Source organism: Streptomyces sp. NPDC001070 (assembly GCF_053598835.1).
Window position 1 is genome coordinate 56231 of record NZ_JBSFLB010000022.1, and the last position, 55646, is coordinate 111876.

The 55646-nt window shown below is 71.5% G+C and carries 58 protein-coding genes (2 of these 58 running past the window's edge); 48 read left to right on the forward strand and 10 right to left on the reverse strand.

What is annotated here, in order from left to right; all coding sequences use genetic code 11:
* The 10 genes from ACWDAS_RS25770 to mutM form a co-directional block, all read left to right on the forward strand.
* Window positions 1-80, forward strand: the 3' end of a protein-coding gene (locus ACWDAS_RS25770) for a DAK2 domain-containing protein (protein WP_450395190.1). Its footprint begins 1594 nt before the window's first position; 80 of the gene's 1674 nt are visible here — the last part of the coding sequence; the start codon falls outside the window, past its left edge; the stop codon is at window positions 78-80.
* 300 nt (window positions 81-380) lie between these two features.
* The gene (gene recG / locus ACWDAS_RS25775) at window positions 381-2579 is read left to right on the forward strand and encodes an ATP-dependent DNA helicase RecG (RefSeq protein WP_450395193.1); all 2199 of its coding nucleotides are present in this window, start codon (window positions 381-383) and stop codon (window positions 2577-2579) included.
* A gap of 95 nt (window positions 2580-2674) precedes the next feature.
* Window positions 2675-3193, forward strand: coding sequence for a helix-turn-helix domain-containing protein (locus ACWDAS_RS25780; RefSeq protein WP_450395196.1), 519 nt, complete (start codon window positions 2675-2677; stop codon window positions 3191-3193).
* Between the two features lie 70 nt (window positions 3194-3263).
* A complete protein-coding gene (gene rsmD / locus ACWDAS_RS25785) occupies window positions 3264-3845 on the forward strand; it encodes a 16S rRNA (guanine(966)-N(2))-methyltransferase RsmD (RefSeq protein ID WP_450395199.1) in 582 nt (193 codons plus the stop codon).
* A 35-nt stretch (window positions 3846-3880) separates the two neighbouring features.
* Entirely contained in the window at window positions 3881-4360 is a 480-nt protein-coding gene (gene coaD, locus ACWDAS_RS25790) for a pantetheine-phosphate adenylyltransferase (protein WP_450395202.1), read from the forward strand.
* 10 nt (window positions 4361-4370) lie between these two features.
* Complete coding sequence (locus tag ACWDAS_RS25795) at window positions 4371-5483, forward strand: ATP synthase F0 subunit B (RefSeq protein WP_450395205.1); 1113 nt, start codon at window positions 4371-4373, stop codon at window positions 5481-5483.
* Between the two features lie 91 nt (window positions 5484-5574).
* A complete protein-coding gene (locus ACWDAS_RS25800) occupies window positions 5575-6201 on the forward strand; it encodes a YceD family protein (protein ID WP_450395208.1) in 627 nt (208 codons plus the stop codon).
* 2 nt (window positions 6202-6203) lie between these two features.
* Window positions 6204-6377: a 50S ribosomal protein L32 gene (rpmF, locus tag ACWDAS_RS25805; RefSeq protein WP_026251550.1), complete on the forward strand. Its 174-nt coding sequence runs from the start codon at window positions 6204-6206 to the stop codon at window positions 6375-6377.
* A gap of 19 nt (window positions 6378-6396) precedes the next feature.
* On the forward strand, window positions 6397-7146 hold the full coding sequence (gene rnc, locus ACWDAS_RS25810) for a ribonuclease III (RefSeq protein WP_450395211.1): 750 nt from the start codon (window positions 6397-6399) through the stop codon (window positions 7144-7146).
* Between the two features lie 94 nt (window positions 7147-7240).
* Window positions 7241-8140, forward strand: a complete 900-nt coding sequence (gene mutM, locus ACWDAS_RS25815; protein ID WP_450395213.1) for a bifunctional DNA-formamidopyrimidine glycosylase/DNA-(apurinic or apyrimidinic site) lyase — start codon at window positions 7241-7243, stop codon at window positions 8138-8140.
* Here mutM and ACWDAS_RS25820 read toward each other — a convergent pair.
* Window positions 8083-8538 carry a winged helix-turn-helix transcriptional regulator gene (locus ACWDAS_RS25820; protein WP_450395216.1) on the reverse strand — a complete coding sequence of 152 codons (456 nt, stop codon included), beginning with the start codon at window positions 8536-8538 and terminating at the stop codon, window positions 8083-8085. The genes mutM and ACWDAS_RS25820 overlap by 58 nt on opposite strands.
* 128 nt (window positions 8539-8666) lie before the next feature.
* On the opposite strand from ACWDAS_RS25820, the gene ACWDAS_RS25825 reads away from it, so the two are divergent.
* Window positions 8667-9257, forward strand: coding sequence for a flavodoxin family protein (locus tag ACWDAS_RS25825; RefSeq protein ID WP_450395219.1), 591 nt, complete (start codon window positions 8667-8669; stop codon window positions 9255-9257).
* Between the two features lie 417 nt (window positions 9258-9674).
* Window positions 9675-10091, forward strand: a complete 417-nt coding sequence (locus tag ACWDAS_RS25830) for a hypothetical protein (protein ID WP_450395222.1) — start codon at window positions 9675-9677, stop codon at window positions 10089-10091.
* 66 nt (window positions 10092-10157) lie between these two features.
* Here the strand turns inward: ACWDAS_RS25830 and ACWDAS_RS25835 are convergent, their stop codons facing one another.
* Together ACWDAS_RS25835 and ACWDAS_RS25840 are read right to left on the reverse strand one after the other, a co-directional pair.
* The gene (locus ACWDAS_RS25835; protein ID WP_450395224.1) at window positions 10158-11162 is read right to left on the reverse strand and encodes a hypothetical protein; all 1005 of its coding nucleotides are present in this window, start codon (window positions 11160-11162) and stop codon (window positions 10158-10160) included.
* Between the two features lie 274 nt (window positions 11163-11436).
* Complete coding sequence (locus ACWDAS_RS25840; protein ID WP_450395226.1) at window positions 11437-12327, reverse strand: CAP domain-containing protein; 891 nt, start codon at window positions 12325-12327, stop codon at window positions 11437-11439.
* A 124-nt stretch (window positions 12328-12451) separates the two neighbouring features.
* Between ACWDAS_RS25840 and ACWDAS_RS25845 the strand changes: the two genes are divergently transcribed.
* The 4 genes from ACWDAS_RS25845 (at window position 12452) to ACWDAS_RS25860 (ending at window position 18716) form a co-directional block, all read left to right on the forward strand.
* The gene (locus ACWDAS_RS25845) at window positions 12452-12733 is read left to right on the forward strand and encodes an acylphosphatase (RefSeq protein ID WP_450395229.1); all 282 of its coding nucleotides are present in this window, start codon (window positions 12452-12454) and stop codon (window positions 12731-12733) included.
* 412 nt (window positions 12734-13145) lie between these two features.
* On the forward strand, window positions 13146-13334 hold the full coding sequence (locus ACWDAS_RS25850) for a hypothetical protein (protein ID WP_319131640.1): 189 nt from the start codon (window positions 13146-13148) through the stop codon (window positions 13332-13334).
* Between the two features lie 176 nt (window positions 13335-13510).
* A complete protein-coding gene (gene smc, locus ACWDAS_RS25855) occupies window positions 13511-17068 on the forward strand; it encodes a chromosome segregation protein SMC (protein ID WP_450395231.1) in 3558 nt (1185 codons plus the stop codon).
* 217 nt (window positions 17069-17285) lie between these two features.
* Window positions 17286-18716: a sugar porter family MFS transporter gene (locus ACWDAS_RS25860; protein WP_450395232.1), complete on the forward strand. Its 1431-nt coding sequence runs from the start codon at window positions 17286-17288 to the stop codon at window positions 18714-18716.
* A gap of 115 nt (window positions 18717-18831) precedes the next feature.
* Here ACWDAS_RS25860 and ACWDAS_RS25865 read toward each other — a convergent pair whose 3' ends face one another.
* Entirely contained in the window at window positions 18832-19821 is a 990-nt protein-coding gene (locus ACWDAS_RS25865) for an LLM class flavin-dependent oxidoreductase (protein ID WP_450395235.1), read from the reverse strand.
* Window positions 19822-19921: 100 nt separating this feature from the next.
* Here ACWDAS_RS25865 and ftsY point away from each other — a divergent pair, with 100 nt between their 5' ends.
* On the forward strand, window positions 19922-21142 hold the full coding sequence (gene ftsY / locus ACWDAS_RS25870; RefSeq protein ID WP_450395238.1) for a signal recognition particle-docking protein FtsY: 1221 nt from the start codon (window positions 19922-19924) through the stop codon (window positions 21140-21142).
* Window positions 21143-21214: 72 nt separating this feature from the next.
* Here ftsY and ACWDAS_RS25875 read toward each other — a convergent pair whose 3' ends face one another.
* On the reverse strand, window positions 21215-21889 hold the full coding sequence (locus ACWDAS_RS25875) for a bifunctional DNA primase/polymerase (RefSeq protein ID WP_450395240.1): 675 nt from the start codon (window positions 21887-21889) through the stop codon (window positions 21215-21217).
* A gap of 299 nt (window positions 21890-22188) precedes the next feature.
* On the opposite strand from ACWDAS_RS25875, the gene nsdA reads away from it, so the two are divergent.
* The 7 genes from nsdA to ftsH all read left to right on the forward strand — a co-directional run bounded on the left by nsdA (window position 22189) and on the right by ftsH (window position 32504).
* Window positions 22189-23637 carry a transcriptional repressor NsdA gene (gene nsdA, locus ACWDAS_RS25880; protein WP_450395243.1) on the forward strand — a complete coding sequence of 483 codons (1449 nt, stop codon included), beginning with the start codon at window positions 22189-22191 and terminating at the stop codon, window positions 23635-23637.
* 395 nt (window positions 23638-24032) lie between these two features.
* On the forward strand, window positions 24033-25391 hold the full coding sequence (locus tag ACWDAS_RS25885; RefSeq protein ID WP_450395245.1) for an ammonium transporter: 1359 nt from the start codon (window positions 24033-24035) through the stop codon (window positions 25389-25391).
* On the forward strand, window positions 25388-25726 hold the full coding sequence (locus tag ACWDAS_RS25890; RefSeq protein WP_450395248.1) for a P-II family nitrogen regulator: 339 nt from the start codon (window positions 25388-25390) through the stop codon (window positions 25724-25726). The genes ACWDAS_RS25885 and ACWDAS_RS25890 overlap by 4 nt, the downstream gene beginning before the upstream one ends.
* Window positions 25727-25817: 91 nt before the next feature.
* Window positions 25818-28298, forward strand: a complete 2481-nt coding sequence (locus ACWDAS_RS25895; RefSeq protein ID WP_450395251.1) for a [protein-PII] uridylyltransferase — start codon at window positions 25818-25820, stop codon at window positions 28296-28298.
* Window positions 28299-28382: 84 nt separating this feature from the next.
* A complete protein-coding gene (gene ffh / locus ACWDAS_RS25900) occupies window positions 28383-29921 on the forward strand; it encodes a signal recognition particle protein (protein WP_450395253.1) in 1539 nt (512 codons plus the stop codon).
* A 74-nt stretch (window positions 29922-29995) separates the two neighbouring features.
* The gene (locus ACWDAS_RS25905) at window positions 29996-30511 is read left to right on the forward strand and encodes a GNAT family N-acetyltransferase (protein ID WP_450395255.1); all 516 of its coding nucleotides are present in this window, start codon (window positions 29996-29998) and stop codon (window positions 30509-30511) included.
* Window positions 30512-30566: 55 nt separating this feature from the next.
* Window positions 30567-32504: an ATP-dependent zinc metalloprotease FtsH gene (ftsH, locus tag ACWDAS_RS25910; protein WP_450395258.1), complete on the forward strand. Its 1938-nt coding sequence runs from the start codon at window positions 30567-30569 to the stop codon at window positions 32502-32504.
* A gap of 46 nt (window positions 32505-32550) precedes the next feature.
* Here the strand turns inward: ftsH and ACWDAS_RS25915 are convergent, their stop codons facing one another.
* A complete protein-coding gene (locus ACWDAS_RS25915; RefSeq protein ID WP_450395260.1) occupies window positions 32551-33378 on the reverse strand; it encodes a class I SAM-dependent methyltransferase in 828 nt (275 codons plus the stop codon).
* Window positions 33379-33595: 217 nt separating this feature from the next.
* Here ACWDAS_RS25915 and proS point away from each other — a divergent pair, with 217 nt between their 5' ends.
* The 18 genes from proS to ACWDAS_RS26005 all read left to right on the forward strand — a co-directional run bounded on the left by proS (window position 33596) and on the right by ACWDAS_RS26005 (window position 47802).
* Entirely contained in the window at window positions 33596-35008 is a 1413-nt protein-coding gene (gene proS, locus ACWDAS_RS25920) for a proline--tRNA ligase (protein WP_450395262.1), read from the forward strand.
* 190 nt (window positions 35009-35198) lie between these two features.
* The gene (locus tag ACWDAS_RS25925) at window positions 35199-35789 is read left to right on the forward strand and encodes a hypothetical protein (protein WP_089224949.1); all 591 of its coding nucleotides are present in this window, start codon (window positions 35199-35201) and stop codon (window positions 35787-35789) included.
* Between the two features lie 223 nt (window positions 35790-36012).
* Window positions 36013-36444, forward strand: a complete 432-nt coding sequence (gene rpsP / locus ACWDAS_RS25930) for a 30S ribosomal protein S16 (RefSeq protein ID WP_018562959.1) — start codon at window positions 36013-36015, stop codon at window positions 36442-36444.
* A 2-nt stretch (window positions 36445-36446) separates the two neighbouring features.
* The gene (locus ACWDAS_RS25935) at window positions 36447-36686 is read left to right on the forward strand and encodes an RNA-binding protein (RefSeq protein ID WP_450395265.1); all 240 of its coding nucleotides are present in this window, start codon (window positions 36447-36449) and stop codon (window positions 36684-36686) included.
* A 91-nt stretch (window positions 36687-36777) separates the two neighbouring features.
* Window positions 36778-37302, forward strand: a complete 525-nt coding sequence (gene rimM / locus ACWDAS_RS25940; protein ID WP_450395267.1) for a ribosome maturation factor RimM — start codon at window positions 36778-36780, stop codon at window positions 37300-37302.
* 3 nt (window positions 37303-37305) lie between these two features.
* On the forward strand, window positions 37306-38115 hold the full coding sequence (gene trmD, locus ACWDAS_RS25945; protein ID WP_450395270.1) for a tRNA (guanosine(37)-N1)-methyltransferase TrmD: 810 nt from the start codon (window positions 37306-37308) through the stop codon (window positions 38113-38115).
* Window positions 38116-38248: 133 nt separating this feature from the next.
* Window positions 38249-38599 (forward strand): 50S ribosomal protein L19, encoded by a 351-nt coding sequence (gene rplS / locus ACWDAS_RS25950; protein ID WP_018562955.1) that lies wholly within the window; start codon window positions 38249-38251, stop codon window positions 38597-38599.
* Window positions 38600-38763: 164 nt separating this feature from the next.
* Window positions 38764-39279, forward strand: a complete 516-nt coding sequence (gene lepB / locus ACWDAS_RS25955; RefSeq protein ID WP_450395272.1) for a signal peptidase I — start codon at window positions 38764-38766, stop codon at window positions 39277-39279.
* A complete protein-coding gene (gene lepB, locus ACWDAS_RS25960; RefSeq protein WP_450395275.1) occupies window positions 39272-40381 on the forward strand; it encodes a signal peptidase I in 1110 nt (369 codons plus the stop codon). The genes lepB (ACWDAS_RS25955) and lepB (ACWDAS_RS25960) overlap by 8 nt, the downstream gene beginning before the upstream one ends.
* 55 nt (window positions 40382-40436) lie before the next feature.
* Complete coding sequence (gene lepB, locus ACWDAS_RS25965) at window positions 40437-41174, forward strand: signal peptidase I (RefSeq protein WP_450395421.1); 738 nt, start codon at window positions 40437-40439, stop codon at window positions 41172-41174.
* A gap of 43 nt (window positions 41175-41217) precedes the next feature.
* Window positions 41218-41982 (forward strand): signal peptidase I, encoded by a 765-nt coding sequence (gene lepB, locus ACWDAS_RS25970; RefSeq protein ID WP_450395277.1) that lies wholly within the window; start codon window positions 41218-41220, stop codon window positions 41980-41982.
* Between the two features lie 2 nt (window positions 41983-41984).
* Complete coding sequence (locus ACWDAS_RS25975; protein WP_450395279.1) at window positions 41985-42464, forward strand: NUDIX hydrolase; 480 nt, start codon at window positions 41985-41987, stop codon at window positions 42462-42464.
* A gap of 39 nt (window positions 42465-42503) precedes the next feature.
* Window positions 42504-42830, forward strand: a complete 327-nt coding sequence (locus ACWDAS_RS25980; RefSeq protein ID WP_450395282.1) for a DUF2469 domain-containing protein — start codon at window positions 42504-42506, stop codon at window positions 42828-42830.
* Between the two features lie 127 nt (window positions 42831-42957).
* Window positions 42958-43329: a YraN family protein gene (locus ACWDAS_RS25985; RefSeq protein ID WP_450395285.1), complete on the forward strand. Its 372-nt coding sequence runs from the start codon at window positions 42958-42960 to the stop codon at window positions 43327-43329.
* Window positions 43329-44939 (forward strand): YifB family Mg chelatase-like AAA ATPase, encoded by a 1611-nt coding sequence (locus ACWDAS_RS25990; RefSeq protein ID WP_450395288.1) that lies wholly within the window; start codon window positions 43329-43331, stop codon window positions 44937-44939. Before ACWDAS_RS25985 ends, ACWDAS_RS25990 begins: the two co-directional genes overlap by 1 nt.
* Window positions 44936-46156: a DNA-processing protein DprA gene (gene dprA / locus ACWDAS_RS25995; protein WP_450395291.1), complete on the forward strand. Its 1221-nt coding sequence runs from the start codon at window positions 44936-44938 to the stop codon at window positions 46154-46156. The genes ACWDAS_RS25990 and dprA overlap by 4 nt, the downstream gene beginning before the upstream one ends.
* Before the next feature lie 171 nt (window positions 46157-46327).
* Window positions 46328-47164 (forward strand): RNA polymerase sigma factor WhiG, encoded by an 837-nt coding sequence (gene whiG / locus ACWDAS_RS26000; RefSeq protein ID WP_361792852.1) that lies wholly within the window; start codon window positions 46328-46330, stop codon window positions 47162-47164.
* Window positions 47165-47244: 80 nt separating this feature from the next.
* Entirely contained in the window at window positions 47245-47802 is a 558-nt protein-coding gene (locus ACWDAS_RS26005) for a TetR/AcrR family transcriptional regulator (RefSeq protein ID WP_450395424.1), read from the forward strand.
* On the opposite strand, the gene ACWDAS_RS26010 is transcribed toward ACWDAS_RS26005, so the two are convergent.
* Complete coding sequence (locus ACWDAS_RS26010) at window positions 47799-48380, reverse strand: murein hydrolase activator EnvC family protein (protein WP_450395295.1); 582 nt, start codon at window positions 48378-48380, stop codon at window positions 47799-47801. The two genes, ACWDAS_RS26005 and ACWDAS_RS26010, sit on opposite strands and share 4 nt — an antisense overlap.
* 286 nt (window positions 48381-48666) lie before the next feature.
* Between ACWDAS_RS26010 and rpsB the strand changes: the two genes are divergently transcribed.
* The 5 genes from rpsB (at window position 48667) to ACWDAS_RS26035 (ending at window position 53233) form a co-directional block, all read left to right on the forward strand.
* The gene (gene rpsB / locus ACWDAS_RS26015; RefSeq protein ID WP_450395298.1) at window positions 48667-49545 is read left to right on the forward strand and encodes a 30S ribosomal protein S2; all 879 of its coding nucleotides are present in this window, start codon (window positions 48667-48669) and stop codon (window positions 49543-49545) included.
* A 115-nt stretch (window positions 49546-49660) separates the two neighbouring features.
* On the forward strand, window positions 49661-50497 hold the full coding sequence (tsf, locus tag ACWDAS_RS26020; RefSeq protein ID WP_450395301.1) for a translation elongation factor Ts: 837 nt from the start codon (window positions 49661-49663) through the stop codon (window positions 50495-50497).
* 163 nt (window positions 50498-50660) lie between these two features.
* Complete coding sequence (pyrH, locus tag ACWDAS_RS26025; RefSeq protein WP_450395303.1) at window positions 50661-51425, forward strand: UMP kinase; 765 nt, start codon at window positions 50661-50663, stop codon at window positions 51423-51425.
* A 134-nt stretch (window positions 51426-51559) separates the two neighbouring features.
* Window positions 51560-52117, forward strand: coding sequence for a ribosome recycling factor (frr, locus tag ACWDAS_RS26030; protein WP_319140848.1), 558 nt, complete (start codon window positions 51560-51562; stop codon window positions 52115-52117).
* Window positions 52118-52303: 186 nt separating this feature from the next.
* Window positions 52304-53233 carry a phosphatidate cytidylyltransferase gene (locus ACWDAS_RS26035; protein ID WP_450395306.1) on the forward strand — a complete coding sequence of 310 codons (930 nt, stop codon included), beginning with the start codon at window positions 52304-52306 and terminating at the stop codon, window positions 53231-53233.
* 37 nt (window positions 53234-53270) lie between these two features.
* On the opposite strand, the gene ACWDAS_RS26040 is transcribed toward ACWDAS_RS26035, so the two are convergent.
* On the reverse strand, window positions 53271-54110 hold the full coding sequence (locus tag ACWDAS_RS26040) for a sulfurtransferase (RefSeq protein WP_450395309.1): 840 nt from the start codon (window positions 54108-54110) through the stop codon (window positions 53271-53273).
* A 301-nt stretch (window positions 54111-54411) separates the two neighbouring features.
* Window positions 54412-54576 (reverse strand): hypothetical protein, encoded by a 165-nt coding sequence (locus ACWDAS_RS26045; protein ID WP_450395312.1) that lies wholly within the window; start codon window positions 54574-54576, stop codon window positions 54412-54414.
* Between the two features lie 268 nt (window positions 54577-54844).
* Between ACWDAS_RS26045 and ACWDAS_RS26050 the strand changes: the two genes are divergently transcribed.
* A complete protein-coding gene (locus ACWDAS_RS26050) occupies window positions 54845-55216 on the forward strand; it encodes a DUF6233 domain-containing protein (protein ID WP_450395314.1) in 372 nt (123 codons plus the stop codon).
* Window positions 55217-55330: 114 nt separating this feature from the next.
* On the opposite strand, the gene ACWDAS_RS26055 is transcribed toward ACWDAS_RS26050, so the two are convergent.
* On the reverse strand, window positions 55331-55646 hold the 3' portion of the coding sequence (locus ACWDAS_RS26055) for a hypothetical protein (protein WP_450395317.1). It continues 5 nt past the right edge of the window; 316 of the gene's 321 nt are visible here — the last part of the coding sequence; its start codon lies off the right edge, out of view — the gene reads right to left on this strand; the stop codon is at window positions 55331-55333.

Below are 55646 nucleotides of genomic sequence, written 5' to 3' on the forward strand. Positions count from 1 at the left end.
GGGACAGCCACCTGGCCGTGGACACGGTCGTCTACGCGGGCGGCCAGGAGACGTGCCCCCTGCTCATCGGGGTCGAGTAGCCGTTCCGCCCCCCGTTGTCGTTCGTGTGCGGGTTGTTCGCGGTGGGGGTTGGGGTTGTCTGGCGCGGTCAGTTGCCGTCTTGCGCGCTGTTCGTGGTGGGCCGGGGTCGGGGCCCCGGGGCTGCACGTCCTGGACTGGCATGTTCACGTGCATGGCGGGCACCTGCTTTCCCGCCCCGGATGCCGCAGACACATATGCCGCAGCGTCCGGGCGGGCGGGGGAGAAACCGCGACCGCAACAACAGACGACCCGCACACGACGACAACCGGGCGCCCACATTGTCGGGGGCGTGCGCAAAGATGGACGCGATGTCTGCTGCCCTTGACGAACCGCTCGCGAAATCCGTCGGCGGCCGCACCGCGAAGGTGTTCGCCGACCACCTCGACCTGCGCACGGTCGGTGACCTGCTGCACCACTACCCCCGCCGCTACGCCGAGCGCGGTGAGCTGACCCGCCTGTCCGACCTCCCCCTGGACGAGCACGTCACCGTCGTCGCGCGCGTCGCGAAGGCGACCAGGAAGACCTACGGGCCCGGCAAGGCGCGCCTGGAGGTGGTCGTCACCGACGGCAGCGGCTCGCTGACCCTGGTCTTCTTCGGGCGGGGGGTGTTCAAGCCGGAGCACGATCTCCTTCCGGGCCGCCGCGGGATGTTCGCTGGCAAGGTCTCCGTCTTCAACCGCGCCCTGCAGTTGGCGCACCCGGAGTACCAGTTGCTGGACGCGGAGGACGGCAAGGAGGCCGTGGACGCCTTCGCGAGCCGGCTGATCCCGATCTACCCGGCGTGCAAGCAGGTCAATTCGTGGACGATCGCGAAGACCGTGGACACGGTGCTGACCTCCCTCGGCGCCACGCAGTGGTCGGGCACGGGGGAGCCGCTGCCCACCGTGCTGCGGGAATCGCGGGGGCTCGTGGCGCTGCCGGAGGCGCTGGAGAAGATCCACCGCCCCCGGACGAAGGCGGACATCGCCGTCGCGCGGGACCGGCTGAAGTGGGACGAGGCGTTCGTGCTGCAGGTGGCCCTCGCACGGCGCCGCGCCGCGGACAACGCGCTGCCGGCGGTGCCGCGCGTGCCGGCGGAGGAAGGGCTGCTGAAGGCGTTCGACGCGCGGCTGCCGTTCACGCTGACCGAGGGCCAGCAGCAGGTGTCGGCCGAGATCTTCGCGGACCTGGCGACGGACCACCCGATGCACCGGCTGCTCCAGGGCGAAGTCGGCTCCGGGAAGACGATGGTGGCGCTGCGCGCCATGCTCGGCGTCGTCGACACGGGCGGCCAGGCCGCGATGCTGGCGCCGACGGAGGTGCTCGCGCAGCAGCACCACCGGTCGATCACCGAGATGATGGGCGATCTCGCCGAGGGCGGCATGCTCGGCGGCTCGGACCTGGGCACGAAGGTCGTGCTGCTGACCGGCTCGATGGGGGCCGCCGCCCGCCGCCAGGCGCTGCTGGACCTGGTGACCGGCGAGGCCGGGATCGTCGTGGGCACGCACGCGCTGATCGAGGACAAGGTGCAGTTCCACGACCTGGGCCTGGTCGTGGTCGACGAGCAGCACCGCTTCGGCGTGGAGCAGCGCGACGCACTGCGGGGCAAGGCCAAGCAGCCGCCGCATCTGCTGGTGATGACGGCGACGCCGATCCCGCGCACCGTGGCGATGACGGTCTTCGGCGATCTGGAGACCTCGGTGCTGGACCAGTTGCCGGCCGGTCGCTCGCCGATCGCCACGCACGTCGTACCGGCGAAGGACAAGCCGCACTTCCTGTCGCGCGCCTGGGAGCGGGTGCGCGAGGAGGTCGAGGGCGGCCACCAGGGGTACGTGGTGTGCCCGCGGATCGGTGACGAGGAGCCGGATCCGAAGAAGAAGTCCGCGGAGGACGAGGCGGAGCGGCGGCCGCCGCTGGCCGTGCTGGAGATCGCGGAGCAGTTGGCCAAGGGGCCGCTGGCGGGGCTGCGCGTGGAGGTGCTCCACGGGCGGATGCAGCCGGAGGCGAAGGACGACGTGATGCGCCGCTTCGCCGCCGGGGAGGTCGACGTGCTGGTGGCGACCACGGTGATCGAGGTCGGCGTCAACGTGCCGAACGCGACCGCCATGGTGATCATGGACGCGGACCGCTTCGGCGTGTCGCAGCTGCACCAGTTGCGCGGCCGGGTCGGGCGGGGTTCGGCGGCGGGTCTGTGCCTGCTGGTGTCCGAGATGCCGGAGGCGACCTCGGCCCGTGCCCGGCTGGACGCAGTCGCCGGGACGCTGGACGGCTTCGAGTTGTCCCGGATCGACCTGGAACAGCGCCGTGAGGGGGACGTACTGGGGCAGGCCCAGTCCGGTACGCGTTCGTCGCTGCGCATGCTGACGGTGATCGACGACGAGGACGTGATCGCGGCGGCCCGCGAGGAGGCCACGGCGCTGGTCGCCGCCGACCCCGAACTGGCCGGTCAGCCGGACCTGCGCAGCGCGCTGGAGAGCCTGGTCGACGCGGACCGCGAGCAGTACCTCGACAAGGGCTGACGGACCGTCATTGTCGGTGCCTCCTGGGAGAATGGACACAGTCCGCGCCGATCCGCTCGGGAATCGGCGTAGTTGGACCCTTGGGGGCTGATTTCATGTCGTTCCGTCATCTCAACGAACTGCCGCTCGGTGAGAAGGTCTTCCGGATCGAGCTCTCCAGCGACGACGACACCACCGTCACCCTGTCCCTGGCCGGCTGGTCCGAGGACGACCCCGACACCCTCCTCGCCTCCGGCACGCTCGCGCTGCCGCTGACCGACGTCCCGTCCCTGCGCATCGCCCTCAACCGCGCCCTGCGCGCCCTCGCGCTCGTGGCCGACGTGGCCGAGCCCATCCCCGACCGCGACGTGCTGCGCGAGCTGTTCCCGGGGCACGGCGCGCCCTGGGTGCCGCAGCACGAGGAGGAGCTGGTCCGCCGGTTCCACGACGGCGAGTCCATCGCCCGCATAGCCGCCCGCTTCGGCCGTACGCCCGACTCGGTACGGACGAAGCTGCGTGAGCTCGGTCACGACCCTCGGCGCCCCGAGTACTGCCCGCCCGACGGCTGCCTGTCCTGGTCGCGCTACGCCTCGCCCGCGCTCGTCGGGGCCGTGGAAGAGCAGGGCCGGGACTGACCTACGTATCGTGGGGGAGCGGCGCCGCGCAGGCGCCGCTCCGCCCGCCCACGAGACGAATGAGCCGCAGATGACCCGCGTGATCGCCGGAGCCGCCGGTGGCCGCCGCCTGGCCGTGCCGCCGGGCAACGGCACCCGACCCACCTCGGACCGGGCCAAGGAGGGGCTGTTCTCCACCTGGGAGTCGCTGCGCGGCAATCTGCACGGGGCGCGGGTCATCGACCTGTACGGGGGCTCGGGGGCCGTCGGTCTGGAGGCGCTGTCGCGCGGCGCCGAGCACGTGCTGCTCGTCGAAGCCGATCCCCGCGCCGCCCGGGTCATCCGGGAGAACGTGCGCGTCCTCGGGCTGCCCGGGGCCGAGGTGCGGGCCGGCAAGGCCGAGAAGGTGATCGCCGGACCACCCCCGCAGACCCCGTACGACCTGGTGTTCCTGGATCCCCCGTACGCCGTCACGGACGACGACCTGCGCGAGATTCTGCTCACACTCCGCACCGAGGGCTGGCTCGACGCGGACGCGCTCGCCACCGTGGAGAGAAGCACCCGAGGCGGGGAATTCCGCTGGCCCGAGGGGTACGAAGGGCTGAGGGCCCGCCGCTACGGCGAAGGGACGCTTTGGTACGGTCGCGCCGCCGACGTTACTGACGCGTCATGAACCACCCGCAGAACCCTCAGAGCGAGGAGTCACCGTTGCGCCGCGCAGTCTGTCCCGGGTCCTTCGACCCCGTCACCAATGGGCACCTCGACATCATCGCCCGAGCCTCGCGTCTGTACGACGAGGTCTACGTGGCCGTGATGATCAACAAGTCCAAGAAGGGGCTGTTCTCGATCGAGGAGCGCATCGCCCTCATCGAGGAGGTCACCGCCGAGTACGGCAACGTGCGCGTGGAGGCCTTCCACGGCCTGCTGGTCGACTTCTGCAAGCAGCGCGACATCCCGGCGATCGTGAAGGGCCTGCGCGCGGTCAGCGACTTCGACTACGAGCTGCAGATGGCCCAGATGAACAACGGGCTGACCGGTGTGGAGACCCTCTTCGTCCCCACCAACCCCACCTACAGCTTCCTCTCCTCCAGCCTCGTCAAGGAGGTGGCGCAATGGGGCGGCGACGTCGCGCACTTGCTGCCCCCCGTCGTGCTGGAGGCCCTCAAGAAGAAGCTCGCGCAGCAGTAGAGTCTGCGACGTGGACGTCCAGAAGAAGCTCGACGAGATCGTGGCCGCCGTGGAGGCCGCCCGGTCCATGCCGATGTCGGCCTCCTGCGTGGTCAACCGTGCCGAGCTGCTCGCCATGCTCGAAGACGTACGGTCGGCGCTGCCCGACTCGCTCTCCCAGGCCCAGCAGCTGCTGGGCGGCCGGGAGCAGATGGTCGAGGAGGCCCGCGTCGAGGCCGGCCGGATCATCGAGGCCGCACACGCCGAACGCGGCTCGCTGATCTCCGACACCGAGATCGCCCGCCGCTCCCAGCAGGAGGCCGAGCGCATCGTCACCGAGGCGCAGCGCGAGGCCGCCGAGATCCGGGCCGAGGCCGACGACTACGTCGACAGCAAGCTCGCCAATTTCGAGGTCGTGCTCACCAAGACCATCGGCTCGGTGGACCGCGGCCGCGAGAAGCTGCTCGGCCACGGCCCGGTCTTCGACGAGAACGGCTACCCGTACGACGACGAGGACGACGCGCCGGAGCGCAGCGCCGACCCGGAGACGCTGCGCCGCCGCGCGGACGAGTACGTGGACGCCAAGCTGGGCGCCTTCGAGGCGGTGCTCAGCAAGACCCTGGAGGCCGTCGGCCGCGGCCGCCTGAAGCTGACCGGCCACCGCCCGATCGACGAGCTGGGTGCCCACATGGCGGCCCACGACGCCGACGACAGCGAAGGCCGTGTGCCCGGGCAGTCCGACGCGGAGTACCTCGCGGGCCTGGCCGCGCCTGCGGCCCCGGGCGACTACCGGTACGACCCGAGCGCCCCGCAGCAGCCCGACTACGGCTACCAGCAGCCGGACCCGTACCAGCAGGGCGGGCAGGCGGATCCGTACCAGCAGCACGGGCAGCAGGATCCCTACCAGCAGCAGGGCCAGTACGCCGATCCGTACGCCGCGCAGCCCCACCAGCAGCAGGCGTACTACGACCCGAACTACGGCTGGCAGCAGCCGCAGCAGACCGGCTACGAGCAGCAGCAGTACATCCCGCAGCAGCACCAGCCGGGGCAGGGCGCGGCGCTGGACGAGACGAGCTTCTTCGACACCAGCATGATCGACCTGAACCGGCTGCGTGAGCTGGAGCAGGAGCGCGGTTTGGGCTGAGCCCGGGGGACCGGTATCCTGATCCCTCAGCCGTGTGATCCCCGGCGTTTTGGCGTGCCCGCCGTCGAACCGGCGGGCAGGCACCGAACCGATGAAAGCAGGAGCCCTGAACACCCGCCTCGACCACCGCAACCCGCTCGTGTTCGACACGCACGAGCTGGGCCGTCGTCCTGGTGCGATGAAGAAGGTCTCCCGTACGGTGCCGGCTCCCAAGGACCTCGGCATCGAGGTCATCGGCGTCCGCGAGGGCGCGGAGATCACGATCGACCTCCGCCTTGAGTCGGTGATGGAGGGAGTGCTCGTCACGGGCACCGCCCGCGCGCCGCTCTCGGGGGAGTGCGTAAGGTGTCTGGAGCCGATCGGGCGCGAGCTCGAGACGGACTTCCAGGAGTTGTACTCCTACCCCGACGCCGACACCCGGACCGGAGGGCACCACGGTGCCGCCGACGCCGGTGACGACGCCGAGGAGGAGGACAATCTCTTCCTCGAGGGCGACCTGCTCGACCTCGAGTCCGTGCTGCGGGACGCGGTGGTTCTCGAACTGCCGCTGCAGCCGGTGTGCCAGGACGACTGTGCCGGTCTGTGCTCCGAGTGCGGGGCGCGGCTGACGGACGACCCGGACCACCACCATGAGGTCACCGACATCCGTTGGGCGGCCCTGCAGAACATTCAGCTGAGCGGTGCCGACGAGGGCGCCGACGAGAACCAGGAGAAGTAGCCGTGGCTGTTCCCAAGCGGAAGATGTCGCGCAGCAACACGCGCCACCGCCGTTCGCAGTGGAAGGCTGCGCCCGTGAGCCTGGTGGCGTGCGAGCGCTGCCACGAGCCGAAGCAGCAGCACATCGCGTGCCCGAGCTGCGGCACCTACAACCGTCGTCAGGTCCTCGAGGTCTGATCGGCGGGTGAGGGGCTCCATGTCGTCAGACGGCGCAACGTCGACGGACGCCGGTAAGGCAGCCTCGTCCCCCGCGGTTCTGGAAGGGCGGCTCGGGTACACACTCGAACCCGCCCTTCTGGTGCGTGCGCTGACCCATCGCTCGTACGCGTACGAGAACGGCGGTCTGCCCACCAACGAGCGCTTGGAGTTCCTCGGTGACTCCGTGCTCGGTCTGGTGGTGACCGACACCCTCTACCGCACCCACCCGGACCTCCCGGAGGGCACGCTCGCCAAGCTGCGGGCCGCGGTGGTCAACTCGCGCGCGCTGGCCGATGTCGGCCGCGGCCTCGACCTGGGCAGCTTCATCCGCCTCGGACGGGGCGAGGAGGGAACCGGCGGCCGGGACAAGGCGTCGATCCTCGCGGACACCCTCGAGGCGGTGATCGGGGCGGTCTACCTGGACCAGGGTCTGGACGCCGCTTCGGAGCTGGTGCACCGGCTCTTCGATCCGCTGATCGAGAAGTCCTCCAACCTCGGGGCGGGACTGGACTGGAAGACCAGCCTCCAGGAACTCACCGCGGGCGAGGGCCTCGGCGTTCCGGAGTACGTGGTCTCCGAGACCGGACCCGACCACGAGAAGACCTTCACGGCTGCCGCCCGCGTCGGTGGTGTCGAGTACGGCACCGGCACCGGCCGCAGCAAGAAGGAAGCCGAGCAGCAGGCCGCGGAGGCCGCCTGGCGCGAGATCCGTGCCAAGCGCGACGCGAACGGCGCTGCCGCGAGCTGAACCCGTCAGGCCCGTCCGGCCGGCCCCCGCGGCCGTCCGGGCGGGCCTTGCGGTTCCCCGGACCGGGAACCGCCTTCCGAGAGGAGCGCACCCCGTGCCGGAGCTGCCCGAGGTCGAAGTGGTACGGCGTGGCCTGGACCGCTGGGTGAGCGGTCGCACCGTCGCCGCGGCCGAGGTCATGCACCCGCGCTCCGTGCGCCGTCACCTCGCCGGCGCCGAGGACTTCACGGCCCGGCTGGAGGAGCAGACCCTCGGCCCCGCGCTGCGCCGCGGCAAGTACCTGTGGCTCCCGCTGCAGGACTCGCCGCTCGCACTCCTCGGCCACCTGGGCATGAGCGGCCAGTTGCTCGTCCGGCCCGAGGACGCCCCCGCCGAGACGCATCTGCGCATCCGGATCCGCTTCGCCGACGACCTCGGCACGGAGCTGCGCTTCGTCGACCAGCGCACCTTCGGCGGCCTGTCCCTGCACGACTGCGTGCCCGGCGATCCCGAGCAGCTGCCGGTCCCCCTGTCGCACATCGCCCGCGACCCGCTCGACCCGCGCTTCGACGACGCGGCCTTCCACGCCGCCCTGCGACGGCGCCGCACCACCGTCAAGCGGGCGCTGCTCGACCAGTCGCTGATCAGCGGGGTCGGCAACATCTACGCCGACGAGGCCCTGTGGCGCACGAAGCTGCACTACGAGCGCCCCACCGCGACCCTCACCCGCCCGGTCACGACCGAACTGCTCACCCGCATCCGCGAGGTCATGTCCGACGCCCTCGCCGCCGGCGGCACGAGCTTCGACAGCCTGTACGTCAACGTCAACGGCGAATCCGGTTACTTCGACCGCTCGCTGGACGCGTACGGCCGCGAGGACGAGCCCTGCCGCCGCTGCGGCACGCCGATCCGCCGCCGGCCCTGGATGAACCGGTCGAGCTACTTCTGCCCGCGCTGTCAGCGACCGCCGCGCGGTCCGGCCGGCACGGCCTCCTCCGTAGCCCGCTCGTCGTAGCGCCGCTGCGCCGCCAGCACATCCGGCATCCGCGACTCCACGAGGTCGATCAGCGCGAGCAGCCGGTCGGCCGTGTCCCGGCCCAGCGCCGTCAGGCTGTAGTCCACCCGCGGCGGGTTGGTGGGCTGCGCCTCGCGGTGCACCAGCCCGTCCCGTTCCAGCGCCTGCAGCGTCTGGGAGAGCATCTTCTCGCTCACGCCGTCGACCCGGCGGCGCAGCTCGTTGAACCGCAGCGGTCCCCCGACCAGCGCGCCCAGTGCCAGCGCGCCCCATCGGCCCGTCACATGCTCCAACGTGGGGCGCGACGGGCAGGAACGGGCGAACACATCGAACTCCGGGGCCGCCACCTCGGCATCGCTGCCGGCGGTGGCGTCGCACGCGCGCACGGAAGTCTCCATGACGCCAGCGTACTCGCTTACAGCGCTAACTGTAGGATTGCGCTTTCTAAAAGTTAGTGCTTCCCTGGTTCAGCCGGCCCATCGCGCCGGAAACCCCGTTCGCAGCCCCAGCCGAGGAGCACGCAGTCATGACCACACCCGTCGTCTCGATCGCCTACCACTCCGGTTACGGCCACACCTCCGTCCTCGCAGAGGCCGTGCGCGCGGGCGCCGCCGACGCGGGCGCCGTCGTCCACCTGATCACGGTGGACGGGATCACCGACGAGCAGTGGGCGCTGCTCGACGCCTCCGACGCGATCGTCTTCGGTTCGCCGACGTACATGGGCACCGCCTCCGGTGCCTTCCACCAGTTCGCCGAGGACTCCTCCAAGCGCTGGTTCTCCCAGGCGTGGAAGGACAAGCTCGCGGCCGGCTTCACCAACTCCGGTTCCAAGAGCGGCGACAAGCTCCACACCCTGCAGTTCTTCAGCGTCCTCGCCGCCCAGCACGGCATGAGCTGGATCAACCTCGGCCTCCACCCGGGCTGGAACTCCTCCACCGCTTCCGAGCACGACCTCAACCGCCTCGGCATCTTCCTCGGTGCCGGTGCGCAGACCCACACCGACCACGGCCCCGAGGGCGTCCACAAGGCCGACATCGCCACCGCGGAGCACCTCGGCCGCCGCATCGCCGAGCAGGCCCGCATCTACACCACCGGCCGCGAGGCCGTCGCCGCCTGAGCGGCCCGACGCCGGGCCGCGGTCGCGCGCGGAGACCGCCCGCGCGACTGGGCCCCCTCGGCGACCCCGCCGACGCCGGCCCGCTCCTGCGCGAGGTCGACGTGCCCCGCCGCTGCCGGATCCTCGCCGACGCCTACGGCATGTCGGACACCGGCCGTGGCCGCCTCCTGGAGGTGGCCGTGCTGCGCGCCCGCCGCGCCTGGTCCTCCATGAAGCAGATCGCCGAGGAGCGCGGCGGCGGCTGGGCCCGCATGCGGCGCGAGGGAGCCGGCGAGCGTGGAACGCCGGTTTCTGCCCGTGATTCCTGTGGTTCCCCGCTCGGCGCCCTCGTGTGTGGCACGGCTGTGGCACGAGGTCCTGTGTCGTTTAGCCTCTGGTCGAGACCGCCGTACCGGCAAGCGATTCGGGGGTGGGGCGATGGCAGTCGGTGAGTCGGCCAGGTATCCGTCCGAATGTGAGGACTGCGGCGCCGTGGCGGAGTGTGACGGCGGTGAAGGCCTGGTCGACGGCGAGGTGCGCTGGGACATTGCGCGGAACTGTGCCGCCTGCGGCATGTACGTGATCGCCTGTGGTCGATCGGATGTGCCAGGAGATCTGCGGGAACAGCTGCTGTCCGAGCATGGTCCGGCGCGACTGCAGCTCTGCGACCCATCGTCCAGTGCCGTCGTAATCATGAGGGTGATACGTGCCGAACTGGGGCTTGACTTGATCCGAGCGAAGGCCATGGCGCAGCGAGTACGCACGGGAACCCAAACCGGGACGCTGACCGAAATGGCGTTCCTCGCCGACCGGCTACGCCAGGCAGGTGTCCACGCGACGACAGAACGCCCGTAAGTGGTGGCATCAAGTCGTACACGCGCGCTGACCCGGGCAAAAGGCGTGATCAGTTGTTGTTGCCTGTCAGCGCTGGTTCGCCCGGACGGCCGGGGGACGGTCCCAAGCTCCGTACTCATTCCGGCCTGTTCGCGCGCTCGACTGGGAATCGGTGAACCAGGAGCCGATCGAGTTCCATTGGAAGGCATCCCGCCAGGCGACCTCACCCGCCGCCCAGCCCGCCAGGGCTGCGATGACCTTGTCCGCTGAGACTGTCCGTGTCTGATGGTGCTCGGCGGGACTGCGATCACGGTATTCGAGCTGGTAGGTGCCGTCAGGCCGGAGCCAGACCTGGGCGTAGCAGTCCGCCTCTGCGGCGCACTGCAGCACGAGGTGCCCGTCACGGGGAAGGTTCAGCACCGCTGCTTCAAGTCCGGCGCCGTGTGGGCAGTTCTCCTCGGGGCGGTGGTCAGGGTGCACCAGGGCGTCCGGGTCTGCGGGTTTTTCTCGGACGGGCTCGCGCGCCGGCAGTCCGCAGGCATCGATCAGTTCGAAGAAGAGGTCTTCCACAAACGGGTCCGCTCTCTTGGCCAGGACCATGCGCAGTGCGTCACGGTCGGCAGTGAACCCTGCCTCGTCGGCCCAGTCTGCGATCCGCTCCGTATTCTCGGGCACGTCTGCGAGCAACCATCGGATGCTTCTGTCCCTGTCGGTTTCTCCCGGTGGCGCGTCATCCTCCAAAGGCGGCGACACCGACACGTCGTAGTCGGCGGCCATCACTGGATCAAGGAAGGTCGACCAGGTCACCCCGGACGGAGTGAGACCGCGGACGTAGCAGACATCGCTGTCCATGATGCTTGCGATCATGACCGGCGAGCCGGTTGCTGTGACCAGCCGTTGCAGCCATCGGTCGCCGTCGTTCTCCGGAAGATGGTCATTCACTTGCAGCGTCTGCCAGCCTCCGGGTCGCGGCCAGCACTCGTGGAAGTAGTCAGCGCGCTCCTCGATGCACCACTCCGGGTCGTCGAACACAGGCAGGTCCTGCAACGAAAAATCGCTGCGCGCCAGAACAAAATCGCCAGAGTAACCCATGCTTCCTCCCCAGAGATTGCCGCGATGCCAGCGGCAGGGACGGACAGCGGTTCCCTGACAACCGGAAGCGCGGTTGTCAGCCTTCGAGGCTCTGAGCGAGTACCTCGGGCATCACGACCCCGGCTTCACGCTCCGGACGTACACGCACCTGATGCCCGCGAGCGACACGTGCACGAGGGCCGCCGTCGATATCGCGTATTCGGCCACAAGCCTGCGAGCGACGACGGCCCGGAGACGGCCCAGCCGTCTGACAGCTATCTGACCTGCGACTTTCTCAGTAGCCGAAGTCCTGCGTCCACCAGGGACCGCCCTCGCCGAAGACCGCGCCGACGCCGATCTTCTTGAAATCGCAGTTGAGGATGTTCGCGCGGTGGCCGTCGCTGTTCATCCAGGCGTCCATGACCTCCTGGGCCGTGGCCTGGCCGCGGGCGATGTTCTCGCCGCCGAGGTTCTTGACGCCGGCCTGGGCGGCGCGGTCCCAGGGGTCGTCGCCGTCGGGGTCGGTGTGGTCGAAGAAGCCGCGGGCGGCCATGTCGGAGCTGAAGTCCGAGGCGAGCTCGGAGAGCTTCTTGTCGTAGTGGAGCGGCTGGCAGCCGGCGGTGGCCCGGACCGTGTTCACCAGGGCGAGGACCGAGATCTCGGCGACGCTCTGGTCGCCGTCGTCCTCGCCTTCGGCCGGCGCGGTGGTGGCCGCGGACGCGGACGGGGCGGCCGGCGCGGAGGTCTGTGAGGGCTCCGGCGCGGTGGTGGTGGGGCTCTGCTCCGCGGCGGAGGCGGAAGGGGCGGGCGTCGCGGCGGTCACGGGTGCCGACGGGGCCGCGGAGGGCGCGGTCGTACGGGCGTCGCCGCGGCTCGCGGGGGCCGAGGTGTTGCGGTCGGCGGGAATGGTGCCCACGTCCTGGGGGCTCGCGGTGTTCGGCTGGCCGGCGGCCTGGACCTGGCCGGGAGCGTTGTCGTGGTAAGAGAGTCCGCCGGAACCGTCCGGCGAGGGCAGCAGTCCGCTGGAGACGCCGATGGCACCTACGGCCAGCGCCGCGGACGAGGCCAGCAGCCCGGTGCGCACCGGGTTCTGCTTCCGCCGCCGGGCCCTGCTGGTCTGCCCGCGGTGGCGCGGCGCTTCCGCGAACGGCGCCGGCTCAAAGGCTTTACGGCTGTGGCGGCCCATCCGGTGCAGTCCTTTATGTCGACGGTGTTCACCCGAACGGGTGAGTCCTGTTGCGGCGCGACTGTACCGAAAGACAGGCGGGGCCGGTGTGAACCCTGTGCAACTGGCGGGTTAGCGTGCTTCCATGAACGACGCTGTCCGACTCACCGCCTGGGTGCGAGGCCGAGTCCACCAAGTGGGTTTCCGCTGGTGGACGCGGGTGAACGCACTGGAGATCGGCGGGCTCGACGGCTATGTGAGCAATCTCTCGGACGGCCGTGTGCACGTCGTGGCCGAAGGCGACCGGCTGCGCTGCGACCGTCTGCTCGACTGGCTGCGGGCCGGCGACACGCCCGGACGCGTCGACGGCGTCACCGAAATCTGGGGCGAGCCGCGCGGCGGCTACGACGGCTTCGTGATCCGCTGAGACCCCCTCGGCACACCGCCCCCGTCCGCGCAGGTGAGGGGCTGGATGCCAGATCACCGGCAATCTCACCTGGCAAGGGCGACAAGGAGGTTGCCATTTCGTGCACCGCGTGCAAGGCTGCCGACATCGAGGACGCGGCGATCTTCGGGGAGCGGTGTGACGGCCCCGTCCTCACGCCACGCGGGACGCCCGCGGCGCCCTCTCGCGCCGTGTTTTCTTAGGCGCGCCCGACGCACGGGCTGTGATCGTGTTGACCGCCTATCTATTTGGTGAGACGCTGGAAGCCCCGCGCACCGTAGCTGTATGCATGGCAAAGGGCAGCTTCGGCGCACACGGCGCGGGTGCCTCTAACCCCTCACTCACGACCCACACCGCTCCCCGGTCGGTCACTCAGCGTGGAGGACCATCCATCATGGCAAAGGCGCTTCTCGGTTACGTCGGCGGCCCCGACCCTCGACTCCTCGCCGAGATGCGAAGGCTGCAGCAGCGTGTCCAGGACCTGGAAACCGAGCTTGTACGGATCCAGGCCGAGAACGATGCGCTGGCGGCTGCCTCGCACGAGCTCGTCGACGTACCTCACGCGGAGCCGGTTCTCGCTTGATCCGGCCTTTCGGCCGATCAGTGGAAACGACTCCGTTTGGGAATGTGCAAGGGACGCCCCGGCGTCCCTTCGTCGTTTACCGCCCCGTTCGCCCCTCCCATGATCTCCGCCCTTACGTTGCATGTGCCCCCCGCATTCCTCGGTGAAACCGGGAGCGGGAGGTAGAGTCCCACGGCGTGCACCTCAAGAGCCTGACCCTGCGCGGGTTCAAGTCATTCGCCTCGGCGACGACGCTGCGATTCGAACCCGGAATCACCTGTGTCGTCGGACCGAACGGCTCCGGCAAGTCCAATGTCGTGGACGCGTTGTCCTGGGTCATGGGCGAACAGGGCGCCAAGTCGCTGCGCGGCGGCAAGATGGAGGACGTCATCTTCGCCGGCACGACGGGGCGGCCGCCGCTCGGCCGCGCCGAGGTGTCGCTCACGATCGACAACAGCGACGGTGCTCTCCCGATCGACTACGCCGAGGTCACCATCACGCGGATCATGTTCCGCAACGGCGGCAGCGAATACCAGATCAACGGCGACACCTGCCGGCTGCTCGACATCCAGGAACTGCTCTCCGACTCCGGTATCGGCCGCGAAATGCACGTCATCGTCGGTCAGGGACAGCTGGATTCGGTGCTCCATGCCGATCCGATGGGCCGCCGCGCCTTCATCGAGGAGGCGGCCGGAGTTCTCAAGCACCGCAAGCGCAAGGAAAAGGCGCTGCGGAAGCTCGACGCGATGCAGGCCAATCTCGCCCGTGTCCAGGACCTGACCGGTGAACTGCGCCGCCAGCTCAAGCCGCTGGGACGGCAGGCCCAGGTCGCCCGCCGGGCGGTGGTCATCCAGGCCGACCTGCGCGACGCGCGGCTGCGGCTGCTCGCCGACGACCTGGTCACCCTGCGGGAGGCGCTGCGCGCCGAGGTCGCCGACGAGGCCGCGCTCAAGGAGCGCCGCGACGCCGTCGAGACGAATCTGGCGGCCGCGATACAACGCGAGGCGCGTCTGGAGGAGCAGGTCAGAGCCCTCGCGCCCCGGCTCGCGGACGCCCAGGCCACCTGGTACGGGCTGTCGCAGCTCGCCGAGCGGGTACGCGGCACCATCGGTCTCGCCGAGCAGCGGGTGCGGCACGCCACCGCGCAGCCCGCGGAGGAGCGGCGCGGCCGCGACCCGGAGGACATGGAGCGCGAGGCCGCCCGCATCCGCGAGCAGGAGGCGGAGCTCACCGACGCCCTGGAGGCCGCCCAGCGCGCCCTGGACGACACCATCGACCACCGGGCCGAGCTGGAACGCCGCCTCGCGGAGGAGGACAAGGCCCTCAAGGCCGCCGCCCGCGCCATCGCCGACCGCCGCGAGGGCCTGGCCCGGCTCCAGGGACAGGTCAACGCCGCCCGCTCCAAGGCCGGATCCGCGGAGGCCGAGATCGGCCGGCTGACCGCCGCCCGCGACGAGGCGCGCGAGCGTGCCGAGTCCGCCCAGGAGGAGTACGAGGAACTCCGCGCCCGGGTCGAGGACCTGGACGCCGACGACACCGAGCTCGACGAACGCCTGGAGGAGGCAAAGGCGGAGCAGACGGGGGCCGACGAGGCCCACTCCGCCGCCCGCGAGGCCGCCACCGCAGCCGAGCGCAGCCGCGCCGCTCTCGCCGCCCGCCACGACGCGCTCGCCCTCGGCCTGCGCCGCAAGGACGGCACCGGCGCCCTGCTCGCCGCGGGCGACCGCCTCGCCGGGCTGCTCGGCCCCGCCGCCGAACTCCTCACCGTCGCCCCGGGGCACGAGGTCCCGGTCGCCGCCGCTCTCGGCGCCGCCGCCGACGCGGTCGCCGTCGCCGGCCCGTCCGCGGCCGCCGAGGCCCTGCGGCTGCTCCGCAAGGACGACGCCGGCCGCGCCGCGCTGCTCGTCGCCGGCGGCACCGCCCCGCAGGAGGCCGCCCCGCCGCCCCCGGGGACGCGTTCGGCCGCCGCGCTCGTCGCCGGTCCCGACGAACTGCTCCCCGCCGTACGCCGCCTGCTCCGGGACTACGTCGTCGTGGAGACCCTCGCCGAAGCCGAGACGCTGGTCGCCGCCCACCCGCGGCTGACCGCGGTCACCGCCGAAGGCGACGTCCTGGGCGCGCACTTCGCCCACGGCGGCTCGGCCGGCGTGCCCAGCCTGCTGGAGGTGCAGGCCGCCGTGGACGAGGCCGCCGCGGAGCTGGAGGCACTGGCCGAGCGCTGCGAGGCGCTCGCCGGGGAGCAGGCCGCCGCCAAGGAGCGCAGGGCCGCCGCCGCCCGAGTGGTGGACGAACTGACGCAGCGTCGACGGGCCGCGGAGAAGGAGAAGTCGGCCGTGGCCCAGCAACTGGGCAGGCTCGGCGGCCAGGCGCGGGCCGCGGCCGGGGAGGCGGAACGTTCTGCCGCCGCCGTGGGCCGGGCCGAGGAGGCGCTGGCGGCCGCCATAGAGGAGTTCGAGGAGCTGTCCTTCCGCCTGAGCGAGGCGGAGGCCGCCCCGGCCGAGGAGGAACCGGACACCTCCGTGCGGGACCGGCTGGCCGCCGACGGCGCCAACGCGCGCCAGACCGAGATGGAGGCGCGGCTCCAGGTCCGTACCCACGAGGAGCGGGTGAAGGGCCTGGCCGGCCGCGCCGACGGCCTGGACCGCGCCGCCCGCGCCGAGCGCGAGGCCAGGGCACGGGCCGCCCGCCGCAAGGCACGCCTGGAGTACGAGGCGCAGGTCGCCTCGGCCGTGCTGAAGGGCGCCCAGGGGCTGCTGGCGTACGTCCAGGTCTCCCTGGGACGCGCCGACGAGGAGCGGACGGCGGCCGAACGCGCCAAGGCGGAGCGCGAGGCGGAGCTGGACACCGCGCGCCGACACGGCCGGGAGCTGAAGTCCGAACTGGACCGGCTGACCGACTCCGTCCACAAGGGAGCGGTGCTGGGCGCCGAGAAGCGGCTGCGGATCGAGCAGCTGGAGGCCAAGGCGCTGGAGGAGTACGGCGTCGAGCCCGAGGGTCTGGTCGCGGAGTACGGGCCGGACCAGCTCGTGCCGCCGTCCCCGCCCGCCGAGGGCGAGGAGCTGCCGGAGGACCCGGAGCATCCGCGCAACAAGCCGCGCCCCTACCACCGCGGTGAGCAGGAGAAGCGGCTGAAGGCGGCCGAGAAGGCGTACCAGCAGCTGGGCAAGGTCAACCCGCTGGCGCTGGAGGAGTTCGCGGCGCTCGAGGAGCGGCACAAGTTCCTGTCGGAGCAGCTGGAGGACCTGAGGAAGACCCGGGCCGACCTGCTCCAGGTGGTGAAGGAGGTCGACGAACGGGTCGAGCAGGTCTTCACCTCCGCGTACCACGACACGGCGCGCGAGTTCGAGGGCGTCTTCTCCCGGCTCTTCCCGGGCGGCGAGGGCCGGCTGATCCTCACCGACCCCGAGAACATGCTCACCACGGGCGTGGAGGTGGAGGCCCGCCCGCCGGGCAAGAAGGTCAAGCGGCTGTCGCTGCTGTCGGGCGGCGAGCGCTCGCTGACCGCCGTGGCGCTGCTGGTGTCGATCTTCAAGGCCCGGCCCAGCCCGTTCTACGTGATGGACGAGGTCGAGGCCGCCCTGGACGACACCAACCTGCAGCGGCTGATCCGCATCATGCGGGAACTGCAGGAGAGCTCGCAGCTGATCGTCATCACCCACCAGAAGCGGACCATGGAGGTCGCCGACGCGCTGTACGGGGTCTCCATGCAGGGCGACGGTGTGTCGAAGGTCATCAGTCAGCGCCTGAAGGCCTGACTTTCCCTCTGGCTTCAACCTGTGAACGCATGATGGGGATCTTTGGGAGGATCCTCCGCTTTCGTGTGCCTAAGTGTTCAGGTTTGACTTTGAAGATTGTAGGAATAAGGTCTGCGATGTTGTTTTAGTGTTCGAGTGATGGCGACTTGGGGAGTCCCGGCACTCGTAGCTCATGCCCCCACCTGAGGGCTCGATGCAGAGTCCGGGAGATTCGCCAGTGACCACCACCGCACAGAAGGCCCAGGCGGCCGGCCGCACCGGCGGCCATACCGACCACCTCGGGCACGTCATCTTCATCACCGCGGCCGCCGCCATGGGCGGCTTCCTCTTCGGCTACGACAGCTCCGTCATCAACGGCGCGGTCGAGGGCATCCGGGGGAAGTACGACATCGGCCCGGCCGCCCTCGCCCAGGTCGTCGCGATCGCGCTGATCGGCTGCGCGATCGGCGCCGCCACCGCCGGTCGCATCGCCGACCGCATAGGGCGCATCCGCGTCATGCGGATCGCCGCCGTGCTCTTCACGGTCAGCGCCGTCGGCTCCGCCCTGCCCTTCAGCCTGTGGGACCTGGCGCTGTGGCGCGTCATCGGCGGCTTCGCCATCGGCATGGCGTCGGTCATCGGCCCCGCCTACATCGCCGAGGTCGCCCCCGCCGCCTACCGGGGCCGGCTCGGCTCCTTCCAGCAGGCCGCGATCGTGATCGGCATCGCCGTCTCCCAGCTCGTCAACTGGGGCCTGCTCCAGGCCGCCGACGGCGACCAGCGCGGCGATCTGCTGGGCGTCGAGGCCTGGCAGGTCATGCTCGGAGTGATGGTCGTGCCCGCCGTCCTGTACGGGCTGCTGTCCTTCGCGATCCCCGAGTCGCCCCGCTTCCTGATCTCCGCCGGGCGGATCGCCGACGCCAAGAAGGTGCTGCGCGACGTCGAGGGCGAGCACGCGGACGCGGACGCGCGGGTCGCAGAGATCCGCGAGCACATGCGCAGCGAGCACCGCTCCACCTTCAAGGACCTGCTCGGCGGGCGCTTCGGCTTCGCCCCGATCGTGTGGGTCGGCATCGGGCTGTCGGTGTTCCAGCAGCTCGTCGGCATCAATGTGATCTTCTACTACTCGGCCACCCTGTGGCAGTCCGTGGGCATCGACCCGAGCAGCTCGTTCTTGTACTCCTTCACCACGTCGATCATCAACATCATCGGCACCGTGATCGCGATGCTCTTCGTCGACCGGATCGGCCGCAGGCCGCTCGCCCTCATCGGCTCGGCCGGCATGGCGATCTCCCTCGGCCTGGTGGCCTGGGCCTTCTCCCACAAGACCGGCACCGGCGGCGACATCAGCCTCCCCGGCACCGAGGGCGCCGTGGCGCTCGTGGGCGCGCACGCCTTCGTGCTCTTCTTCGCGCTGTCGTGGGGCGTCGTGGTGTGGGTCTTCCTCGGCGAGATGTTTCCGAACCGGATCCGTGCCGCCGCGCTCGGCGTCGCCGCGTCCGCGCAGTGGATCGCCAACTGGGTGATCACGGCCAGCTTCCCCAGCCTGTCCGACTGGAACCTGTCGCTGACCTACGTGATCTACACGGCCTTCGCCGCGCTCTCCATCCCCTTCGTCCTGAAGTTCGTCCCGGAGACCAAGGGCAAGACCCTGGAGGAGATGGGCTGACTTCCCGTCGCCCGCTCCTGAGGCGTCACCGCCCCCGTGGTTCCCGTCCGGGCCCGGGGGCGGTGCCGTGCCCGGGCCCGGACGACGCAGCCGGGCGACCGGCGCCGCCGGCCGGTCAGTCCTTGAGCCGCGGCAGGACCTGCTCCGCGAACAGGCGCAGGCTCCGCCAGCCCTCCTCGACCGGCATGCCCCCGCACAGGGGGTGCAGGACGAGGGCGGCGGCCGGATCGGTGCTAGCCGCCGCGAAGGCGGCACACTCGTCGGGGGTGACCACGCGGTAGACGCCCTCGCGGCGCAGCTCCTCCGGGGAGGCCGCCGCGGAGCGCACGGCGGAGCGGATGCCGGAGGACTGCCAGGAGGCGTACGTGGCGGCCTCGTGGAACAGGTGGTGCCCGTGCTCGGCCCACGTACGGTCGGGGTCCTCGGACAGGTGGAGCAGCGGGACCTGCGCCGGGGGCATCAGGCACCAGCCCTCGGTGCCGTGCTCGGCCAGTTGCTGCCGGTAGTACGTCTCCAGCTCCGGCAGGTGGGCGCTGGGGAAGAACGGCAGGCCGAACCGCGCCGCGCGGCGGGCCGCGGCGCGCGAGCTGCCGCCGACGATCAGCAGCGGGTGCGGGGCGCTGTACGGGCGCGGGGTGACCCGGACCGCGCGGCCGCGGAAGGTGAAGGGCTCGCCGGTCCAGGCCGCCAGCAGCGTCTCCAGCAGTTCGTCCTGGAGGGCTCCGCGCCGGTGCCAGTCCACGCCGAGGGCCGCGTACTCCTCGGGCCGGTATCCGATGCCGGCGACGGTGACCAGCCGTCCGCCGCCGACGTGGTCGAGCACCGCGATGTCCTCCGCCAGCCGCAGCGGGTCGTACAGCGGCCCGATCAGCGCGGAGACGGTGACCGCGATCCGGCGGGTCGCGCCGAGGACGGCCCCGGCGAAGGCGATGGGGGAGGGCAGCCAGCCGTCGGGGGAGCCGTGGTGTTCCTCGGTCTGGAGGGTGGCGACGCCGTGCTCGTCGGCGTACGCGGCCATCTCCAGGGCGGCCCGGTAGCGGTGGCTCAGGGTCCCGGGCGTGGCGCCGGGGTCGACGAGGTTGAAACGTACGACTGTGGCGGGCATGCGCCGACGTTAGCTGACGAACCGTCAGATGAACAGACTCGTGGACGCCCGCCGGGTGGCTCCCTGGCGGACGTGCCGCGTGACCGATACTGGACGGGTTATGGAAACCGTCATTCTTGCCGTAGTCATCGCCCTGGTCGTGATCCTGGCGGCCGGCGGGCTGGTGGTGGGCAGCCGCCGCAGGAAGCAGCTGCCCCCCGCGCCGCCCGCCGAGAAGCCGACGATCACCGCGCCTCCCGCCGAACCGCACATCGGCGACGAGGCCGAGGCCCCGCGGGACGAGCCCCGCCGGACCATCGAAGAGGTCGAGCTCCCCGAGTCGGACGCCCCCGCGGGCGGCGTCATCGTCGAGGAGCGCCCGGCCGCCCCCGAGATCGAGCTGCCCGAGCCCACCGCCGGCCGCCTGGTGCGGCTGCGCTCCCGGCTGTCCCGCTCGCAGAACGCGCTCGGTAAGGGACTGCTCACGCTGCTCTCGCGCGAGCACCTCGACGAGGAGACGTGGGAGGAGATCGAGGACACCCTGCTCACCGCGGACGTCGGTGTCGCCCCCACCCAGGAGCTGGTGGAGCGGCTGCGCACCCGGGTGAAGGTGCTCGGCACCCGCACCCCCACCGATCTGCGGCAGCTGCTGCGCGAGGAGCTGCTGACCCTGATCGGCACGGACCTCGACCGCACGCTCCACACGGACGGGCTGCCGAACGGGGACGGAGCCGACCAGCCGGCCGTGCTGATGGTCGTGGGCGTCAACGGCACCGGCAAGACCACCACCACCGGCAAGCTCGCCCGGGTCCTGGTGGCGGACGGCCGCAGCGTCGTGCTGGGCGCCGCGGACACCTTCCGGGCCGCGGCCGCCGACCAGCTGCAGACCTGGGGCGAGCGCGTCGGCGCCCGCACGGTGCGCGGGCCGGAGGGCGGCGACCCGGCGTCGGTCGCCTTCGACGCGGTGAAGGAAGGTATCTCCGAGGGCGCGGACGTCGTCCTCATCGACACCGCGGGCCGGCTGCACACCAAGACCGGTCTGATGGACGAGCTGGGCAAGGTCAAGCGCGTCGTGGAGAAGCACGGCCCGGTGAACGAGGTCCTGCTGGTCCTGGACGCCACGACCGGCCAGAACGGTCTCGTCCAGGCCCGGGTCTTCGCCGAGGTCGTCGACATCACCGGCATCGTGCTCACCAAGCTCGACGGCACCGCCAAGGGCGGCATCGTCGTCGCCGTCCAGCGCGAGCTGGGCGTCCCGGTCAAGCTCATCGGCCTGGGCGAGGGCGCGGACGACCTCGCGCCGTTCGAACCCGATGCCTTCGTGGACGCGCTGATCGGCTAGTGGCCGTCAGGACCTGCGGTCCGGCGTATCGACAAGGGGCGCACTCACACGAGTGCGCCCCTTGCTCATGCCTCACGCGTACACACGGTCGCGGTGGCAGACGTATGCCAGCGTGCCGAGCAGCAGCCGGGCCTCCGGAGGCTGGCGGGCGGCGTCCAGGGCGGGCGCCCGCAGCCAGCGGACCGGGCCGAGGCCGCCGAGGTCGGAGGGTGGGGCGGTGACGTGGTCGCCCGGCCCGAGGCAGCGCAGGTCGAGGTCGGCGTCGTCCCAGCCCATGCGGTACAGCAGATGCGGAAGCTCGGCGGCGGCACCCGGGGCGACGAAGAACTGCGCCCGGCCGTCCGGGGTGGCGATCACCGGTCCGAGGCGCAGTCCCATGCGCTCCAGGCGTACCAGGGCGCGCACGCCGGATCGTTCCGCCACTTCGATCACGTCGAAGGTCCGCCCCACGGGAAGCATCAGCGCCGCGCCGGGAACCCGCTCCCAGGTGGCCACGGCCTCCTCCAGGGTGGCCCCGGCCGGCACCTCGCCGGCGAACTCCAGTGCGTGGGCGCCCGGTGCCTTGCACCCCGGGTCACCGCAGGAGCACTGCCCGCCCCCGCGCGTGGCGCGCGCACCCGGCGCCACCGCCCATCCGCACAACCCGGTGTACTCCGCCACGGTGGTGCACGCCGAGGCGTGCGTCCGGCGGCGCGCGCCGGAGCGGATGTGACGCATCTCCCGCATGCTGCCGATCGTGAAGCCCATGACACCCCCAACGGGTCGCAGTTGCCGATGGTTACGCCCGCGCCTGATCGGCATGTGTCAAGTGAATCGCGCCGTGTGCACATGTAGTTCATTCGAAGGGGTGGCGAATGGTGGCGTTTTCGCAGGAGGCATCGCCGGATGGGTGATCGTAGGATTACTTTCGGTGGGCGAGCCCCGGAAGTGTGCGGGCCGGCGGGTATGCCGGAGGCAAGACTCGTAGGACACTGAGGCACTCGAGGGCCAGGCAGGCAACGGCCCTCATCCCCGGCGGTGTTGGGCGACGGAATGGGGGCATCACGGTGGGCGGCACACAGGACAAGCAGCCCAACGCGCAGTTGACCTCATGGTTTGTGCGCAGTGGCTGGTCCAAGGGCGAACTGGCCCGTCAGGTGAACCGCAGAGCACGCCAGATGGGTGCGCTGCACGTCAGCACCGACACCTCCCGGGTGCGCCGCTGGCTGGACGGCGAGCAGCCGCGCGAGCCCATCCCGCGCATCCTCTCCGAGCTGTTCTCCGAACGCTTCGGCTGCGTCGTCCCGGTCGAGGACCTGGGGCTGCGCCCGGCGCACCAGCCGCCGGCCTCGACCGGCGTGGACCTGCCGTGGGCGGGCCCGCAGACCGTCCAGCTGATCAACGAGTTCTCCCGCAGCGATCTGATGCTCGGCCGTCGCGGCTTCCTCGGCGCCTCCCTGGCGCTGTCGGCCGGCCCCGCCCTCGTCGAGCCGATGCAGCGCTGGCTGGTGCCCACTCCCGCGTCCGGCGCCGACATCCCCCCGCCGCGTGACTCCGGGGCCCGGGTCCGGCTCTCCGAGCCCGAGCTGGAGCTGCTGGAGGCCACCACGGTGATGTTCCGGCAGTGGGACAACCAGTGCGGCGGCGGCCTGCGCCGCAAGGCCGTGGTGGGCCAGCTGCACGAGGTCACCGACCTGCTCCAGGAGTCGCATCCGCAGTCCGTCGCCAAGCGGCTCTACCGCGTCACTGCCGAGCTCGCGGCGCTTGCCGGCTGGATGTCGTACGACGTCGGCCTCCATCCCACCGCGCAGAAGTACCTGGTCCTCGCTCTGCACGCCGCCAAGGAGTCGGACGACCGGCCGCTGGGCGCCTTCATCCTGTCCAGCATGAGCCGCCAGATGATCCATCTGGACCGGCCCGACGACGCACTGGAACTCATCCACCTGGCGCAGTACGGCAGCCGCGACACCGCGACCGCCACCACCCAGGCGATGCTGTACGCGATGGAGGCCCGCGCCTACGCCAACATGGGCCAGGTCAACAAGTGCCACCGCGCCGTGCGCATGGCCGAGGACGCCTACACCGACTCCCGTCCCACCGAGGACCCGGACTGGATCAGCTTCTTCAACGAGGCCGAGCTCAACGCCGAGAACGCCCACTCCTACCGTGACCTGGCGTACGTGGCCGGCCGCAGCCCCACGTACGCCTCGCTGGCCCACCCCGTGATGCAGCGGGCGGTCGACCTGTTCTCCCAGGACAGCGTCCACCAGCGCGCCTACGCCCTCAACCTGATCGGCATGGCCACCGTGCACCTGCTCCAGCGCAACCCGGAGCAGGCCGCCGGCCTCACCGTCCAGGCCATCGACGTCGCCAAGCACGTGCGCTCCGAGCGGGTCAACACCCGCATCCGCAAGACCGCCGACAGCGCGCTGCGCGATTACGGCAAGGTCGCCGAGGTCGCCCAGCTCACCGAGCGCCTCGCGGCCCACCTCCCCGAGGTCGCCGAGACCGCCTGACCCGGCGGTCACCCCCGTACCCCGGCCGCGGCCGGCCATCCCGACAGCCCGACTCGGCTCCCCCATGCCAGGTCAACCGGGTGGCTCGCCGCGGCCGGTCCTTGTCCACCGCACGCATTCAGGTCTACGGCGTGGCGAGGTTTGTACACCCCGGCCCGCGCGGCACGTATACAGCTCGTCGGCCCGCCCGAGGGGTCACGGACTCATGACGGCGTCGTCATGGCGGCGCCCGCTGGGGTGGCGGTTCATCGCGACGTAACACGGACGACTTCTTCGTCACGGTTCCGAAACACCCAATGGCGTCGACGGAAACCCGGCTGGGACAACCTCATGGCGAAAACCGGCCCACTGAGCCCGCTTCCCGCACGGGCCGTTCGGATGACGAGGAGACGCCGATGGCAGCAGGCTTCTTGACGCTTGCCGCAGATACGCCCACGTTCGACAGCGGTAGCACGGCGTTCATGCTGCTGAGCGCAGCGCTGGTGCTCGTGATGACCCCCGGCCTGGCCTTCTTCTACGGTGGCATGGTCCGGGTCAAGAGCGTGCTGAACATGCTGATGATGAGCTTCATCGCCATCGGCATCGTCACGGTGTTGTGGACGCTCTACGGCTTCACCGTCGCATTCGACTCCGGGAACGCCTTCTTCGGCGGCTTCGACTGGGCCGGCATGCGCAACATCGGGATCTCCCAGCTGTGGGACGGCTACACCATCCCGGTCTACGTCTTCGCCGTCTTCCAGCTGATGTTCGCGATCATCACCCCCGCCCTGATCAGCGGTGCGCTCGCGGACCGGGTGAAGTTCACCGCCTGGTCTCTCTTCGTCGCGCTGTGGGCCACGGTCGTGTACTTCCCGGTCGCCCACATGGTCTGGGCGTCCGACGGCTTCCTCTTCACCCGAGGCGTGATCGACTTCGCCGGTGGTACGGCGGTGCACATCAACGCCGGTGCGGCGGCGCTCGGCGTGATCCTCGTCATCCGCAAGCGCGTGGGCTTCAAGAAGGACCCGTTCCGGCCGCACAACCTGCCGCTGGTCATGCTCGGCGCCGGTCTGCTGTGGTTCGGCTGGTTCGGTTTCAACGCCGGCTCGTGGCTCGCCTCCGACGGCGTCGCCGCCGTGGCCTTCACCAACACCCAGGTCGCCACCGCCTCCGCGATGCTCGGCTGGCTCGCCTACGAGAAGATCAAGCACGGCTCCTTCACCACCCTCGGCGCCGCCTCCGGCGCGGTCGCCGGCCTCGTGGCCATCACCCCGGCCTGTGGCTCGGTGAGCCCGCTCGGCGCCATCGCCGTCGGTGTCATCGCCGGTGTGGCCTGCGCCGCCGCGGTCGGTCTGAAGTACAAGTTCGGCTACGACGACTCCCTCGACGTGGTCGGCGTCCACATGGTCGGCGGCATCGTCGGCTCCCTGCTCATCGGCTTCTTCGCCACCGGCGGCGTCGGCCAGACCGCCAAGGGCGTCTTCTACGGCGGCGGCTTCGACCAGCTGTGGAAGCAGTTCCTGGGTGTCGGCGTGGTCCTGTTCTACTCGCTGATCGCCTCGGCCATCCTTGCCAAGCTCATCGACCTGGTGATCGGATTCACCGTCAGTGAGGACACCGAGGTGGCGGGCATCGACCAGGCCGAGCACGCGGAGACCGGCTACGACTTCGCGGGCGTCGCCAGCGCCGCCCGGGCCGTCATCTCCTCCCTGGACAGCAGCAGTGGCACCGGCCGGCAGGTGGCCGACGCCCCGTCGAAGAAGGTGGACGCGTGAAGCTCATCACCGCAGTCGTGAAGCCGCACCGGCTGGACGAGATCAAGGAGGCCCTGCAGGCCTTCGGCGTCCAGGGCCTGACGGTCACCGAGGCCAGCGGCTACGGCCGCCAGCGGGGTCACACCGAGGTCTACCGCGGCGCGGAGTACACCGTCGACCTGGTCCCCAAGATCCGGATCGAGGTGCTCGTCGAGGACAGTGACGCCGAGCAGCTGATCGACGTCATCGTCAAGGCGGCCCGCACCGGCAAGATCGGTGACGGCAAGGTCTGGAGCATCCCGGTCGAGACCGCGGTCCGGGTCCGGACCGGGGAGCGCGGCCCGGACGCACTCTGAGGACGCGGGGGCGCGGCCGGAATTCCGGCCGCGCCCTTTCGCACAACCGATCCCGACAATTCCCACCGCCCGGCCTGCGACTGGAGACAGTGTGACGGAGAGCGTCGACGCGAAAGCCAACGACGGACACGCCCGTGCAGGCTACGCGGCGGCCCGGCTGGCCCTCCTGAACGGCGAGCGCCCGTCAGGGCTCCCGCGCCGCAAGGCGCTGGCCGCCCTGACCGACGCCTGGCTCGCCGAGCTCGCCCGCGGCGCGGCCGACCGGGCCGGGGCGGAGGGCTGGTCGCTGGTCGCCGTCGGCGGTTACGGCAGGGGCGAGCTCTCCCCGCGCAGCGACCTGGACCTGTTGCTGCTCCACGACGGCTCCGGCAGGTCCGGCTCCGTCGCCGCCCTGGCCGACGGGGTCTGGTACCCGGTCTGGGACCTGGGCGTCGCGCTGGACCACTCCGTACGCACCCCCGCCGAGGCGCGGAAGACCGCGGCCGAGGACCTGAAGGTCCAGCTCGGCCTCCTCGACGCACGCCACATCGCAGGCGACGCCGCCCTCACCGCATCCCTGCGCACCGCCGTGCTGGCCGACTGGCGCAATCAGGCCCCCAAGCGGCTCCCCGCCCTCCACGAGCTGTGCATGGAGCGCGCCGAACGCCACGGGGAGCTCTCCTACCTTTTGGAGCCCGATCTCAAGGAGGCCCGCGGCGGTCTGCGCGACGCCACCGCCCTGCGCGCCGTCGCCGCCTCCTGGCTCGCCGACGCACCCCGCGAGGGGCTGGAGGACGCCCGTACCCGCCTGCTCGACGCCCGGGACACCCTGCACCTGGTGACCGGCCGCGCCACCGACCGGCTCGCCCTCCAGGAGCAGGACCAGGTCGCCGCCGCACTCGGACTGCTGGACGCCGACGCGCTGCTGCGCCAGGTGTACGAGGCCGCCCGGACGGTCAGCTACGCCTTCGACGTCACCTGGCGCGAGGTCGGGCGGGTCCTGCGCTCGCGCCAGATGCGGCCCCGCAGGCGCGGGCTGCTCGGCCGCTCCCGCCCCGAGCCGAGCGGCACCTCGCCCGAGCGCACCCCGCTCGCCGAGGGCGTCGTCGAGCACGAGGGCGAGGCCGTCCTCGCCCGTACGGCCAGGCCCGAGCGCGACCCCGTACTGCCGCTGCGCGCCGCCGCGGCCGCCGCCGAGCACGGCCTGCCGCTGTCGCTGCACGCGGTCCGCCGGCTCGGCGTGGCCCAGGCCACCCGGCCGCTGCCGGTGCCGTGGCCCGCGGAGGCGCGGGAGCAGCTCGTCACGCTGCTCGGCGCGGGGGAGTCCACCGTCCAGGTGTGGGAGGCCCTGGAGGCCGAGGGCATGATCACGCGGCTGCTCCCCGACTGGGAGCGGGTGCGCTGCCGCCCGCAGCGCAACGCCGTGCACATCTGGACCGTCGATCGTCACCTCATCGAGTGCGCCGTGCGCGCCTCGCGTCTGACCCGCCGCGTCGGCCGCCCCGACCTGCTGCTCATCGGCGCCCTGCTGCACGACATCGGCAAGGGCTGGCCCGGCGACCACTCCGAGGCCGGCGAGGTCATCGCCCGCGACGTCGCGGCCCGCTTCGGCTTCGGCCGTTCCGATGTCGGGACGCTGGCCCTGCTGGTGCGCCACCACCTGCTGCTGATCGAGACCGCGACCCGGCGCGACCTCGACGATCCCGCCACCGTGCAGAGCGTCGCCGAGACGGTCCGCGACACAGAGACCCTGGAACTGCTGCACGCGCTCACCGAGGCCGACGCCCTGGCCACCGGTCCCGCCGCCTGGAGCGCCTGGCGGGCCTCCCTCGTCGGCGACCTCGTCAAGCGCGTCGCCGCCGTACTGTCGAGCGGGGCGGTGCCCGAGCCGGCCGACCCGGAGCCCACCGCGGAGGAGGAGCGTCTCGCGGTCGAGGCGGCCCGCACGGGCGGCCCGGTCATCGCGCTGCACGCCCACGCCGAGCCCGATCCCGAGGGGAACGTCCCAAGGACCCCGGACGACGAGCCCGAGCCCGTCGGCGTCGAACTGCTGCTCGCCGTCCCCGACCGTCCCGGGCTGCTCGCCGCGGCGGCGGGGGTGCTCGCCCTGCACCGGCTCACCGTCCGCGCCGCCGACCTGCGGGCCGTCGACCCCATCGGCGAGGGCCCGGTCACCCTCCTGCGCTGGCGGGTGGCCGCCGAGTACGGCTCGCTGCCCGAGGCGGCACGGCTGCGCAACGACTTCGCCCGGGCCTTCGCCGGGTCCCTCGACATCGGGACGCGGCTCGCCGAGCGCGAGCGGGCCTATCCCCGGCGCCGCGGCGTCACACCCCCGCCACCGCGGGTCACGGTCGCCCCCGGCAGCTCCAGCGCCGCCACCGTCATCGAGGTCCGCGCCCACGACGCCCCGGGGCTGCTGCACCGCATCGGCCGGGCCCTGGAGTCCACCGGCGTGAACGTCAGGTCCGCCCGGATCAGTACGCTCGGCGCCAACGTGGTGGACGCGTTCTACGTCACCGACACCGCGGGCGATCCGCTTCCCGACGTACGCGCGGCCGAGGTCGCCGACGAGGTGGAGCGGGCCCTGCGCTGACGCGATGGAGACCATTCGCGGGCCGGGCGGATACCCTTGAGGACGACCTATCACCCGCCCCCGACCTGAGGATCCGCGACCGACGTGTTCGACACCCTTTCCGACCGCCTCGCAGCGACGTTCAAGAACCTCCGGGGCAAGGGCCGCCTCTCCGAGGCGGACATCGACGCCACGGCGCGCGAGATCCGCATCGCGCTGCTGGAGGCGGACGTCGCGCTGCCGGTGGTCCGCGCCTTCATCAAGCAGGTCAAGGAGCGAGGCCTCGGCGCCGAGGTGTCCCAGGCGCTCAACCCCGCTCAGCAGGTCATCAAGATCGTCAACGAGGAGCTCATCGGCATCCTCGGCGGCGAGACCCGCCGGCTGCGCTTCGCCAAGCAGCCGCCCACCGTGATCATGCTCGCCGGTCTGCAGGGTGCGGGTAAGACCACCCTGGCCGGCAAGCTCGGCCGCTGGCTGAAGGGCCAGGGCCACACCCCGCTGCTGGTCGCCGCCGACCTCCAGCGCCCCAACGCCGTCAACCAGCTCCAGGTGGTCGGCGAGCGGGCGGGTGTGGCGGTCTTCGCCCCGCAGCCCGGCAATGGCGTGGGCGACCCGGTCCAGGTCGCCAAGGACTCGATCGATCACGCCCGCACCAAGCAGTACGACGTCGTCATCGTCGACACCGCGGGCCGCCTCGGCATCGACTCCGAGATGATGCAGCAGGCCGCGGACATCCGCGACGCCGTGCAGCCCGACGAGATCCTCTTCGTCGTCGACGCCATGATCGGCCAGGACGCGGTCAACACCGCCGAGGCCTTCCGCGACGGCGTCGGCTTCGACGGCGTGGTGCTCTCCAAGCTCGACGGCGACGCCCGCGGCGGTGCCGCGCTGTCCATCGCGCACGTCACCGGCCGCCAGATCATGTTCGCCTCCAACGGCGAGAAGCTGGACGACTTCGACGCCTTCCACCCCGACCGGATGGCCTCGCGCATCCTCGGCATGGGTGACGTCCTCAGCCTGATCGAGAAGGCCGAGCAGACCTTCAGCCAGGCCGAGGCCCAGAAGATGGCCGAGAAGCTGGCCAAGGGTCCCAAGGAGTTCACCCTCGACGACTTCCTCCAGCAGATGGAGCAGGTCCGCAAGATGGGCTCGATCTCCAAGCTGCTCGGCATGCTCCCGGGCATGGGCCAGATCAAGGACCAGATCAACAACCTCGACGAGCGCGACGTGGACCGCACCGCCGCGATCATCAAGTCGATGACCCCGGGCGAGCGCCACGATCCGACGATCATCAACGGCTCCCGCCGCGCCCGCATCGCCCGCGGTTCCGGTGTGGACGTCAGCGCCGTGAAGAACCTGGTCGAGCGGTTCTTCGAGGCCCGCAAGATGATGTCGCGGATGGCCCAGGGCGGCATCCCCGGGATGCCCGGCATGCCGGGCATGGGGGGCGGCGCCCGCCAGAAGAAGCAGCAGAAGAAGGCCAAGGGCAAGCGGCAGAGCGGCAACCCGCTCAAGCGCGCCGAGCAGGAGCGGGCCGAGGCGGCCCGTCGCGAGCAGCAGGCCGGCGGCGCCTTCGGGCTGCCGCCCGGCCAGAGCGGCCAGGACTTCGAACTGCCCGACGAGTTCAAGAAGTTCATGGGCTGAGGCCCGGACCCGTCCGTGCGGCGGCGGCACCCCCGGTGGCGGGGGCGCCGCCGCCGCACGTGCATGATGGACCCATGCGCGTACACATCCGCCCGCCCGAGCAGGCCGACGCCCCCGCCTACCGGGAGGCGGTGCTCCGCTCCGCCGAGCACGTCGGCCGGTGGAACCCGGTGGAACCGGACGGGCTGCCCGAGCTGCTGCGGCGCCAGGGGCCGGGACTGCGGACGTTCCTGATCCTCGACGAGGAGACCGGCGGGATCGTGGGCAGGTGCAACGTCGCCAACATCGTCATGGGGCGCTTCCGCAACGCCAGCCTGGGCTACGACAGCTACATGCCCTTCGTCGGCACCGGACGGATGAGCGAGGGCATGCGGCTGGTCGTGGACCGCTGCTTCGCCGCGGAACCACGTGGGCTGGGCCTGCACCGGCTGGAGATCAACGTGCAGCCGGAGAACGAACGGTCCGTCGCCATGGCCAAGCGCCTCGGCTTCCGCCACGAGGGCTTCTCGCCCCGCATGCTCTACCTGAACGACGCCTGGCGTGATCACGAGCGCTTCGCGCTCACCGCCGAGGAGTGGCCCGGCGCCTGACCGGTGACCCGGGGCCTGAGGGGCGCCGCCGCGTAGCTGTCTCTATTGTCGGGATATGGGCAATTCGGTACCGCCCCGGCAGAATCCGGACGACCCATGGCGGACGGAGGGCGCCCCACCCTCACCGCCCACCCGGCGACGCCGCCGGATGGGCGGCTGGGGCGGCATGATCCTGGCGGCACTCGTCGTCTTCCTCATCACCGACCTGGTGCTCTCGCTGTACACCGGGTCCAGGCCGACCACGATCTCGTACACCGAGTTCAACCGGCAGCTCGCCGCGGACAACGTCTCGAAGATCTACTCCAAGGGCGACTCCATCGAGGGGCAGCTCAAGAAGAAGCAGGACGTGCCCAAGGGGGCGGGCGAGGGCACGTACATGCAGTTCAAGACGCAGCGGCCGGTCTTCGCCGACGACAACCTGTGGGCGACCCTGACGAAGAATGACGTCACCGTCACCGCCGAGCCCGTGGTCCAGCAGCGCGGCCTGCTCTACAACCTGCTGCTCTCGCTCGCCCCGGTGCTGCTGCTGGTCGTGCTCTGGCTCTACGTGTCCCGCCGGATGAGCAAGCTCGCGGGCGGGCTCGGCGGCCTGGGCGGCATCGGCCGCAGGGCCCCGCCGACGCCGGTCGTCCCCGAGGAGGGCCACCGCACCACCTTCGCCGACGTGGCGGGCATCGACGAGGTCGAGGCCGAGCTCAACGAGGTCGTCGACTTCCTCAAACGCCCGCAGGCCTACCGCGCCCTCGGGGCACGGATGCCGCGCGGCGTGCTGCTCGCGGGACCACCCGGCACCGGCAAGACACTGCTGGCGCGGGCCGTGGCGGGGGAGGCCGACGTGCCCTTCTTCTCCGCGTCGGCGTCCGAGTTCATCGAGATGATCGTGGGCGTCGGCGCCGGCCGGGTGCGCGAGCTGTTCGCGGAGGCCCGCAAGGTCGCGCCGGCGATCATCTTCATCGACGAGATCGACACCATCGGGCGCGCGCGCGGCGCCGCGGGCGGCCTCGGCGGCCACGACGAGCGCGAGCAGACCCTCAACCAGATCCTCACCGAGATGGACGGCTTCTCCGGCTCCGAGGGCGTCGTCGTCATCGCCGCCACCAACCGGCCCGACGTCCTCGACCCCGCCCTCACCCGGCCCGGCCGCTTCGACCGCGTCGTCCACGTCAGCCCGCCCGACCGCACGGGCCGTGAGGCGATCCTCCGCATCCACCTGCGCCAGGTCCCCCTGGAGGGCGGCATCGACCTGACCGCCGTGGCCCGTGCGACCCCGGGGATGACGGGTGCGGAACTCGCCAACCTCGCCAACGAGGCCGCCCTGCTCGCGGTCAAGCGCGGCAAGTCCGCCGTCGGGCAGAGGGAGCTCTCCGACGCCCTGGAGAAGGTGCAGCTCGGCGCGGCGCGTCCGCTCGTCATGCCCGCCGAGGAACGCCGCCGCACCGCCTACCACGAGTCCGGGCACGCCCTGCTCGGCATGCTGCACCCGGGCGCCGACCCCGTACGCAAGATCACCATCGTCCCGCGCGGCCGCGCTCTCGGCGTCACGCTCTCCACGCCCGACTCCGACCGCTACGCGTACACCGAGGAGTACCTGCGCGGCCGGATCATCGGCGCGCTCGGCGGCATGGCCGCCGAGCACATCGTGTTCGGGGTGATCACCACGGGCGCCGAGAACGACCTGGAGCAGGTCACCAACGTCGTCCGCGGCATGGTCGGCCGCTGGGGCATGAGCGAGAAGGTCGGCCCGCTCTCCGCGATCCCGGCCGACTCCCAGCAGCCGTACGGCCTGTCGGCCGCCCCCGCCACCCTCGACGTGATCGACGCCGAGATGCGCAGGATCGTCGACGAGTGCTACGGGACGGCCTGCCGGCTGCTGAGCCGGCACCGCGAGCAGCTGGACGCCCTGGCGGAGCGGCTGCTGGAGGCGGAGACGCTGGAGGAGGACGAGGCCTACGCGGCGGCGGGCATCCCGCGGCTCGCGAAGGCCGCCGAGTAGCCGGGGCCGGGGCGGCGTGCGGGAACGCCGCGCGGGAACGTTCCGGCTACACCCGGGCCACCAGGTACCGGAAGACGTTCTCCATCCGGACCGTGCCGTCGGCGCGCCGGTACGCGTGCAGCGCCTCCCGCAGCTCCTTGCGGACCTGGTCCTCGTCGGTGGCGGCCACGGCGGCGTCGAAGAGCCCGGTCGACACCAGGCCGCGCACCGCGCTGTCCATGTCGGGGTAGCCGAAGGGGCAGGACACCCGCCCCGAACCGTCCGGGCGGAGCCCCGCCCCGCGCGCGAGGTCCTCCAGGTCGTCACGGCCGCTGAGCCGGATCGCCGCGGCGGTCCCGCGCGGCTCCGCCAGGCGCGCCGCGACCCGCAGGACCCGCCCGGTGGCGCAGCGCTCGGGCGGTCCCCAGCCGGCCAGCACGACCGGGCTGCCCCGCTCGGCCAGGCGCGCCGCGGCCGTGAGCGCGGGGACCAGGGCGGCCGGGGCCGCCGCCGGGTCCAGGGCGGTGATCATCGTGAACGGTGCCCCGTCCGGCAGGGGGACCTCCTCGGGGCCGCCCACGACCAGACGGGTGTGCGACCGTGACGCCGCCGTCGCGCCCCACTGCGGCTCGGGCAGCAGCCGCTGCCGGGCCAGTTCGAGACGCCGTTCGTCCGGATCGCACCCCGTGACGGTCGCGCCGCGGGCGGCGGCCATGAGCAGTGCGAGTCCCGAGCCGCACCCGATGCCGAGCAGCCGGGTGCGGGGGCCGACCTCCAGCCGCGCGTGCACCGCCTCGTAGAGCGGTACGAGCATCCGCTCCTGGATCTCGGCCCAGTCACGCGCCCTGCCGTCGGCCCGGTGTGTTCGTGGGTGCCGTGCGAGCGTAGGTGTCATCGAGCGCCCCAATCAGCCGCGTCGCCGTCTCGCCGAAAGCCTTCCTCGTACGCCCCCCGGTTACGCCGCGCACGGTGTCGGTTACGCCGCGCATGCCCCCGGGAGTCAGCCAACTCCCCTTCCGGTCCGTAGTCCAGAGGTTTGAAGGGAAGGATTGGGCCGATTCCGCACCCCGCCGATTCACGTCCGGTGCCGCTGTCCCCGTACCATCTGCGGCATGGCAAAGGCTCCCGTACTCACGCCCCAGGCGGACGACTTCCCGCGCTGGTACCAGGACCTGATCAACAAGGCCGAGCTGGCCGACAACGGCCCGGTGCGCGGCACCATGGTCATCCGGCCGTACGGGTACTCGCTGTGGGAGCGGATGCAGCAGGAGATGGACGCGCGGATCAAGGAGGCGGGCGCCCAGAACGCGTACTTCCCGCTCTTCATCCCGCAGTCCTACCTGACCCGGGAGGCCGAGCACGTCGAGGGCTTCGCCCCGGAGCTGGCCGTGGTCACGCACGGCGGCGGCAAGGAGCTGGAGGAACCGGTGGTCGTCCGGCCGACCTCCGAGACGATCATCAACGAGTACTTCTCCAAGTGGGTGCAGAGCTACCGCGACCTGCCGCTGCTCATCAACCAGTGGGCGAACGTGGTCCGTTGGGAGATGCGCTCGCGGCTCTTCCTCCGTACGAGTGAGTTCCTGTGGCAGGAGGGCCACACCGCGCACGCCACCTACGAGGACGCCCGCGACTACGCCGCGATGATCCACCGCGACGTGTACGGCGACTTCATGACCGGCGTCCTCGGCATCGACGTCGTCCTGGGCCGCAAGACCGCCCGCGAGCGTTTCGCCGGCGCCATCAACACCCTCACCCTCGAGGGCATGATGGGCGACGGCAAGGCCCTGCAGCTGGGCACCAGCCACGAACTGGGCACCAACTTCGCCAAGGCCTTCAACACCTCCTACCTGTCGAAGGAAGGGCGGCAGGAGCTGGTCTGGCAGACCTCCTGGGGCGTGTCGACCCGCATGGTCGGCGGCCTGATCATGTCCCACGGCGACGACAACGGGCTGCGCGTGCCGCCGCGACTGGCGCCGGTGCAGGCCGTGATCCTGGCGATCAAGGGCGACGACGCGGTCGTGGCCAAGGTCCGGGAGATCGGCGACCGGCTCAAGGCCGCGGGCGTGCGCGTGCAGATCGACGTCCGCACCGACACCCCCTTCGGCCGGCGCGCCGTGGACTGGGAGCTCAAGGGCGTGCCCGTCCGCGTCGAGGTCGGCCCGCGCGACCTGGAGAGCGGCACCGCGATGCTCGCCCGCCGCATCCCCGGGGGCAAGGAGCCGGTGGCGATCGACGAGCTGACCGCGCTGGTGCCCAAGGCGCTGGAGGAGGACCAGGCCACGCTGCTGCGCCAGTCCCGCGAGCGCCGCGAGTCCCGCACCGTGGACGTCAAGACGATCGCCGAGGCCGCCGAGGCCGCGGCGACCGGCTGGGCCCGCATCCCGTGGGCGGACCTGGGCACGGAGGGCGAGGCCAAGCTGGCCGAGCAGGGCGTGTCGGTGCGCTGCCTGCTCACCGAGGACGGGGGCGTTCCGGAAGCGGACGACGCGCCGGGTACCGTCGCGGTCGTCGCGCGGGCATACTGACCGTCAACTGACTGAAAAGCGACGTACGTAATCGGTGGTACGTCCTCGCTTGAGGCGGGTGCGTGACTTCTCCACTGTCCTCCGCACCCGCCCTCAGCCGTGCGCATCATCCGGAACTGACTAGTACGTGCAAAATATTTGGGATGGCCCGGTATCGGAACACAGGGCGCCCCCGGCTCGTTGTCACGACGTGAGCACGACACCACCAGTCCTCGCCGCCGAGCTGGCAGTCGCATGGGCCGACATTCAACGGCACCATCCCGAACTGCCCGACCTGGCCGCCCCCGAGTCCCTGATCGGAGAGTCCTCGTCCGCGTGCGGCACGGAGCTCTCCTTCGAGCGCCTGCTGCACGAGGCCGTCCACGGAGTCGCCGCCGCGCGCGGCGTCCGGGACACCTCGCGGGCAGGCCGCTACCACAACCGTCGATTCCTGGCCATCGCCGACGAGCTGGGCCTGGACCACTCGGAGGAGCCGCACCCCAGCAGCGGCTTCTCGCTGGTCCAGATGCGCCCGGACACCAAGAAGCGCTACCGGGCGACGATCGACCGGCTGCAGCGCGCGCTCAGAGCGCACACCGTGGCGACCGCCGCCGACACCGCCCGCAGTTTCCGCGGGCCCGCCGCCCGGCACGGGTCCTCGGGCGGAGGCGTACGGGTGAAGGCGGTCTGCGACTGCGGACGCAACGTCCGGGTCGTGCCGTCCGTGCTCGCGCAGGCGCCGATCGTCTGCGGGGCGTGCGGCACACCGTTCCGGATTCCGGAGGCCGCGGCGGTCGCGTGAAGCGCCCGCCGCGGCACGGGGGCACGGCACGGGGGACTACGCCGGTGCGTCGCCGGCGTACGGCGGCATGCCCGCCGTATGGCAGAATGGTCAGCTGAGCACTCGGCAGCCGTGCAGGACCCCTCTCTCCTTCGGCTGACGCGTCCGTCGGGCAACCGGCTCCACAACCCCACGTGGTGGTCTGGCCTGCCCAACCACGTCAACACCAGGAGAACCCACTCCCGTGGCAGTCAAGATCAAGCTGAAGCGTCTGGGCAAGATCCGTTCGCCTCACTACCGCATCGTCGTCGCCGACTCCCGTACCCGCCGTGACGGCCGGGCCATCGAGGAGATCGGCCTGTACCACCCCGTCCAGAACCCGTCGCGCATCGAGGTCAACGCCGACCGCGTCGCGTACTGGCTGGGTGTCGGCGCGCAGCCGACCGAGCCCGTGCTCGCCATCCTGAAGAAGACCGGCGACTGGCAGAAGTTCAAGGGCGAGCCGGCTCCGGCCCCGCTCCTGGTCGCCGAGCCCAAGGCCGACAAGCGCGCCCTCTTCGAGGCCGCCGCCAAGGACGCCGGGGACGAGCCCAAGGGTGAGGCCATCACCCAGAAGGCGAAGAAGTCCGACAAGAAGGACGAGGCCGCCGAGGCGGCCGAGTCGACCGAGGCCTGATCGTGCTCGAGGAGGCCCTCGAGCACCTGGTCAAGGGCATCGTCGACAACCCCGACGACGTGCAGGTCGCCGAGCGCACCCTGCGTCGGGGGAAGGTCCTGGAGGTCCGGGTGCACCCCGACGACCTCGGCAAGGTGATCGGCCGTAACGGCCGCACCGCCCGCGCCCTGCGCACCGTCGTGGGCGCGATCGGCGGACGCGGTGTCCGCGTCGACCTCGTCGACGTGGACCACGTCCGCTGAGGTACGCAGCACCGGCACGGGCCGGGGGTGGCACTTGGGCCGCCCCCGGCCCGTCGCCTTATCCGACACGCGAGCACAGGAGCGCGAACAAGTGCAGTTGGTAGTGGGACGCATCGGCCGTGCCCATGGCATCAAGGGCGAGGTCTCGGTCGAGGTGCGCACCGACGAGCCGGAACTGCGGCTCGCCCCCGGCGCCGTACTCGCCACGGATCCGGCCTCGGCCGGCCCGCTCACCGTCGAGACCGGCCGGGTGCACAGCGGCCGGCTGATGCTGCGCTTCGAGGGCGTGAAGGACCGCAACGGCGCCGAGGCGCTGCGCAACGTCATGCTCATCGCCGAGGTCGACCCGGAGGAGACGCCGGAGGACCCCGAGGAGTTCTACGACCACCAGCTGATCGACCTCGACGTGGTCACCACCGACGGGACCGAGGTCGGCCGGATCAAGGAGATCTCCCACCTGCCCTACCACGACCTGCTGGTGGTGGAGCGGCCGGACGGCAGCGAGGTCATGGTGCCCTTCGTCGCCGAGATCGTCCCCGAGGTCGACCTGGAGCAGCAGCGAGCGGTCATCGACCCGCCGCCGGGCCTGCTGGACGAGGCCGAGGCGGAGCAGTAGGCCATGCGCATCGACGTCGTCACGATCTTCCCGGAGTACCTGGAGCCGCTGAACGTCTCCCTGGTCGGCAAGGCCCGGGCGCGCGGGCAGCTGGACGTCCGCGTCCACGACCTGCGCGAGTGGACCCACGACCGGCACAACACGGTCGACGACACCCCGTACGGCGGCGGGCCGGGCATGGTCATGAAGCCCGAGCCGTGGGGCGAGGCGCTGGACGCGGTCCTGGAGTCGGGCGAGGGCGAGCCGGTGCTGGTGGTCCCCACCCCGAGCGGCCGCCCCTTCACCCAGGAGCTCGCGGTCGAGCTCTCGGGGAAGCCGTGGCTGGTCTTCACCCCGGCCCGCTACGAGGGCATCGACCGGCGGGTCATCGAGGAGTACGGCGAGCGCCTGGACGTCCGCGAGGTCTCCATCGGCGACTACGTCCTGGCCGGCGGCGAGGCCCCGGTCCTGGTGATGGTGGAGGCGGTGGCGCGGCTGCTCCCCGGCGTGCTGGGCAACGCCGAGTCGCACCGCGACGACTCCTTCGCCCCCGGCGCCATGGCGGACCTGCTGGAGGGCCCCGTCTTCACCAAGCCGCCGGTCTGGCGGGAACGCGGGGTGCCGGAGGTGCTGCTCAGCGGCCACCACGGCAAGGTCGCCCGGTGGCGGCGCGACGAGGCCTTCCGTCGCACGTCGGAGAACCGCCCCGATCTGATCCAGCGTTGCGACCCGGCCGCCCTGGACAAGCACGACCGCGCGATGCTCGCGGCCCTGGGCTGGGCACAGGGCGAGGACGGCCGATTTGGGCGAGTCCCGGAGTCCGTGGAAGAATAGGCGGCTGCCGCTGTGCCTCCGCCGTGCGCCCCTGCCACAGGGGGACATGACGCCCGGCCGACACAGTGGCACTCGTATCACCACCACCAAGACCGCCGATGACCTGTGGCATGGGCGAAGAAAGCAGACGAACATGTCTCACCTGCTCGACACCGTCGACGCCGCGTCGCTGCGCAGCGACGTCCCGGCCTTCCGCCCGGGTGACACCGTCAACGTCCACGTCCGCGTGATCGAGGGCAACCGCTCCCGTATCCAGCAGTTCAAGGGCGTTGTCATCCGTCGCCAGGGTTCCGGCGTCCGTGAGACCTTCACGGTCCGCAAGGTCTCCTTCAGCGTCGGCGTCGAGCGTACCTTCCCGGTGCACAGCCCGATCTTCGAGAAGATCGAGCTCGTGACCCGCGGTGACGTGCGTCGCGCCAAGCTTTACTACCTCCGTGAGCTGCGCGGCAAGGCCGCGAAGATCAAGGAGAAGCGCGAGCGCTGAGCCCGCCGGGCATATGCGGAGCCCTATAGGCTCTGCGCTCGATGGACACAGAGGTACACCTTCCGGAGCGCGACCGCGCCGATGCCGCCGAACGGCGGGATGAGCGGTCGCGCTTCGGCGTACGTACACAGCGGTATGCACTGCTCGCCGTGGTGTGCGCCGCCGTGATCGTGGTGATCAACGTCTTCGTGGCACAGCCCTTCGTCATTCCCAGCGGCTCGATGGAGAACACCCTGCGGGCCGGGGACCGCGTGCTGGTCAACAAACTGGCGTACCGTTTCGGCAGTGCGCCGGCCAGGGGCGACATCGTGGTGTTCGACGGCAAGGGATCGTTTGTGCAGGGATCCGGCGGGACCGACTACGTCAAGCGTGTCATCGGTGTCGGTGGGGACCGGGTGACCTGCTGTGACCGGCGGGGCAGGATCACCGTCAACGGCCGCCCGATTGATGAGAATTATCTTTATCCCGGGGACACGCCGTCCCGGGTAGCGTTCGACATCGAGGTTCCGAAGGGGAGGCTGTGGGTGATGGGTGACCACCGTGCCGACAGCCGGGATTCCCGCGACCATCTCGGTGACCCCGGGGGCGGCACCGTCCCGGTGGAGAAGGTGATCGGCCGTGCCGAGGCGACCATCTGGCCGCTGGACCGTCGCCGGTCCCTGGACGGCGCCCATGGGTAGCCGCGGGCGGGCCCGCCCCGGCCAGCCGAGCCGGGCCGAATACCTGGGCGACCAGGAGGGTCCGCGCAGGGGCGGTGGCCGGGCCGAGCGGCGCAAGCTGGCGCGGAAGGTCAAGCGCAGGCGGCGTCGTTCCGCCGCCAGGGAGATACCCCTGCTCATCGGGGTCGCGCTGCTGATCGCGCTGGTGCTCAAGACCTTCCTGCTGCAGGCCTTCGTCATTCCCTCGGGTTCGATGGAGCAGACGATCCGGATCGGCGACCGCGTGGTCGTCGACAAGCTCACGCCGTGGTTCGGCTCCCGGCCGCAGCGCGGCGACGTGGTGGTCTTCAAGGACCCCGGCAACTGGCTGGAGGGCGAGCAGGCCCCGTCCGGCGAGGACCCGGTGGTGGTCAAGCAGGTCAAGGAGTTCTTCACCTTCATCGGGCTGCTGCCGTCCGCGGACGAGCAGGACCTGATCAAGCGGGTCGTCGCGGTGGGCGGCGACACGGTGAAGTGCTGTGACACCCAGGGCCGGGTCACCGTCAACGGGACCCCGCTCAACGAGCCCTACATCCATCCGGGCAATCCGCCGTCGGAGATCAAATTCACGGTCAAGGTTCCGCCGAACCGGCTCTTCGTGATGGGTGACCACCGGTCCAACTCCGCGGACTCACGCTTCCATCTCAACGACGCCGGAAACGGGACCGTGCCGGAGAATCTGGTGGTGGGCAGGGCCTTCGCCGTGGCCTGGCCGATGGGGCACTGGGCGGGACTGAAGGAACCGGCGACGTATTCCGGCGTCGCCGCAGCGGGGAGCCAGGGCGGGTCTGCCGCCGGGGCGGCCCCAGGGGTGGCAACATCCAACAATCGGCAAGGATTGAGCCCGCTCCCGACTCCTGCGGAACTCCCGCTCGTTATGGGAGTGGTGGGCCTGCACCGAATACGGCGCGGGCGGCAGCGCGGAGTAAGGAGTGGATGTGGGGGACCTGGTGGTCGGCGCAAGGTCCGGACGCGGAGAGCCGGAAGATCGGGACCCCACGGCCAGTCCGGCCAGCGATGGCGAGGCCTCGGACGGAAAGAAAGCCCCGGACGCGGGCGCGGACGTCTCCGAAGAGGCGACTGACACGAGGGACCGTGACGGCGGGGCGGAGACGAAGCAGCGCTCGTTCTGGAAGGAACTGCCGCTGCTCATCGTGATCGCGCTCGCGCTGGCCTGGCTGATCAAGACCTTCCTGCTGCAGGCGTTCTCGATCCCCTCGGCGTCGATGGAGAACACCCTCAGGGTGGGCGACCGGGTCCTGGTCGACAAGCTCACGCCCTGGTTCGGCTCCGAGCCCGAGCGCGGCGAGGTCGTGGTCTTCCACGACCCGGGCGGCTGGCTCGGCGAGACCGTCCCGGTGGACACCAACCCGGTGACGAGCGCGATCCAGAAGGGCCTGAGCTTCGTCGGCCTGATGCCCTCCGCGGAGGAGAAGGACCTGATCAAGCGGGTCATCGCGGTCGGCGGCGACACGGTGGAGTGCAAGGGCACCGGCCCGGTCAAGGTGAACGGCAAGGCCCTGGACGAACCGTACATCTACCCCGGGAACACCCCCTGCGGCGACCGTCCCTTCGGCCCGATCAAGGTCCCCAAGGGCCGCATCTGGGTGATGGGCGACCACCGCCAGGACTCCCTGGACTCCCGCTACCACCAGAACCTGCCGGGCAACGGCACGGTCTCCGTGGACGAGGTCGTCGGCCGTGCGGTCGTCGTGGCCTGGCCGATCGGCAACTGGTCCACCCTCCCGGTCCCCAGCACCTTCGACCAGCCGGGCATCAACGCGGCGGCGGCCGGGCTGCCGGCCGCGGGCGGACTGGCCGGCGCGGTGCCCCTGGTGCTGCTGCGGCGGCGCCGTCTGATCAACCGGGCCGGGTGAGAGGGCTGCCCCCGATCCGTACCGCCGGGTAGGGTGCGGACGCATGAGCACCAGCACACGCACGGGCACGCGCACGGCGACGGGGCGAGCGGACGAGCAGGGCGGTGGACGGACCGGACGGATAGCCTCCGGTCTGGCCGTCGCCCTCGGCTGCGTGCTCTTCCTCGGTGGTTTCGTCTGGGGCGCGCTCGTCTACACGCCGTACACCGTCCCCACCGGATCGATGACCCCGACCGTCGACGCGGGCGACCGGATCCTCGCCCAGCGGATCGACGGCTCCGAGGTGCGCCGCGGGGACGTCGTGGTCTTCACCGACCCGCTCTGGGGCGACGTCCCCATGGTCAAGCGGGTCGTGGCGGTCGGCGGCGACAAGGTGGCCTGCTGCGACAAGCAGGGGCGGCTGACGGTCAACGGCAAGCCGATCGACGAGCCCTTCCGCCTCGACACCGAGGGCCCGGCCTCGCCGACCTTCTTCTCGGCCACCGTCCCCAAGGGCAACCTGTTCATGATGGGCGACAACCGGGCGACCTCCGAGGACTCCCGGTTCCGCCTCGGTGACGCCGACAACGGCTCCGTGCCGCGGAGCACGGTGGCCGCGCGGGTCGACGCCAAGGTCTGGCCGCTCGGCCGGGCGGGCATGCTTGATCGGACCCGGGCCTTCGCCGGCCTGCCGGGCGACGGCCCCTCCAGCGCGGGCCCGCTGCGCACGGTGGGCGCGGCGATCGTGGGCGGCGTGGTCCTGATCTTCGTGGGCGCGGCCTACGGGCCGGTCGCGGGGATGGCCCGCCGGCGCAGGGCGGCGCGATAGCGATGCGACGGCGTGCGGCACGGGTCGTCCTGCTCGACCCCTCCGACCGGATCCTGCTGCTGCACGGGTACGAGCCGGACGACCCGTCCATGACCTGGTGGTTCACGCCGGGCGGCGGTGTCGAGGAGGGCGAGAGCCTGGACGACGCGGCACGCCGCGAGCTCGCGGAGGAGACCGGGATCACCTCGGCGCTGCTCGGGCCGGTGCTGTGGGAGCGCTCCTGCGCCTTCGACTTCGACGGCCGGCGCTGGGAGCAGGACGAGTGGTACTACCTCGCCCGCACCGAGGACACCCGCGTCCATCCGAGCGGTCTCACGGAGCTGGAGCAGCGAAGCGTCGACGGGCTGCGATGGTGGACCTGTGAGGAACTGCTCGGCTCGCATGAGACGGTGTATCCGACCAGGCTCGCCGAGCTGCTGCGCGCACTGCTCGACGAAGGTCCCCCATTGTCCCCGATTCACCTGGGGACGGAGCGTGACTGACGCACAATGGGGGGACGTACGGCTGAAGGGGAACATGCCATGAGTGCCGAGGACCTCGAGAAGTACGAGACCGAGATGGAGCTGAAGCTCTACCGGGAGTACCGGGATGTCGTCGGCCTGTTCAAGTACGTGATCGAAACGGAGCGTCGGTTCTACCTCACCAATGACTACGAGATGCAGGTGCACTCGGTCCAGGGCGAGGTGTTCTTCGAGGTCTCCATGGCCGACGCGTGGGTGTGGGACATGTACCGGCCGGCGCGCTTCGTGAAGCAGGTGCGCGTGCTGACTTTCAAGGACGTGAACATCGAGGAGCTGAACAAGGCCGACCTCGATCTGCCGTCGGATGAATCCGGCTTCAACGGCTGAAACGGCCGAAACGCCTGAAAAGGCCGAAACGGCTGAAGCGGCCGGGGCTGACGGGTTGTCCACAGCCCCCATCAAGATCATCTCTCGGATGCCACCTCCCTCACAGTGAGTGACGGAGGTGGTACGGATGAACGCCCGAGGAGCTTTCGGACGCTACGGCGAGGAACTGGCGGCGCGGTCACTGACCGCGGCCGGGATGACCGTGCTGGAGCGGAACTGGCGGTGCCGGCACCGCGAACGCCACGGCGAGATCGACATCGTGGCGGCGGACGGGGACGCGCTCGTCGTGTGCGAGGTGAAGTCGCGCGCCGAGGGCGGCGGTGAGCACCCGATGGCCGCCGTCACCGCGCGCAAGACCGAGCGGTTGCGCCGGCTCGCGGAATGCTGGCTGGCCGACCACGGCGGGCCGCCACCGGGCGGCGTACGGATCGACGTGGTCGGTGTGATGCTGCCCGCGCGGGGCGCGGCGCGCGTCGAGCACGTGCGGGGGGTGGCGTGATGGGATTCGCCCGTACGTGTTCCGTGGCGCTGCTCGGCGTGGAGGGCGTCGTCGTCGAGGTCCAGGCGGACCTGGAGGCCGGGGTGGCGGCGTTCACGCTGGTGGGGCTGCCGGACAAGAGCCTCAGCGAGAGCCGTGACCGGGTCCGTGCCGCCATCGTCAACAGCGGCGAGACCTGGCCCCAGAAGAAGCTCACGGTGGGCCTCAGCCCGGCCTCCGTCCCCAAGGGCGGCAGCGGCTTCGACCTGGCGGTCGCGTGTGCCGTCCTCGCCGCGAACGACCGGATCGCCCCACAGGACATCGCGGACCTGATGATGATCGGCGAGCTCGGCCTCGACGGCCGGGTCCGCCCGGTCCGCGGGGTGCTGCCCGCCGTTCTCGCCGCCGCCGACGCCGGATACCGCCATGTCGTGGTGCCCGAGCGCACGGTCGCCGAGGCCTCGCTCGTGCCGGGGGTCTGCGTGCTCGGCGTCCGCAGCCTGCGGCAGCTCGTCGCCCTGCTCAACGACGAGCTCGCCCCGGAGGAGGCCGAGGAGCCCGCCGACGGGCGTCCCGATCCGATGCTGGCCGGCCTCACCCTCCCCGGCGCCGGCCACGGCACCGGGCTCAGCGACACCAGCACCCCCGACCTGGCCGACGTCGCAGGCCAGGGCACCGCCAGGATCGCCCTGGAGGTCGCCGCCGCGGGCGGCCACCACATCTACCTCAAGGGCCCGCCAGGCGCGGGAAAGACCATGCTGGCGGAGCGGCTGCCCGGCCTGCTCCCGCCGCTCACCCGGGAGGAGGCGGTCGAGGTCACCGCCGTGCACTCGGTCGCCGGGATCCTGCCACCCGGCCGGCACCTGGTGGACCGGCCGCCCTACTGCGCCCCGCACCACTCGGCGACCATGCAGTCCCTGGTCGGCGGCGGCAACGCACTGCCGCGGCCGGGCGCCGTCTCGCTCTCGCACAAGGGCGTGCTCTTCCTGGACGAGGCCCCCGAGTTCCACGGTCAGGCCCTCGACGCGCTGCGCCAGCCCCTGGAGTCCGGGCATGTGGTCATCGCCAGGGCCGCAGGAGTCGTCCGGCTTCCCGCCCGGTTCCTGCTCGTTCTGGCGGCCAACCCCTGCCCCTGCGGGCGGTACGGATCGCCGGGCGGCACGTGCGACTGCACGCCCAGCATGATCCGCCGCTACCAGGGGCGGCTGTCCGGGCCGCTCCTGGACCGGGTCGACCTGCGGGTGGAGGTGGAGGCCGTGAGCCGCTCCGAGCTGATCGGCGGCGCCGGTTCCTCGGAGTCCACCGGGGTGGTCGCCGCACGGGTGCGCGAGGCCCGTGAGCGCGCCGTCGCCCGGTACGCGGGTACCCCCTGGCGACTCAACAGCGAGGTCCCCGGGCACGAGCTGCGCACCCGCTGGGCCGTGGCCCCCGGGGCCCTGCGCTCGGCCGAGCGGGACATGGAGCGCGGGCTGCTCACCGCACGCGGCCTGGACCGCGTCCTGCGCGTCGCCTGGACGGTCGCCGACCTCGCGGGCCGCGACCGGCCCGACGGCGTCGACATGGAACGTGCCCTGGAGCTGCGCACCGGCGTGCGCCGCGGCATGGCGGCCGCGACGGGGGGCGTGCGATGACGGACGCGCTGTTCGGCACGGACGAGGCCGCCGCACCGGATCCGGGGGATGAGCCGCCCCCGACTCCTGAGGAACGCCTGGCCCGCGTCGCCGTGACGCGGATCGCCGAGCCCGGCGACGCGGCCTTCGGGGCCTGGCTGCGGGAGCTCGGCCCCGTCGAGACCGTCCGGGCGGTCACGGCGGGCGAGGAACTGCCCGGGAGCGGGGAGCGGCGGACCGCCGGGTACGCGGTGCGGGCCCGCCGCACAGACCCCGAGCGGGATCTGGCGGCGGCCCGGGCCCGGGGCGTCCGCTTCGTGTGCCCCGGCGACCCCGACTGGCCCCGGCAGCTCGACGACCTGGGCGACGAACGCCCGTACGGGCTGTGGGTGCGCGGCGGTGCATCCCTGCGGATGAGGGCGCTGCGATCGGTCGCCGTCGTGGGCGCCCGGGCGTGCACCGACTACGGCTCCCACATGGCCGCGACCCTCGGCGCCGACCTCGCGGAGGCCGGCTGGGTCGTCGTCTCCGGGGCCGCCTACGGCATCGACGGTGCCGCGCACCGCGGCTCGCTGTCCGCGACCGGGGCGACCGTCGGTGTCGTCGCCTCCGGTGTGGACGTGCCGTATCCGCCGGGTCATGCCGAGTTGATCGGACGCATCGCCGAACAGGGCCTGCTCATCGGTGAATTGCCGCCCGGATCGCATCCCACCCGCAGCCGCTTCGTGCTCCGCAACCGTGTGATCGCCGCCCTCACCCGGGGCACCGTCGTCGTCGAGGCCCAGTACCGCAGCGGTGCCCTCATCACCGCCCGCCGGGCCCGCAAGCTGGGCCGTTTCGTCATGGGCGTGCCGGGTCCGTGCACGTCGGCGCTGTCCCAGGGGGTCCATGAGCTGCTGCGCGCGGACGGGATGCTGGTCACCGGCGCCGCCGATGTCATCGAGCTCGTCGGCCTCATCGGCGAGGACCTCGGACCGGAGCGCCGCGGACCGGTCCTGCCACGGGATCTGCTGCCGCCCGACGCCGCGCTCGTGCTGGAGGCCGTGCCCGCCCGGGGCGCCGCCGGCTGCGCGGACCTCGCGGTCGCCGCCGGCCGCACCGCCGACGAAACCCTCGCCAGGCTCCATGAGCTGCACGTCCTCGGTTTCGTGGAACGGGACGGCCCGCGCTGGAGGTTGGCACGAAACCGCACGGAGGGGGCCGAGGCAGGGGGCGGGCGCCAAGCCGACACGCTCTGACGGTGAACACACCATCAGGTGACAGGACGGTTCTTGACCTGGGACCCCCGGGATGGCGAGGTTATGGGGACACCCGAACGTCGCCCTGAGCGACGGTATCGTCACGCTACGCTCAAGGGGATTGGAGTCCCGCCCGTCCCTCAGGTCACGCAGAACGGCTCAAATCGACGCATGCACCGGCACACTCCCGGGCCCGACGGCAGCACGGCGGCGACCGCCGTCACCGGAAACCCCCGGCCGCCCGCCCCCACCTCGCTCGACGCGCTGTGGCGGACCTACAAGGCCACGGGGGACGCACGCCTGCGCGAGCAGCTGATCCTGCACTACTCGCCCCTGGTGAAGTACGTGGCAGGACGGGTGAGCGTCGGCCTGCCCGCCAATGTGGAACAGGCGGACTTCGTCTCCTCCGGGGTCTTCGGACTCATCGACGCCATCGAGAAGTTCGACCCGGAGCGCGCGATCAAGTTCGAAACCTACGCGATCACCCGGATCCGCGGGGCCATGATCGACGAACTGCGGGCCCTGGACTGGATCCCGCGCTCCGTGCGGCAGAAGGCCCGGGCGGTCGAGCGTGCCTACGCCACGCTGGAGGCCTCGCTGCGGCGCACCCCGAGCGAGTCGGAGGTCGCCGCCGAGATGGGCATCGCCCTGGAGGAGCTGCACGGCGTCTTCAGCCAGCTCTCCCTGGCCAACGTGGTCGCGCTCGAGGAACTGCTCCACGCTGGCACCGAGGGCGGCGACCGGCTCACCCTGGTCGACACCCTGGAGGACACCGGTGCCGACAACCCCGTCGAGGTCGCCGAGGACCGCGAGCTGCGCCGGCTGCTGGCCCGCGCCGTGAACACCCTGCCCGAACGCGAGAAGACCGTGGTCACCCTCTACTACTACGAGGGGCTCACGCTCGCCGAGATCGGACAGGTGCTCGGCGTCACCGAGAGCAGGGTCAGCCAGATCCACACCAAATCCGTTCTGCAATTGCGCGCGAAACTGGCCGACGTCGGCCGTTGAACGAGCTTTGCCGACGGGTGCGCCCGGTGGCCGCACCGCTTCCGTACAGTGGTGAGGTGCCCAAGATTCGAGCGGCCTCGGTGGCCGAGCACCGGTCGATGCAGCGCGAGGCCCTGCTGGACGCCGCGCGCAGTCTGCTCTCCGAGGGCGGGACGGAGGCCCTGACCTTCCCCGCCCTGGCGGAGCGCACCGGGCTGGCCAGGTCCTCGGTGTACGAGTACTTCCGCTCCCGGGCCGCCGTCGTCGAGGAGCTGTGCGCCGTCGACTTCCCGGTCTGGGCGGCGGAGGTCGAGTCGGCCATGGAGGCCGCCCCCACCGCCGAGGCCAAGATCGAGGCGTACGTCCGCAGCCAGCTCGCGCTCGTCGGTGACCGCCGGCACCGGGCCGTGGTCGCGATCTCCGCCGGCGAACTCGACGCCGGTGCCCGTGAGAAGATCCGCGCCGCCCACGGCGGCCTGATCGCCATGGTCGTCGAAGCGCTCGGTTCGCTCGGCCACCGCGAGCCGAGGCTCACCGCGATGCTGCTCCAGGGCATCGTGGACGCCGCCGTACGCCGCATCGAGCTCGGCGCCGCCGAGGAGCCGGACGCCATCGCCGACGCCGCCGTCACCATGGCCCTGCGCGGAGCCCTCGGTTAAGCCCCGGGGCTGACCCCCGACGGCACCGGCACCCCGAAGACCGGCAGCAGCCGCGACGGCCCGCCGCGCAGCATCCCGTCCGGGAGCAGCGACAGCGGATCGAGATAGACCTCCCCGCGCAGCAGCCCCCAGTGCAGACAGCCGCCGGGGCAGTGCCAGGGCCCCTGTTCGAGCACCCCCACGACCTGCCCCGCGCCGACCTCGTCGCCCACCGCGACCGAGGACCGCACCGGCTGGTACGTGATGCGCAGCCCGCCGGCGAGCAGGATCGCCACGACCCCGCGCCCCGCCACCGCCCCGGCGTACGACACCCGGCCGGGCGCCGCCGCGCGCACCGGTGCGCCGGGCCCCGCGCGCAGATCCACCCCCCGGTGCCCCGCCGCCCACGGCGCCGCCGGCGGATCGAAGCCGCGCTCCACCGCCGGCCGCCGCAGTCCGCCCGTCGGAGCCACTGGCCAGGCCCGGTCTCCGCCCCCGTCCACCGCACCGCCCGGCGCCCCGGCGGACGCCCTCACCGGCTGCACGAGGCCCCCGAGCCACGCCAGCACCGCCATCACCATCACCAGGTATCTCGTCATGGAACAACGGTGGCGTTGCCCGCGACAGCCGGACGATCATGAAGCCGGCCTGTGGAAAACCCACGGACGGCCCCTACCCCCAGGCACGATGTCGCCCGCCGCTCCGGCGGTCCCGTACACTTTCCATGGCGATCCGGGTCACCGGGTCGACTTCGCACGCCCCGCCACCGCCCTCTAGCGAGCGGTGGACGCGCTCCTCGGTCCCTCGTGGCACGGCGCGTTCGGGGCGTCAGGCGTGGCCACCGTCCGGCGGCCACGGAAACCGAGTATCTCTAGGAGTACGGCCATGGCCGTCGTCACGATGCGGGAGCTGCTGGAAAGCGGTGTCCACTTCGGGCACCAGACCCGCCGCTGGAACCCGAAGATGAAGCGCTTCATCTTCACCGAGCGCAACGGCATCTACATCATCGACCTGCTCCAGTCGCTGTCGTACATCGACCGCGCCTACGAGTTCGTCAAGGAGACCGTCGCGCACGGCGGCACCATCCTCTTCGTCGGCACGAAGAAGCAGGCCCAGGAGGCCATCGCCGAGCAGGCGACCCGCGTCGGCATGCCCTACGTCAACCAGCGCTGGCTGGGCGGCATGCTCACCAACTTCTCGACCGTCTACAAGCGCCTGCAGCGCCTGAAGGAGCTCGAGGAGATCGACTTCGAGGACGTGGCCGCCTCCGGCCTCACCAAGAAGGAGCTCCTGGTCCTCTCCCGTGAGAAGGAGAAGCTGGAGAAGACCCTCGGTGGTATCCGCGAGATGCAGAAGGTGCCGAGCGCCGTCTGGATCGTGGACACCAAGAAGGAGCACATCGCCGTCGGTGAGGCGCGCAAGCTCCGTATCCCGGTCGTCGCGATCCTCGACACCAACTGCGACCCCGACGAGGTCGACTACAAGATCCCGGGCAACGACGACGCGATCCGCTCCGTCACCCTGCTGACCCGCGTGATCGCCGACGCCGTCGCCGAGGGCCTCATCGCCCGCTCCGGCGCCGCCACCGCCGGTGACAAGGCCGAGGGTGAGCCGCTGGCCGCCTGGGAGCGCGAGCTGCTCGAGGGCGACAAGGCGAAGGCCGAGGAGACCGCTGCCGAGGCCGCTCCGGCCGAGGCCGCCGAGGCCCCTGCTGCTGAGGCCCCTGCTGCTGAGGCGCCCGCCGCCGACGCCGAGCAGGCCTGAGCCTCAGCCCGCCTTCCGATGCGTGTGAGGACGGCGGGGGCTGCGGCCCCCGCCGTTCGTCCGTAGAACCACCGCTCACCGGATCCACCGACTTCCGAGAAGAGACTGACAGACCATGGCGAACTTCACCGCCGCCGACGTCAAGAAGCTCCGCGAGCTCACCGCCGCGGGCATGATGGACTGCAAGAAGGCGCTCGAGGAGGCCGAGGGCGACCTGGACAAGGCCGTCGAGATCCTTCGGGTCAAGGGCCAGAAGGGTGTCACCAAGCGCGAGGGCCGCTCCGCCTCCAACGGTGCCGTCGTGTCCCTCATCGCCGGTGACAACAGCGAGGGTGTCCTCGTCGAGCTCAAGTGCGAGACCGACTTCGTCGCCAAGGGCGACAAGTTCGTGGCCACCGCCGACGCCATCGCCGCCCACGTCGCCGCCAGCAAGCCGGCCGACCTGGAGACGCTGCTCGCCTCCGAGATCAAGGACGGCCAGACCGTCCAGGCCTTCGTCGACGAGGCCAACGCCACCCTCGGCGAGAAGATCGTCCTGGACCGCTTCGCGCAGTTCACCGACGGCTACGTCGCCTCCTACCTGCACCGCACCAGCCCGGACCTGCCCCCGCAGGTCGGCGTCCTGGTCGAGCTGGACAAGGCGAACGCCGAGGTCGCCAAGGACGTCGCGCAGCACATCGCCGCCTTCGCGCCGATCTTCCTCTCCCGCGAGGAGGTCCCGGCCGAGACCGTCGAGAACGAGCGTCGCGTCGCCGAGGCCACCGCCCGCGAGGAGGGCAAGCCCGAGGCCGCCCTGGCGAAGATCGTCGAGGGTCGCGTCAACGGCTTCTTCAAGGAGAACGTCGTTCTCGAGCAGGCCTTCGCCAAGGACAACAAGAAGACCGTGCAGAAGGTCCTCGACGAGGCCGGCGTGTCGCTGAAGCGCTTCGCCCGCTTCCGCGTCGGCGTCTGAGCGACCAGCCGCGCAAGCGTTTGACCGACGGCCCCGATAGGGTCGTACGCAGCCGGCCGCTCACCGGCAGGCCGCAGTTGTAACGAGGAGGCCATTGCCCACAGGGAACGATCACGGACCCTCGGCAATGGCCTTCTTCGTACGTGCACGAGGAGAGATCTCCATGGATCAGGGCGCCGACAAGGCACACACCACCACCGGCAGCACCCACAAGGGCCGGTATCTGCTCAAGCTGTCCGGTGAGGCTTTCGCCGGCGGAGGGGGGCTGGGCGTCGACCCCGACGTCGTGCACACGATGGCCCGGGAGATCGCGGCGGTGGTCCGCGACGGCTACGAGATCGCCGTCGTCATCGGCGGCGGCAACTTCTTCCGCGGCGCCCAACTCCAGCAGCGCGGCATGGACCGGGCACGCTCCGACTACATGGGCATGCTCGGCACGGTGATGAACTGCCTCGCCCTCCAGGACTTCCTGGAGAAGGAGGGCATCCAGTCGCGCGTGCAGACCGCGATCACCATGGGCCAGGTCGCCGAGCCGTACATCCCGCTCCGCGCCGTGCGCCACCTGGAGAAGGGCCGGGTCGTCATCTTCGGCGCCGGTATGGGCATGCCGTACTTCTCCACCGACACCACCGCCGCGCAGCGTGCACTGGAGATCCACGCCGAGGCGCTGCTGATGGGCAAGAACGGTGTCGACGGGGTCTACGACGCCGACCCCCGCTCGAACCCCGACGCGGTGATGTTCGACGCCCTGGAGTACGTCGACGTCATCGCCCGCGACCTGCGCGTCGCGGACCTGACGGCGATCACGCTGTGCCAGGACAACAAGCTTCCGATCCTCGTCTTCGAGCTGCTCGCGGAGGGCAACATCGCGCGGGCCGTGAAGGGTGAGAAGATCGGCACGCTCGTCAACGACACGGGCGCCCGCTGACGGACGACGCCGGCCGCAACCCGGCCGGCGATCTGCCCGGAACGGGGATGGACAAGACGCTGCCGGTCGGACACCGTGCAGGAAAGACGCGCGCAAGGGCCGAGGCTCTGCCTTCTGAATACCAGGAGCACATGGTGATTGAAGAGACCCTCCTCGAGGCCGAGGAGAAGATGGAGAAGGCCGTCGTGGTCGCCAAGGAGGACTTCGCCGCGATCCGCACCGGCCGTGCCCACCCGGCGATGTTCAACAAGATCGTGGCGGACTACTACGGTGCCCCGACCCCGATCAACCAGCTCGCCTCCTTCGCGGTGCCCGAGGCGCGGATGGCCGTGATCACGCCTTTCGACAACTCCGCGCTCCGCAACATCGAACAGGCCATCCGGGACTCCGACCTGGGTGTCAACCCGACCAACGACGGCCGTATCATCCGGGTGGTCTTCCCGCAGCTCACCGAGGAACGCCGCAAGGAGTACATCAAGGTCGCCCGCGGCAAGGCGGAGGACGCCCGGATCTCGATCCGCAGTGTGCGCCGCAAGGCCAAGGAGACCCTCGACAAGCTCGTCAAGGACGGCGAGACGGGCGAGGACGAGGTACGCCGCGCGGAGAAGGAGCTCGACGACACGACGCACAAGTACGTCGCGCAGGTCGACGAGCTGCTCAAGCACAAGGAAGCCGAGCTGCTGGAGGTCTGATCCCGGCGCCCCGCCGGATCAGCTCCGCGACTGCGACTCCGTACGACCGCAGTTCACCCACCCACCCATCCACCCGACCGACCCGGACCGGACGAAAACGCGAGGCGAATCTCCGTGAACGACTCTTCTTGGGGGCCCTCGCCACATGCCGGCTCCTGGGGAGGCGAGGATGAAGGGGCCACTCAGATGAGCGGCCCCTTGTTCCGCGACGACGCCCCCGAACCGGAGCGGCACTCCGCCCGGCCCGACCGTTCCGCGCCGCAGCCTTCAGAAGCGGATGGGAACGGCGGCCGGGCGAAGAAGAGCGCCGGGCGCAATCTGCGGGCCGCGATAGGGGTCGGCGTCGGTCTCGGCGTCGTCATCATCGCCTCGCTCTTCATCGTCAAGGCCGTCTTCGTGGGCGTCGTCGCCGCGGCGGTCGTGGTGGGCCTGTGGGAGCTCACCTCGCGCCTGGCCGAGCGCAAGGAGATCCGGGCCCCCCTGGTGCCGCTCGCCGTCGGCGGCGCCGCCATGGTCGTCGCGGGCTATGTGCGCGGCGCCGAGGGCGCGTGGGTGGCGATGGCGCTGACCGCGCTCGCCGTCCTGGTGTGGCGCATGACGGAGCCCCCGGAGAACTACCTCCGCGATGTCACGGCCGGTGTCTTCGCCGCCTTCTACGTGCCCTTCCTGGCCACGTTCGTGGTGATGATGCTCGCCGCGCACGACGGCCCGTGGCGGGTCTTCGTCTTCCTGCTCCTCACGGTGATCAGCGACACCGGTGCCTACGCCGTCGGTTGGCGCTTTGGCACGCACAAGCTCGCTCCCCGCATCAGCCCCGGCAAGACCCGCGAGGGCCTGGCCGGCGCGATCACCTTCGCGATGGCCGCGGGTGCCCTGTCCATGCAGTTCCTGATCGACGGCGGCCAGTGGTGGCAGGGCCTGCTGCTCGGCCTCGCCGTCGCCGCCAGTGCCACGCTCGGCGACCTGGGCGAGTCCATGATCAAGCGGGATCTCGGCATCAAGGACATGGGCAAGCTCCTGCCCGGCCACGGCGGCATCATGGACCGCCTCGACTCGCTGCTGCCGACCGCCCCCGTGGTGTGGCTGCTGCTGGTGATCTTCGTCGGATCGAGCTGATCCCGCGTACGGGCGTCTACCCTGTGCCGTTCGGGCCTCAGCCCGGCAGGTGTCCCGTGGCCACGGGACGGGCGGGGTCGGCGCTCCACTCGCTCCATGAGCCGACGTACAGTGCGGCGTCGATCCCCGCGACGGCCAGGGCCAGCACCTGCTGGGCGGCCGAGACCCCGGAACCGCAGTAGACGCCCACCGTGCCGCCGCCCGCGGTGACACCCAGGGCGGCGAACCGGTCCGCCAGATCGCGGGCGGCACGGAAGGTGCCGTCGGCGGTGACGTTCTCCGCGGTCGGAGCCGACACGGCCCCCGGAATGTGGCCGCCCACCGGATCGAGCGGTTCGACCTCCCCGCGGTAGCGCTCGGCCGCCCGCGCGTCCAGCAGCACCCCGGTACGGGCCCGCGCCGCCGCGTCGTCGGCGCTCAGCACGGGCAGCGCGCCCGGAACAGCCTCGAAGTCCCCGCGGTCCGGCACGGCGGCGTCCGCGGTCAGCGCGCCCCCGGCGGAGGTCCAGGCGGGCAGCCCGCCGTCCAGCACGCGTACGTCCCGGTGCCCCGCCCAGCGCAGCGTCCACCAGGCCCGCGCCGCGGCCCAGCCCTGCCCGCCGTCATAGGCGACCACCCGGCTGTCACCGCTCACCCCGGCCTGCCGCATCGCCTCCGCGAGCACCCCGGCGTCCGGCAGCGGATGCCGTCCGCCCGCGCCCGCCGGCCCCGCGAGCTCCGCCTCCAGGTCGACGTACACCGCGCCCGGGATGTGCCCCGCTTCGTACGCGACCCGTCCGGACGGGCCGCCGCGCTCGTACCGGACGTCAAGGAGCACCGGTGCGGGACCGGTCCTCATTTCGGCGACGAGGCCGGCGGCGCTGATGATCGTGTCCATGGGCCCATCCTGACGCAGCCGCGGGCGGGGGAGGAGACCGCGTCCGGTACGCGGCGATCTGGTTCCGGGTGAACTCCTCCGGGGCGTACGGGAGGACGGGGACGCGATGCGGGCCGAGCCGACCGCTTGGCCGGCCCCCGTCGCGTCCCCGTCCGACTCGGGGCTCAGGCCGTTGACGAGGAACCGCCGCACCGGGTGCGGCTGCTGGGCGTCGGCGGCGCCGACCGCCGGGTGTGCCCGCAGCCGGCGCCCCGCCCTGACCGGGGCGTCGAGGCGACGGTCCTCGACCGAGCCCCGAGAGTCACTGCTTCGCCGCCGGGAGGTCGTAGACGTTGTGCGGCGTGACGATGCCGATGATCGCCTTGGCGATCCAGGTGGCCGTGTCCTTGCCCTTGGCGTGGACGTCGGAGTCGGGGCTGCGGTCTGCGGTCCGGGACGAGATGTGCATGGTCACGCCTTTCGTCATGGGGACGACCGTGCCGGCCGTGCCCGATCCATGACCAATCATCCGGTTGCGAGGGGCCCCGCCCCTCTGCCTCAGGAGGGCTTTCGGGCCTCCGTCGATGGGATGAGCCCGGGCGTGTCCTCCACGGGAAGGACCATCCGCCCCATGGGCCGCCCGGCTCGTACGCGGCCTGCGACCTGCGGTGTCGCGGCCCGCCGTGCCCTCGCGGGGAGAGTCCTTCGGCCCGCGCGGCTGGTCCCTGGTGCGCCCGCCGCATACACTCGAACGTGTGTACGAGCTTCCTCCGGATCCGCAGCGCCTGCGGGTGATCCGCCTCTATCTGCAGATGCAGATCGCCGCAGTCGACGCCAAGATCCAGGAGGCCGAATCCGGTGCCGCGGCCGGAGCGGGGACCGGAGCGGAGACGGGAGCCGACGTCCCTCCGCAGGGCCGCACACGCCCCCGCGCTCCCGCCCGCGCATGGCGGCTGCAGAGCGTGCCCGAGACCCGGGGCGGCGCGGGGCGCGGCGTGGTGCACCGGGACGACTGCCGCGTCCCCGGGGGCGGCAGGCTCAACCGGCAGGAGTTCGAGGTGGCCCTGGGCATGCCGGACGTCACGCCCTGCGAGATCTGCCGGCCGGAGCGGGAGCGCTCTTCCTGAGTGCGCGCGGACCTCGGCCGGGGGTGCCCCGGGTGCCCCTCGCCTCCGGGGGCGCACAACAGGGTTCCGCGGTTTGGTCGTTGCGGCAGCGCCTCCTGGCCCGCCCGCGGCGGATCAGCCGTTCCCGTGCGGTTCGATCACGCGGTTGCGGGGGTGCAGTGCCTGCCCGAGTCCCATGAGCAGCAGCCCGCTGAACAGCAGAGCGTTGCCGCCGAAGAAGCGGATCTCCCAGTACGGGCCCGGCAGGACCTGGAAATGGAAGAGTCCCTGCACCACGCTGGGCGTGCCGACCAGCAACGCCCCCAGCCAGTGGATCCGCGGCCGCAAGACCTTGCGGCGCAGCCAGGGCACCGTCCTCCCGGTACGCAGCGCGATCGCGCCCGCCGTCATCGCCGGCAGGCCGACGACGATGCCCGTCCCGACGACCCAA

What these genes read in the sequence shown, in the direction of transcription:
- recG (WP_450395193.1), top strand. Translation starts at nt 381, where the DNA reads ATGGACGCGATGTCTGCTGCCCTTGACGAACCGCTCGCGAAATCCGTC.
- ACWDAS_RS25780 (WP_450395196.1), top strand. Translation starts at nt 2,675, where the DNA reads ATGTCGTTCCGTCATCTCAACGAACTGCCGCTCGGTGAGAAGGTCTTC.
- rsmD (WP_450395199.1), top strand. Translation starts at nt 3,264, where the DNA reads ATGACCCGCGTGATCGCCGGAGCCGCCGGTGGCCGCCGCCTGGCCGTG.
- ACWDAS_RS25800 (WP_450395208.1), top strand. Translation starts at nt 5,575, where the DNA reads ATGAAAGCAGGAGCCCTGAACACCCGCCTCGACCACCGCAACCCGCTC.
- rnc (WP_450395211.1), top strand. Translation starts at nt 6,397, where the DNA reads ATGTCGTCAGACGGCGCAACGTCGACGGACGCCGGTAAGGCAGCCTCG.
- ACWDAS_RS25820 (WP_450395216.1), bottom strand. Translation starts at nt 8,538, where the DNA reads ATGGAGACTTCCGTGCGCGCGTGCGACGCCACCGCCGGCAGCGATGCC.
- ACWDAS_RS25825 (WP_450395219.1), top strand. Translation starts at nt 8,667, where the DNA reads ATGACCACACCCGTCGTCTCGATCGCCTACCACTCCGGTTACGGCCAC.
- ACWDAS_RS25830 (WP_450395222.1), top strand. Translation starts at nt 9,675, where the DNA reads ATGGCAGTCGGTGAGTCGGCCAGGTATCCGTCCGAATGTGAGGACTGC.
- ACWDAS_RS25835 (WP_450395224.1), bottom strand. Translation starts at nt 11,162, where the DNA reads ATGGGTTACTCTGGCGATTTTGTTCTGGCGCGCAGCGATTTTTCGTTG.
- ACWDAS_RS25840 (WP_450395226.1), bottom strand. Translation starts at nt 12,327, where the DNA reads ATGGGCCGCCACAGCCGTAAAGCCTTTGAGCCGGCGCCGTTCGCGGAA.
- ACWDAS_RS25845 (WP_450395229.1), top strand. Translation starts at nt 12,452, where the DNA reads ATGAACGACGCTGTCCGACTCACCGCCTGGGTGCGAGGCCGAGTCCAC.
- ACWDAS_RS25850 (WP_319131640.1), top strand. Translation starts at nt 13,146, where the DNA reads ATGGCAAAGGCGCTTCTCGGTTACGTCGGCGGCCCCGACCCTCGACTC.
- ACWDAS_RS25865 (WP_450395235.1), bottom strand. Translation starts at nt 19,821, where the DNA reads ATGCCCGCCACAGTCGTACGTTTCAACCTCGTCGACCCCGGCGCCACG.
- ftsY (WP_450395238.1), top strand. Translation starts at nt 19,922, where the DNA reads ATGGAAACCGTCATTCTTGCCGTAGTCATCGCCCTGGTCGTGATCCTG.
- ACWDAS_RS25875 (WP_450395240.1), bottom strand. Translation starts at nt 21,889, where the DNA reads ATGGGCTTCACGATCGGCAGCATGCGGGAGATGCGTCACATCCGCTCC.
- ACWDAS_RS25885 (WP_450395245.1), top strand. Translation starts at nt 24,033, where the DNA reads ATGGCAGCAGGCTTCTTGACGCTTGCCGCAGATACGCCCACGTTCGAC.
- ACWDAS_RS25905 (WP_450395255.1), top strand. Translation starts at nt 29,996, where the DNA reads ATGCGCGTACACATCCGCCCGCCCGAGCAGGCCGACGCCCCCGCCTAC.
- ftsH (WP_450395258.1), top strand. Translation starts at nt 30,567, where the DNA reads ATGGGCAATTCGGTACCGCCCCGGCAGAATCCGGACGACCCATGGCGG.
- ACWDAS_RS25915 (WP_450395260.1), bottom strand. Translation starts at nt 33,378, where the DNA reads ATGACACCTACGCTCGCACGGCACCCACGAACACACCGGGCCGACGGC.
- proS (WP_450395262.1), top strand. Translation starts at nt 33,596, where the DNA reads ATGGCAAAGGCTCCCGTACTCACGCCCCAGGCGGACGACTTCCCGCGC.
- trmD (WP_450395270.1), top strand. Translation starts at nt 37,306, where the DNA reads ATGCGCATCGACGTCGTCACGATCTTCCCGGAGTACCTGGAGCCGCTG.
- rplS (WP_018562955.1), top strand. Translation starts at nt 38,249, where the DNA reads ATGTCTCACCTGCTCGACACCGTCGACGCCGCGTCGCTGCGCAGCGAC.
- lepB (WP_450395275.1), top strand. Translation starts at nt 39,272, where the DNA reads ATGGGTAGCCGCGGGCGGGCCCGCCCCGGCCAGCCGAGCCGGGCCGAA.
- lepB (WP_450395277.1), top strand. Translation starts at nt 41,218, where the DNA reads ATGAGCACCAGCACACGCACGGGCACGCGCACGGCGACGGGGCGAGCG.
- ACWDAS_RS25975 (WP_450395279.1), top strand. Translation starts at nt 41,985, where the DNA reads ATGCGACGGCGTGCGGCACGGGTCGTCCTGCTCGACCCCTCCGACCGG.
- ACWDAS_RS25980 (WP_450395282.1), top strand. Translation starts at nt 42,504, where the DNA reads ATGAGTGCCGAGGACCTCGAGAAGTACGAGACCGAGATGGAGCTGAAG.
- ACWDAS_RS25985 (WP_450395285.1), top strand. Translation starts at nt 42,958, where the DNA reads ATGAACGCCCGAGGAGCTTTCGGACGCTACGGCGAGGAACTGGCGGCG.
- ACWDAS_RS25990 (WP_450395288.1), top strand. Translation starts at nt 43,329, where the DNA reads ATGGGATTCGCCCGTACGTGTTCCGTGGCGCTGCTCGGCGTGGAGGGC.
- dprA (WP_450395291.1), top strand. Translation starts at nt 44,936, where the DNA reads ATGACGGACGCGCTGTTCGGCACGGACGAGGCCGCCGCACCGGATCCG.
- whiG (WP_361792852.1), top strand. Translation starts at nt 46,328, where the DNA reads ATGCACCGGCACACTCCCGGGCCCGACGGCAGCACGGCGGCGACCGCC.
- ACWDAS_RS26010 (WP_450395295.1), bottom strand. Translation starts at nt 48,380, where the DNA reads ATGACGAGATACCTGGTGATGGTGATGGCGGTGCTGGCGTGGCTCGGG.
- rpsB (WP_450395298.1), top strand. Translation starts at nt 48,667, where the DNA reads ATGGCCGTCGTCACGATGCGGGAGCTGCTGGAAAGCGGTGTCCACTTC.
- tsf (WP_450395301.1), top strand. Translation starts at nt 49,661, where the DNA reads ATGGCGAACTTCACCGCCGCCGACGTCAAGAAGCTCCGCGAGCTCACC.
- pyrH (WP_450395303.1), top strand. Translation starts at nt 50,661, where the DNA reads ATGGATCAGGGCGCCGACAAGGCACACACCACCACCGGCAGCACCCAC.
- ACWDAS_RS26035 (WP_450395306.1), top strand. Translation starts at nt 52,304, where the DNA reads ATGAGCGGCCCCTTGTTCCGCGACGACGCCCCCGAACCGGAGCGGCAC.
- ACWDAS_RS26040 (WP_450395309.1), bottom strand. Translation starts at nt 54,110, where the DNA reads ATGGACACGATCATCAGCGCCGCCGGCCTCGTCGCCGAAATGAGGACC.
- ACWDAS_RS26045 (WP_450395312.1), bottom strand. Translation starts at nt 54,576, where the DNA reads ATGACGAAAGGCGTGACCATGCACATCTCGTCCCGGACCGCAGACCGC.